Source organism: Mucilaginibacter sp. (assembly GCF_028288225.1).
Taxonomy (GTDB): domain Bacteria; phylum Bacteroidota; class Bacteroidia; order Sphingobacteriales; family Sphingobacteriaceae; genus Mucilaginibacter.
In genome coordinates, this window is record NZ_JAQBOC010000096.1 from 1 (window position 1) to 57671 (window position 57671).

Sequence of the window (57671 nt, forward strand, 5' to 3'; positions counted from 1 at the left end):
TTATACTGTTTGGCTAAGGTACGCAAGCTTACTCCACCTGCAAAGTATTCTTCAATTACCTGTTTCCTGATTTCTTCGTAGTTCATCTGACATTCCTTTCTGTCAACCCTAATCAGGACGAGACACGATGTGCACGCAGGAAACGCGCGGAACAAGTGGAACAAGCCGTTTTTAACCAAAAATTGATTTTTATAGGTAAAAGGGCCTGAAATACCCCTCCTCCGCGCCGGCTTGTGGACGCGTGGAACAAGTGGAACAGGTGGAACAAGCCATTTGGAACTAAAAAAGGTTGAGTTTTAATAATTAACCCGGCCTGGTGTTTACACTTTGGAACAGGATAATTTATTTTGAATGGGGGATATTGTAAACTATGTGGATGGATTATAGTCTACCATACCCTGCTTCAAATGAATATTGAGGAGTGCCCAAATAATGAATGCAAACATGTATTTTGTGAGGTAGAAAAATAAGCATGAAAGAGGGGGAACGTAAAATTATTGATGTTACTTGTGCCTTAATTGTTGATAATAAACGCCAGTTGTTAGCCACTCAAAGAAGTGCCATAATGAGTTTGCCATTAAAATGGGAACTGCCCGGCGGCAAAATTGAGTCCGACGAAACACCTGAACAATGTTTAATTCGAGAGATTAAAGAAGAACTCAATATTGAGATCGAAATAATTAAGAGTCTTACTCCCAATATTCATAATTACCATTTTATAACTATTAAGCTTATTCCTTTCATTTGTAAATGTGTCAATGGAGAAATCGAGTTAAAAGAACATGCCGATTTTAAGTGGCTAAATACAAATGAATTATTAGATTTGGATTGGGCCGATGCGGATATACCTATCCTTAATAATTACCTAAACTACCTAAATGCAATTTGAACTAGGAATTTACGAGCAACTGATAACAAAGCTAATTGCCAACCGGTTAAGTTTATTAAATGGAGATAACTTTTTTATTAAAAGCACTATACTTGATAAAGAAGAAGCTTCAAGATATCTAAGTTTATACTTAGCTGAGACAATTAAATTTGCTTTAAATGAGATTAAAGATGAAGATAAAACTCATCATCAAGTTGAACTTTCTAATAAACTCATTCAAGTTTTAATTGATGAACTACCCAAATTAGGCCTCTCAAATAATTTAATAGATAATGAGGGGAAAATATTAGAGGCTGTTTTTTCAAGACTTGACTCTCCTTATGCCGATTTTAGTGAAAGACTTAAACAAATAACGCCGTACACCCGCTTAAGTCAGAGTGAGCTTTTTACTGGTAGTAATTCGGGCATTACTTTAGAAAGCGAAATCAAAAAAGAGATTCTTTCATCAGATGAAATTTGTTGGCTTGTTTCTTTCATAAAGTTTTCTGGCATCAGGATATTTAAAGAAGAGTTAGAAGAGTTTACAAACAGCGGAAGAAAGTTAAAGATTATAACAACTACTTATATGGGAGCAACAGATGTTAAAGCTGTCGAATTCCTGTCTAGCTTAAAAAACACAGAAATAAAAGTTTCCTATAATTCTGAGCATGAAAGACTACATGCAAAGGCGTATTTATTTTTAAGAAAAACAGGATTCAACACAGGATATATCGGTTCTTCTAATATTTCGAGATCAGCGTTAACAAATGGGTTAGAATGGAATTTAAAAGTTACATCAAAGGAGATTAGCCATATAATAGATAAATTCAAGAAAACCTTTGATACTTATTGGGTAGATAAAGATTTTGAAGTTTATGTGCAAGGTTCAGATAAACAAAAGTTAAACCAGGCTTTAAAGCAACACTCAAGTTATAAAGAGGGGATTACTACTTTCTTCGATTTAAAGCCTTTTCCTTATCAAGAAGAGATATTAGAGAAACTAAAATCGGAAAGATTAATACATAATAGGTATAAAAATTTAATTGTTGCGGCTACAGGAACAGGAAAAACAGTAATATCTTCTTTTGACTATAAGTACTTTAAAGATAAACAACCGAGAGCAAGATTATTATTTGTAGCTCACCGCAAAGAAATATTAGAACAAGCCCAAACCACATTCAAACATGTTTTAAGGAACGCAAATTTTGGTGAGCTTTGGGTGGATGGAGAAGAACCCGATAATTATGAATATGTGTTTGCTTCAGTTCAAACTCTTATTAATCGAATAAGTCAATTAACTCTTTCTGAGGATTTTTTTGATTTTATAATTATTGACGAAGTCCATCATATTGCGGCGTCAAGCTACAGGCCTATTCTTGAAAAATTCAAACCAAAAATATTACTAGGATTAACAGCAACCCCCGAGCGAGGTGATGGGGAGGATATTTTAAAAGATTTTTGTGGAGTAATTGCTGCTGAAATTAGATTACCTGAAGCATTAAATCGAAAATTACTTTCCCCATTTCAATATTTTGCCATATCGGATAATGTTGATTTATCTAAATTATCATGGAAAAACGGAAAATATGAAATTAATGAACTAACAAAACTTTATACGGAAGATGATCGTCGTGTAGGTGACATTTTAAATAACTGTGAAAAGTATCTAACTGATGTAAATGATGTTACTGCTCTTTGCTTTTGTGTTAGTCAGGAACATGCTCGCTATATGGCCGAGAAGTTTACTATTGTCGGATTAAAAGCTGATTATTTAACTAGTAATAATACTGGCGATAGAACGCAGCTAAGGGAAAAACTGCAGAACAAGGAAATCAATTATTTATTTGTGAGGGATATTTTTAATGAAGGAGTGGACATTCCCGAAATTGATACCGTTCTTTTCCTTAGACCCACGGAAAGTTTAACAATATTCCTTCAGCAGCTTGGAAGGGGTTTACGACTTGCACCAAATAAGGATTGTTTAACTGTTTTGGATTTTGTGGGGAATGCCCGACCTGAATATGATTTTGAGCATAAGTTTAGAGCGTTGGTAGGAAAGACTCATACGTCTATCATAAAAGAAATTGAAGATGAGTTTCCTCATTTACCTTTAGGATGCTCCATCATATTAGAAAAGAAAGCGAAAGAAATCATTCTGAAAAATATTGCTGCTGCAATAGGTTTCAATAGAAGGCAACTGATCATAAAAATTCAAAATTTTAAACACCAATCAACGGCCTCGCTTACGCTAAAAAACTTCATCGAATTTCAGCACATCGAATTACAATTGATTTACAAAAAGGATAGTTGGAAAAGACTTTGTGTTGAGGCTGGAATAATTAAGGATTTTTTCGAACCCAATGCGGATGAAATAACGAAAGGCATTAAACGATTACTTCAATGTACTTCACTAAGTTATTTGAAATTTATAAAATATCTAATCAAAAATAAATTGAACGTTAATGTTCAAATGGAAAAAGAAAGGCTTATGCTTTTGATGTTTCATTATGATATTTGGCAAAAGGACGGATTGAAAGCTGGTTTTAAGTCTATTAAAGAAAGCATGTTGCAACTTGCCAAAAATCCGACAATGATTGATGAGCTTGATGAGGTAATAACATATTTGATCGACAAGATTGATTTTGTTGAAAAGGACATTCAATTAGATTATCCATTTCCTTTAAAAGTGCATAGTCGTTATAATCGAGATCAGATCTTAGTGGCATTGCGCCTTCACGAGTTTGAAAAATCATCATCAAATCGTGAAGGTGTTGCTTTAAATAAATATTTAAATACAGAAGCACTATTTGTAACGCTTAAGAAATCAGAAAAAGAATATTCTCCAACAACACTGTATGATGACTATGCTATTAATGAATACTTATTTCATTGGCAATCACAGAATGCAACTTCTCCAGAATCTCAAAAAGGATTATCGTATATAAATCATGCGGATTTAAATAAACGGATATTGTTATTTGTAAGAGAGCAGAATGACGATGAATTTGGATTCACAATGTCGTATGTGTTTTTAGGCGAAGCAAACTTCATTAATTCAAATGGGGCAAAACCGATGAACGTTGAATGGAAATTAAATGAACCAATGCCTGCATACATTTGGAAAGAAAGTGGGAAGCTTGCAATTGGTTAATATAAGTTCACTTATATCCGATTGACAAATTATTTTGATGTTTCTACCCTGGCTATATGCCAAACATCAAATTCAACTACCTCTATCGCGATAGCGCCAACTATAAAAAGTATGGTTCCGTAATATTTTCCAATCCCGATAATATCGAGTTGTCTGAAATAGAAGCACTCATTCGGTCTAAGTTAATTTGGGGTGAATGGTTTTATGCAGAAGAATGGGGATTACCAGAATTATTTTTGGACACATTTGATTATAGGGTTGATCCTACTTGGCATGAGTTTGAGCATATAGAACATACAAATGAAATAGCAAATCAATCCATTACGATTAATAAATACCAAATAATTCTTAAATTCCCCTTTTAATTTAACCCTTATCACCATGAGCGAAAACACTTCCAACACATCCGCCACCCATCCTGAAAACCAAGAATCAATTAGTCCATTCCGCATAAACAGTAAGCCGCCTGTAGGGTCTGCTATGCTTTATGCCGGCGGAGCCAATATGACAATGGCCTTAGACGCGCATGGCTGAATGGTGTGCGATGGCCGTACACTCCGGGTGGTAGACTATCCCGTATTGTTCGCGCTAATTGGATATAATTACGGGGGCAGCGATGCAAATTTTATGACCCCGTTGCTTCCTGGCCCTTAACATTATGGTCATATCCATATTTGTATGCCAATTTACGAAGACTTATGTCTGTCGACAAGTATTCTAATATTAACTGCTGTTTTACCGTTTCTATTTTTACGAGTGAAATCTCCCTTGTGTCAACCCTAATCAGTACGACACATCGCATGTAAAAGTGGAACGCTTTTTTGGATGGTCATTGGTCATTAGGTCATTTTGAAGGGAGAGCTGTCCCTACGGAAACTTATACAATATCCCTAAAGCCAGTCCTTCCGTCCCCTGCACCCGCGAGGAGGTATTTTTGTCGTAAAGGAAAGTGCCGTTAATGGTAAAGGCAATAAGGCGGTTCACTTTTGTGCTCAGCACGGCATCAATACGGTGGCTGGTGTAGGCCAGGGCCTGCTGGTAGGGTATAAACAGGGCATAGCGTACATTCACGTGCGTACTTTTTGAAAGGTCCTTATCAAGCGTTGCTACTGCCTGGAAAGCCAGCTCATTAAGTATGGTTTTACCAATGGGCACGCCGTAGTTGGTGGGCTGGTTGTGGTAAATGGTGGTATCTAAAACAAAGGTCTGGCGGGCGGTACCGGTACCCAGCCTCAGGTCGAAATACTTGGTGGGCTTGTACTCAAAACCCACCGACTCGGTTAAATATCCCGGCGACATCAGGTTCGAGATCAGCTGGGAAACATCATTGCCTACAGAATCTGTAGTATAATTATACCCCTTGTCAAACTGCGACTCGAACGTTAACGACCCGAAAAACGACCAGTGCTTTGAAATTTGCGAGGCTATTTTGTTATCAAAAAAGATACGGTCGTTAGTCTTGCGCGATCCCTGGCCTTTATTTTTCGAGATGCCGTAAAGCAGGCTCAGCTCGGAGGTAAAATCAAACGGCGATTTATTATATTCAACCTTATAATCAAAGTTGCTTCCCAGGGCAATGGCGCTGATCCCCCCCGCACTGTAGTTACTGCTAAATGCCGACTGGTTAAAATTAAGTCCGAACAATACAGCCTTATGCCAGTAGCTCACCTTATAATCAAGCATGGTAACCGGAATTTGTTCCTGGTGGATCTGCAGCTCTCTAAAACGGAATGGCAGCGGGTTTTTGCCCGGCTCAATGCGGTATTTATTAAGCTGGTTGGTGTCAACTTTTAACGAATCGGTTTGTTGTGCTTTGGCCGAAATGGCAATACCAAATAAAAACAAGAAAAACAGTGTGGTACCGGTTTTAAACATAGTAGCGCATTTTAGCGGTAAAGCGTAAAGTAAAAGGCATAATGCGCTTTCGTTTACAGGCTTTAACAGTTAAGTCGCAAATTTATTATAATATAGCAATAATGTTATAATGACAGGTGATAAAAAGTTTAGGAGTTCACCATCTAACTGCCAACTCAAAACTGCCAACTGAACAAGGGCGTTCCCGCTGATAGAAGCGGGCGGGCTTTACACTCATACTCCTGCAGGCCTTAGGCGCAATTTTGCAAACCAGTAACCCGCTGCAAAATCACTGCCCACTGCAAACTATTAACTGCAAACTAAAAAGGGCCGGTATCCGTTGCAATCCCTAACGCAAAATGGAGGATAAGGAAGTGATGTCGGGGTAAGTAAATACTGGGAAATCGCTTTTAAAAAATAGCAGTACCAATAATTGGTAGAAAACGACGATAACTAAACGTCTGATTTTATTAGCATGTTTCATATCCTCTCCCGCTGGCCTTCGACCTGCGCTATTATATGTCGCCCTTTCCTTAATGTTTTGGTTCTACTACAACGCTAAAGGCCTGAAAGGTCGTAATACATTAGCGCAGGTCGAAGGCCTGCGTAATAAATGGCGGTAGAAATTCTAAAAGCGATTTCCTTGTGAGTAAACACCGCCGCGCATTTGCGTTAATATCGCGCGCAAATTTACCCACCCGGTCGACGCTGCGCTGGACCGCCCTCCCTTCGCTGCGCGGAAGGAGGGCCGGGGAAGCCGACCAGCGCTGGTCGGGTAAGTAAACCCACCACCATTCCTTGCAAATTATCCCCTGGTTGCCATTATATTTGTAAAGCTTGTAATACACATGGAAAACACCCCCGCTCAAACTCACCGTAAGATCATCCATATTGATATGGACGCATTTTACGCATCTGTTGAGCAGCGCGACAACCCCGAATATCGTGGTAAGCCATTAGTTGTAGGCGGCCCGCCCGAAGGCAGGGGTGGTGTGGTAGCTACAGCCAGCTATGAGGCCCGCAAGTTTGGCATCCGCTCGGCCATGTCATCAAAGCAGGCATTGCAGCTTTGTCCGCATGCGTTGTTTGTTCGCCCCAGGTTTGCCGCCTATAAAGAAGTCTCGCAAAAGATCCGCGAGATCTTCGGTCGCTACACCGATTTGATCGAACCGCTTTCGCTGGATGAAGCTTACCTGGATGTAACCAGCGATAAGCTCAACATCGGCTCGGCCATTGAGATAGCGCAGCAAATAAAACAGGCTATAAAAAATGAGCTGCAGCTAACCGCATCTGCCGGGGTATCCATTAATAAATTTGTAGCCAAAATAGCATCCGATATCAATAAGCCCGATGGTTTGAAATTTATCGGACCGTCGGCTATCGAAAGCTTTATGGAAAAGCTGCCTGTCGAGAAGTTTTTTGGCGTGGGCAAGGTAACCGCACAAAAAATGAAGAACATGGGCCTGCACACCGGCGATGATCTTAAAAAGCTCACCGAGGCCGAGCTTACCAAACATTTTGGCAAGGTCGGCAGGTTTTATTTTAACATAGTGCGTGGAATTGACAACCGCGAGGTGCAGCCCCATCGTGAAACAAAATCATTAGCCGCCGAAGACACCTTTGCCTATGATCTTACCACCATCGAAGAAATGGAGGCCGAGCTTGATAAGATCGCTATCACCGTTTGCAATCGCCTGCAAAACTATCAGCTAAAGGGCCGCACCATCACCCTGAAAATAAAATACAGCGATTTTAAACAGATCACCCGCAATCAGTCATTCCCCGCTGGCTTAAATGATCTTGAAACCATCAGCATTACAGCAAAAAAGCTGCTTGCCGCAACAGAACCGGAAGATAAGCGGGTCAGGCTGCTGGGCATTTCCCTCTCAAATTTTGCAGAAATAACTATAAAACAAAAAGAAGAAAAATCAACAGACCAGCTCAGGCTGTTCCCTTTTTAGGTAAAGCCGGTTTCGCTGGTCTGCGTTCTTATAAAGCTATAATCCTCAATAAAACTTCGGCAGCGGATTCAGCTTTACATTTTGCCTTTGGTGCCAGTATGGATAAATAGGATCTACCTCACTTGCGGCATCCAGTTTTTTCACCTGGTCGGTGGTAAGGTTCCAGCCTATGGCATCAAGGTTTTGTTTTAGCTGCTCTTCGTTGCGGGCGCCAATAATAACGTTAGCTACGGTTGGCCTTTGCAGCACCCAGTTAAGTGCTACCTGTGCAACTGATTTATTGGTTTCTCCGGCCACCTCATCCAGCGCATCCACAATGGTAAACAAACGCTCATAATCAGTTGCCGGGCCATGACTGCCGCCTTGTTGCGTGCGGTTATCCTTCGGAATAGGCTCCCCTCTGCGGAACCTGCCGCCTAATTGCCCTGAGGCCAGCGGGCTCCAAACAATAGTACTAACGTTCTGATCGATCCCCGCAGGCATCAGTTCCCATTCAAACTCGCGGTTAAGTAACGAGTAATAAGCCTGGTGTGCTATATATTTTGCCCAGCCATAACGCTCAGATGCCGAAAGCGATTTCATTAATGCCCAGCCCGAAAAGTTTGAGCAGGCAATGTAACGCACCTTTCCGCTGCTGATCATGTCGTCCAATGCCCGCAGGGTTTCTTCAACCGGCGTATTGCCGTCAAAGCCATGCATGTGGTAAATATCAACATGGTCGGTATTTAAGCGACGAAGACTGTCTTCTAATGAATTAATTAAATGGATGCGTGATGACCCAAAATCATTTGGCCCGTCGCCCATAGTGAAGGTTGCTTTGGTTGAGATAAGCACCTGGTTGCGCAAACCTTCCAGTGCCTTGCCTAATATTTCTTCAGACAAACCGCGCGAGTATACATTTGCTGTATCAAAAAAGTTAACCCCGGCATCAAGGCACAAGTTAACCATACGTTTTGCTTCGTCAAGCTGGGTTTCGCCCCATGCTTTAAAAAATTCATTTCCGCCGCCAAAGGTAGCCGTCCCGAAACTCAATACGGGCACCTGCAATCCCGATGCTCCCAATTGTCTGTATTCCATAGTACGATGTGTTATTTGCTGTAAAAAATCAAAGGTAAAGGCAAGGAATTGAAAAGTATGTCAGGGAAGTTTCAAGAAAAGTCCGGAAGCCGGGAAAGACGGTGAAGTCCGCAGGTTGGGAAAGACGGTAAAGTCCGGAAGTAGCTGCATTTCAAAAATTAAGACTTATTACCGATAAATTATTATCCATGCCCAGCCTCTAAATTCAAAAAAAATCATCAACTCATCATCCAAAAAATCTGCACATTTGCATATCAGCAATTTGCACATCAACAAAAATGTCATTATCCGATTTTTTCACACCTATCGATCAAAAAAAAGTTGTCCCTGCAAAAGGGTATTATACCAGTCAGTTAGGCAGCAAGATCGAATATTTTGGCGTTGATTTTCCGTCATTTGGAGATAAAACAGACATAGCCATCATCGGCGTACAGGAAGACCGCAATGCCGTCAACAATTCCGGCTGTTCATTGGGCCCTGATTATGTGCGTGAGAAGCTATATCGCCTTAATGAAGGCAATTATAACACAAAGATCGTCGACTTAGGAAATATCCGCCAGGGTGCTACCATTACCGATACTTATATCGCCCTAAAAACAGTAGTGAGCGAACTGGTTAAAAAGGACATCATCCCCGTTATAATAGGCGGCGGCCAGGACCTTACCTATGCCCAATACCTGGCTTACGAGGACCTGGAGCAAAAGGTTGACCTGGTGATTGTAGATTCGCATTTTGATTTGGATGACGATAACATTACCACATCCGAAAGTATTGAAACCACATCAGAATCCTATCTCAATAAAATATTTTTACACGAGCCCAATTACCTGTTTAATTACAGTAACCTGGGCTATCAAACCTATTTTGCAAGTCAGGATAGTTTGAGGGTGATGGAAAAGCTTTATTTTGATGTGCACAGGCTTGGCGAACTAAGCGGCAATGTGGCCGTCGCCGAGCCCATTATCCGCAATGCCAGCATGATCAGCTTTGACATGAGTGCCATCCGGTCATCAGACGCCGCAGGAAATGCCAATGCAACACCTAATGGGTTTTACGGCGAAGAGGCCTGCCAGATAGCGCGTTATGCCGGTTTTAATGACAAGCTGAGCTCTATCGGCTTTTACGAGTTCAACCCTGCGTATGACAATAACGGGCAAACCGCAACCCTGCTTGCCCAAATGATCTGGTATTTTATGGATGGGTTTTATAACCGGAAACGTGATTTCCCGCTTAACCCGAAATCACAATATCTTATTTATAAAACCAGTTTAAAGCATGATGAGCATGAAGTGGTGTTTGTGAAAAGTAAAAAATCCGATCGCTGGTGGATGCAGGTGCCCTATCCTGCAGGCGGATCAAAGAACGAGCGCTTTCACCTGGTGCCCTGCCAATATGACGACTATAAGACCGCAGTATCCGGCGAAATGCCCGATCTTTGGTGGCGCACTTATCAAAAATTAAACTAAGCAGCATAATTCAAACCGTATTTTAACGTTAACACAGCTTACACGCTGACAAACAGATGAAGAAAATATTTCTTTTTATGATAACACTTTTGCCTTATATGGCAATGGCGCAAACACCGGAAACCTTTTTAATAAGAAGCAAGATTGGTAATTTGGGGGCACCGGCAAGGGCTTACCTTATATACAAGGCTGGTGCTAACCAGGTGATAGATTCTGCAATTATAACTGCGGGAAACTTCGATTTTAGCGGGCAGATCCTGAACCCCAGCAATGCTGTTTTGGTTATTGACCATAAAGGTGTAGGCTTTGAAAAGCTGGATAGTACCGCTGATGTTTTGAACTTTTATATCGATAAAGGCGAGTTTGCATTGAGCAGCCCTGATTCGGCCTCAAAAGCGAAGATAACCGGGTCGAAAATAAATGACGACGACAAAAACTTCAAAACACTATTAAACCCGGTAAAAGACAAGGCCCAAAAACTGGCTGCACAAAGAAACGCAGCTACAGGTGCTCAAAACACACCTGAATTTAGAAGCGCCATGCAGGAAAAGTATAAAGCTTTGCAGGCTGAACAAAAAACCATTATCAAAAAATTTATATTAGGAAACCCGGATAGTTATCTGAGCCTGATGGCCCTTTATTCAGTTGATGGCCCGTCGCCGGATCCGTTTGAGCTTGATACGCTTTTTAATTCACTATCGCCAGGTTTAAAAAACACCGAAACGGCCAAAATTTTTAAGAACTCGCTTGAAACCTTAAAGCATACTGCTCTGGGCACAATGGCGCCTGATTTCACACAAAATGATGTGAATGGTGTGCCGGTTAAGCTCTCTTCTTTCAGGGGTAAATATGTTTTAATTGATTTTTGGGCATCATGGTGCGGCCCATGCCGTGAGGAAAACCCAAATGTAGTGAAGGTTTATAATAAGTATAAGGAAAAAAACTTCACCATCATTGGCGTATCGCTTGACAAACAAAGTGGCCGGGCCGATTGGCTTGCCGCCATAAAAAATGATGGCTTGAACTGGACTCAGGTGTCTGACCTTAAATTCTGGAGCAACCAGGCTGCCGCTTTGTATTATGTATCATCAATTCCCGCAAACTTCCTGATTGACCCCAACGGAAAAATAATCGCAAAAAACCTGCGTGGCGACGATTTAGAAAATAAACTAAAAGAGGTGTTAGGGAAATAATATATCAATTCTACACGTCGCAGGGCAATACCCTGCACTGATGGGTGTCGCCCCTTCCTTTGGATTTTCCATTTTTCCTGACCCTGAAAGCGTCTAATATGACAGCGCAGGGAAACGCCCTGCGATATAATAATTTGCCACCCCATCAAATTCTGATTTTTTTGATGCCTATCCTATATCAATCACAAATAATATTTTTTAAGTTTACTGTTCAAATTAAAAAGTAACTGATGAAAAAGATTGTTTTAATAGCGCTGGCAAGTTTACCGGCACTTGCTTTTGCCCAAACAGGGAAATATACGGTGCAGGGCACTATAAGTGCTTTAAATGCTCCTGCCAAAATATACCTGCAATTTCGCCAGGCCGGCAAAACACTTACGGATTCAGTTACCCTAAAGGAAGGCAAGTTTCAATTTACCGGTAATGTAGGCACTACGCCTATAATGGCATACCTGGAACTTAACAAAAAAGGAACAGGCCCCGGTTATAAGGATTATAAAGGAATATACCTTGAAAAGGGAACCATTAATGTGAACAGTAAAGATACCCTGGCAAGTGCAACGGTTGATGGTACCAAAACAAACCGGGAAGATGCCAGCTACGCCCTTGCTCATAAACCGGTTGATGATGCGTATGCCGCGCTGGAGGCAAAGCGGAAAGCTGCTTCTGATGATGTAAAAAAATCAGATGCGTTTATTAAAGAAAACTCCAATGCCGAAAAAGCAATTGATGCTCAGGATGTCCAAATAAATAAAAAATTTATACAAGACAATCCGGACTCTTTTATCAGCCTTAATGCATTGGAAAGTTTTGCTTACGGTGCTGACTATGTTGATATCGCCCCTTTATTTAATGGCTTATCACCAGCTATAAAAGCATCAGAATCTGGAAAGCAATTTGCTGAACGGCTCCCTAAATTAAAAGCAGTTGCCCTTGGGGCAACTGCACCGGAGTTTGCCGAGGTAGATACGGCAGGCAAAATGGTTAGCCTTTCATCGTTTAGAGGCAAATATGTTTTAATTGATTTTTGGGCATCATGGTGCGGCCCCTGCCGCCAGGAGAACCCAAATGTGGTAAGAGCGTTCAATCACTATAAGGGTCAAAAATTCACCATCGTAGGGGTATCGTTAGACAGGCCCGGGGCAAAAGATAAATGGTTAAAAGCGATCCATAATGACGGCTTAGCCTGGACTCAGCTATCAGACCTGAAATTCTGGGACAGCAAAGCAGCCGGTTTATACGCTGTGCGAGGCATTCCTCAAAACTTTTTACTTGATCCTGATGGAAAGATCATCGGCAAAAACCTGAGAGGCGAAGATCTTGAAAATAAATTAGAAGAAATTTTCGGGAAGATATAATGTTAGTTGATTGAGTTAGATTAGGGTGATTAAGTTAAGTGGTTTTTGATCCGGTTATAACTTAATCAACCACTCTCTCAATCAACTTAATCAACTAACTTTTACAACAAATCAAATCCAATATCTTTCCTAAAATACATGCCATCATAATAAATGCGGCTTGCATCGGCAGTGGCTTGTTGCAGGGCATCAAATAAATTATCCTGTAATGATGTTATGGCCAAAACCCTGCCGCCTGATGTTTTAATGTTCTCGCCATCAAGATAGGTACCTGCATGAAATACCTGCGAATCGCGCACATTTTCAATGCCGGTTATGGTTTTATCCTTTAAATATTCGCCGGGATAACCGCCGGCAACCATAACAACTGTAGCGGCAACTTTGCCGGATATAATTAGTTCTTTTTCATCCAGGTTTCCTTCGGCAACACCCTGCAGCAGATCAACCAGGTCTGATTCTATGCGCATTATCACACTCTCGGTTTCCGGGTCGCCCATACGGCAATTGTATTCTATCATATACGGATCGCCGCCGCAATTCATCAGCCCAATAAAAATAAAGCCTTTATAAGGAATGCCCTCTTGCTTTAAGCCATTAATAGTTGGTATAATAATACGCTGTTCCACCTTCTGCAAAAATTCCTCACTTGCAAATGGAACCGGCGAAACAGAACCCATGCCGCCTGTATTTAAACCGGTATCGCCCTCGCCAATGCGCTTATAATCTTTTGCCGATGGTAAAATTTTGTAGTTATTGCCATCGCTAAGCACAAAAACTGACAGCTCAATGCCCTGCAAAAATTGTTCGACTACTACTTTCGAGCTGGCTTCGCCAAATTTAGCATCGGTTAGCATCTCTATTAATTCCTGCTGCGCCTCAACAACTGTAAGGCATATCAATACGCCTTTTCCGGCGGCAAGGCCGTCGGCCTTTAATACTATAGGTAAGCCTATGGTTGCCAGGTATTCAAAACCTTCCTGCATGGTATCACGGGTAAAGGTTTTGGATGCCGCTGCGGGGATATTATTACGCACCATAAACTGTTTTGAAAAATCCTTGCTTCCCTCAAGTTGCGCACCTTCGCGTTGCGGACCAATTACCGGGACATCCTTCAGCTGTTCATCCGCCAGGAAAAAATCGTGGATCCCTTTAACAAGCGGCTCTTCGGGACCAACCAAAACCAGGTCGACCTTGTTAATTAAAACAGCCTGTTTAATCCCTTCAAAGTCGTTTACTTTAACATTCAGGTTGGTGCCATACTGACCAGTACCGGCATTGCCGGGTGCTATGAAAAGCTGTCCGCATTTTGGGCTTTGAGATAATTTCCAGGCGAAGGCGCTTTCCCTTCCGCCCGAACCGAGGATCAGGATATTCATGAGGGCAAAGATAATCTTTTTAGAGATTAGAGGCCAGAGATCGGAGGTTAGTTATTTTTCTATCAATTGTTCTTTATAATTTCCAATAGCTATATTCGTGTTTCGAAGTTTAGCGATCACTGAAAAGTTTATCAAAGGATTATTAACCAATCTCTGATCTCTGGCCTCTAATCTCTATCTCCCATGTCACGCCGATTAGATAAATACGAAAAACTGCCGGTATATCAGAAGGCACAGGAATTATATGATCTTGCAGGGGTAATTGCCGATGCGCTGAAAGAGGACGATATGAAAGAACACCTGGCAGCCCAGATGTTTAGCAATGCTGCGCTGATACAGGCCAAAATAGCAGGTGCTGAAGGTGGCGGCTTATACACTTTACGAATGCAAAATGCTGTTTTAATAAAGCTGGCTACACAGGATATGTTTAATGCCATATCATTTGCATCAATGGTTGAAATTAATGAAGAGGATTATGTAGACCTGATGCGCGACAAAATTGAGGAGTTCAGGCTTATTTTTAATGAATGGGTAAGGGGCTTTGATAAAACTTATGACATTCCCGATAACTGGGCCATCCGCTTTGATACCAGCACACCCGAACAGGAAAAGCTGGAAGAGCTGATGTTTGATGAAGACCGCTTTTTTGATGACTTTGATGATGACGGGATTGATGAAGACGATGAGGGACCGGAGGAGAAGGAGTAGGCAGTTGTAAGTTGGCAGCAGGTAGTTTTCCTATAATTTAAGGGAGGTTTGCATTTCCTAACCATGAACGATGAACCATGAACTAAAACACAACAACACTCCCGCCATCATCTCCGTATAAAGAAAGTAGCTTCATTATAAGGCGTGGTATTTAAATAAAATTAAAAGATTATGGTTGCTGAGCCAGTACAAACTAAACCAAATTACAAGGGTATCAAATCAATCGACAAGCGGACGAACCTGTCGCATGAGGAATTTATAAACGAATATGTTAGTAAATCGCTCCCTGTAGTGCTTACCGATGCTGCAAAGAATTGGAAGGCAATGGGAAAGTTAACCCCTAAATTTTTTAAGAAAAACTATCCGCATATTACAAAAACCATTAATGGAATTACCTATAAAATGGACGATTTTATAGACCATATGTTAGTTTCAACAGCCGAAAACAAGGCGCCATATCCATATAATTTTGATGTTGAAAAAGTTTTTCCTGAATTGATGGCTGATTTTTTACCCGAAATAATTTATGGCACCCTTGACAGGATAAATCATCCCTTAATGCCGCGTAAATTGCTGAAGGGCACTACTGTTTACGAAATATTTTTAGGGGGTAACGGCTGTAGCTTTCCTTTTCTGCATTATGATGCATTATTTATGCATACGCAGATAACCCAGGTTTACGGCTCAAAAACATTTATCATGTACCCGCCTGATCAAACGCCGAACATGTACCCTTTTGAAGACAACCCTAAATTTTCGCAGGTGAATTTTCATGATCCTGATTATGAAAAGTTCCCGCTTTATAAAGAAGCACAATCAATAGAGATCACAATAGAAGAAGGTGAAACCATTTTGTTCCCGTCAGGTTGGTGGCATACTACCCGCATCACTGAGCCCTGTATTTCATTGGGCCGGGCACAGCTAAACTCCCACAACTGGGATAATTTTATAAACGACCGCTATATTAACTGGAAGAAAAAGATCTCATACGCTGCTGCGCCTGTTTTAGCTTACGGTAAAATAGTTGGCAGTATTATGAACGCGCAAGACCGCTGATCACGTCATAAAATATAGGGAATCCTTTAATCAAGCGGGTAATCATGGGTCAAAATCTCCATTAAAATAAAATTTCTTACTTTTGCGCCATGGAAATTCTACCCCATGATCTCCAAACATACCTTGATGAGCATTGCGAACCGGAGCCGGAAGCATTGCAGAACATCAACAGGGAAACTTACCTGAAGGTACTGCGGCCGCATATGTTATCGGGCCATTACCAGGGGCGGGTGCTTAGTTTTCTGAGCAAAATGATTCAGCCAAAACGCATCCTGGAGGTGGGCACTTTCACCGGTTATGCAACTATTTGCCTTGCCGAGGGATTAACGGAAGATGGCATTATCCACACCATTGAAGTGAACCGCGAGCTGGAGCCAATGCTGAACTCACACTTTAATTCAACAAATGTTGGCAAAAAAATAAAACTGCATTTTGGCGACGCTACGGCAATAATTCCTGATTTGGACGTTAATAATTGGGATTTGGTGTTTATTGACGCTGATAAAAAGAATAATTATACATATTTTCAACTTGTATTTGACAAGGTAAGAGCAGGAGGATTAATAATAATTGATAATGTTTTGTGGAAAGGAAAGGTGTATGGCGAAGAAAATGACGCCGACACAGAGATGATCCGCAAACTAAATGACCTGGTTTCCATAGACAGCCGTGTAGAGAAAATGATTCTGCCCGTGCGTGATGGATTACTGATCATCAGAAAAAAGTAAATTATGAAGAAACTCGTACTGGTTACAATTTTGCTGGCCTCAACCCTTTTGGCTTCAGCACAAAAAAACACCGCAAGATCATATATTGAACAATTTAAGGACGATGCAATAAAAATAATGCATCAAACAGGTGTGCCGGCAAGTATAGTATTAGGTGTTGCTATGCACGAGTCAGGTTGTGGAAACAGCACGCTGGCGCAGAACCTAAATAACCAATTTGGTGTAAAGGGTGGCGGCGGCGCAGTTTTTTACAAGCATAATAAAAAGGTAAGATCAAAATATAAACGCTATCAGTCGGTATATGATTCTTTCCAGGATTTTGCCCGCATTATGACCGAGCGTAGCGAATTTAGCGGCCTTGCCGATAAGTTTACCCATTTTGATTATACCGGATGGGCACATGGCATCCAAAAACATGGCTATGCCAGCAGTCATAAATGGTCGGCACAGGTATTGGGCTTAATTAAAAAGTACCAGCTTTACAACTTTGATGAGAACCCGGCAGAGCAGCAAAGCACTGCTAATCAGGATCAAATAGCACAAAATAATTAAAAAAGTAGCTAAATCTCACCCAATTACGAAACTTCCGGGGCGAAACCTGCGTTATAGGTCATAATACTGGCAAAGAGCTCTTTGACCGGGGGATATTGATTTATATTGATATGAGGAAATTCGTATACTTATTTGTGGGGATGATTTTTGTTACCGGATGCTCGGCCCGCAAAGGATCCGTTTCAAACAGGCTGGCGCACAAAAACAACAAGAGCGTTCAAAAATCCAATAGTGCAGGCATCGCTGATTATACACCCATTACTTCTTTACAATATATTGACCGGTATAAGGCCATAGCCATACAAGAAATGAATTTGTACGGCATCCCCGCAAGCATAACCCTTGCACAAGGCCTTTTTGAATCCGGCAGCGGCAATGGCGAGCTGGCCCGGGTAGCCAATAATCACTTTGGCATAAAAACCAGTCCTTCGTGGCAGGGAAAGGTTTATTACAAGGATGATGACAACGTAAACGATAGCTTCAGGGTATATGATAAGGCTGAAGACTCATTCAGGGATCACTCCGTATTTTTGCAAAAGAAGAATTATACCCATTTGTTTGAGCTGGACAAAAACGATTACCAGGGCTGGGCTTACGGACTAAAAAAGGCCGGATATGCTACTAATCCAAAGTACCCGCAGCTGCTGATAGGCATCATTCAAAAATACAATCTTAACCAGTATGACAGCCCGGAAGTTGAGGTCGCTAAAATAAAAAGGGTTGACCGCGTATTTACGCAAATTGACAAAAAAGAAGATAAGGCCGCAAAGGACTCTATACCAAGCCTGCCTATTGATAAAACATACACCATAAAACCCGGCGATACACTATATAATATATCCAAACGTTTTGGAATAACTGTTGACAGCCTGAAGGCGCTAAACAAGATTGGCGATAATAATGTCAAAATTGGCCAAAAAATTGTAGTGACCCATTAATGTTGTTAATTTTTGTTAAAGTATGCTTATGATTAAGCGAAAGCCGTAGTTTAGTGTTGCAATGAAATGGGGTTTGGTGTTATGTTTTTTGTTTTTAACGGTTAAGTGTTTTTCGCAGGATAAAACAGTTGCGGGTATTGTGTTTGATAAAGAAAGCAAAGACCGTGTAGCAACAGTAAATATCCGCAATATTACCACGGGTGCTTATGCATACGACAATTTAAAAGGCGAATTCAAGATAGCGGCCCAGCCCGGCGATCAGCTTGTTTTTTCGAAGCTGGAATACCACTCCGATACCGTCAAAATTCAGAGCAATGCTCCTCTTGCTATTTATATGGAGCGCCTTGCTATCCAGCTAAGCGAAGTTACGGTTCATGATACGGTGCTTAGTCCGCTTATGCGTTTACACGCCACCCAGCAGGAATTTAATAAGGCATATGGCTCATTGGCCTATAGCGATTTTTTAACCACCCCGTCGAGCGGCGGGGCTGGCTTAAGTATTGATGCCCTGTGGAATGCTTTTAGCAGGGAGGGTCGCAATGCCGAAAAGCTAAGAAACACCATAGAGCATGATTACGAACAAAACAGCATCGATTTTCGCTTTAACCGCACCTATGTGGGTCTTATTACCGGCTTAAAAGATGAAAAGCTTACCGCATTTATGTTCAGGTATCGCCCGGGCTATTATACCACAAAAACCGCAAGCGAGTATGAGTTTGTGGCAATGATAAGGGCCAATCTCCGCCGTTATCTGCGTAACCAACGCTCCTATACATTACCGGCATTGGTAACACCGCCGGTAGTAAATTAAAAGCTTCTAAACCCCCACTTTATTGGGGCTACACGAGGACTGTTTGAGATGGAGGGCAGCATCTGCGATGCAAAAATGCGGGCGTGTTGTGTTTCTACAAAGGGGTTGACCCGATGGGTCATTGAACTGGGTTGTTACAAAATAAGTAGCCGGTACCCCCCAATACTAAAACTGCTGCAAATAACTGATCTTAGCAATAATATGGTCCTCCGTTTGCGGCTGTACTGTAAAGTTATTGGCTACGCCAGCCACGCCCCGGTTATATATCAAATAAACATATGATAAAGGCAGGAACTCCCACGAGAGCCTGATGTTATAATTATCCTCTTTATTCAGAGAATTTTTTTGGTAGATGCCTGTTAGTTGCACACGCGGGTTAAGCGCAAAGCGGCCCTGTAAAATATACAGGTTAACCGATTCTGTTGTTTTTTGCTCACCCACACCTTCAAAATGATTGCGGTTAAATTCGCCGGTTATAGAAATGTTGGGGATAGGCGCAAACTGCAGCTTCCAGTCGCCCGAGCTGATGCGGCCATTAAAATAGGTGCCGGTTTTATAGTCCATCACCAGGTTTAAAATCTTTGACGGGTCGGTGCTCAGGTACACTTCATGCATCAGGTAATTATAATCGCCGGGGGCTATGCTGATATTCAGCGGTTGAAAAACATCCGTTAAATGCTGGCGGATAGGCGTTACACTGTATCCAAAAAACGCACCGCTTTGAAAATTTAGCCAGATGGGCCATACCGGGAGATCCATCTCGGCAAATTTACCGGTTGATGCCGTATAATAAAGCTCAGGCAGAAAACCCGGCTCAAACGCACGCAGGATGCTTTTAAACGGCAGCAGGTTCCCGCGGTAATAATAGTTCATGCCGGGAGTTGTGCCGATAATATCCTTACGGGATACAAAGCCCAGCTGCGGGTCAAAATCTTTGGTGATGACAGATTCCGTCCACCAGATCTTATAATGATTTGATGACCTAATAAATTGCATAACGCCGCCAAAACCCTTTTTACCGGTATTGGTAGTAACAGATTGTGTAAGGATAGCATTAAGCGAGTTTGATGCGCCCAGCCGGAAAAAACCGTCCACCGTAGTTTCAACGTTGGAGCCGCCGGGCTGGTTTTTAACGCTCACCAGCGCACCGATCCGGTTCTGACTGCCAAGATTTTCAGAAACGCGTCCCACAAAAAAGTTGGTGCCGGGCAAGTCATTGTCACTGCCCTGCCGCATAACAATAGCGCCATAATTAAGGTTTGATGACCGGTACACAAAGCGCCCGCCACCCACTATGGGGATAGGATTGCCATTATCATCCAACCCAATATTACGACTAAAGAATGGCTGGTACCGCATGGTGCCACCCGAGCCATCCGTTGCCTGGTTTACACCAAACCCAAACAGGGAAGCATTTTCCAGGAAGAACTGCCGCTTTTCAGGAAAGAAAACCGAAAATCGCGTAATGTTATTTACCTGCAGGTCGGCATCAGCCTGGGCAAAATCGGTATGGGCGGTAAGGTCAAGAATGGAGTTGGGGTTAATGGCCCATTTCAGGTCGCCGCCGACTTTAAAATGGGTGCTTTGCGCCTTTACTGCAGGCCCGAAATTGCTGTAATGATCATATGATGTTAAAACATAAGGTTGCAACCGGATATTTGTAGTGGGCGGGGGCGGCTGTAAATTGGTAAGCTCACCGGCATAATCCATGTGTGTGGCACTAAACACCCGCGGGAATGGTGAAAAAGCGCTGATCTCGTTAGTGAGCCTGCGGTTACGATAAATGTTGAACCCCCAGCTTTGCAGCGTGTCTGTTTTTTTAGGATAACGCAGCGTTTTCCAGGGGATGGCAATCTCCGCCACCCAGCCCGAATCCGTACGCGAGGTGCGTACCTCCCAAAGGCCGTCCCAATCTATATCATAATACAAGTCGTCAAAAGCCAGCAGGTCGCGCTGCACACCATAGGCATTGGTAGCAAAAGCCATGGCATTCCTTTTATCATTAAAAGCATCAAACGAGAGGCTCACCAAATCATGCTTGGTAAAGTCAAAATCACGGATAAAATCCGTAGCCCGGATAGCCTTTTTACCAAGCGGATCCTTAGAGATGATGCCGAAGTATAAATATTTTTGATTGTACAGCACCTTCACCTGTGTTTCGTAAGAAGGCGCTTTTCCCTGGTAAGGCTCAATTTGAATAAATTGCGGCGAAAGCTGTGCCAGGTTCCATTCCTGCTCATTGAGCAGGCCGTCGATATTTAAGGTGGTTAAAATTTTAGTAGCCTTTAGCTTCCTGCGTACTGAATCAGGTTTAAAAAAATCAGCATCCTGCGCAAAAGCACATACGGAGGGTATAAAAAACAAGACAAACAATAACTTTTTAATCATGGTTTAATTGGCAAGGCAGGGGCAAATAAAAGTATAAAAAAATCAGGTATTTGCAATGATGTTGAGCTGATAGTGGGTGAATTTATGGTAGCCGATAGATAAAGCTCCATTTTCTTAGCTTACATCAGTTGGCTAAAGCCAATGACTGAAACAAATAGCGTGAAAAATTCAATGTGAAACTGTCTCAAAGTAAAATCATAAGGAACTCAACCAAATTAAGTTTTGGACAATAAAAAACTCCGTGTTATTCTGCGGCCTCTTTGCAGACTTTGCGGTTAAAATAAATCGCAGAAACGGAGATTTATTGGATACTATAGCTACAAAACAAAAATATCGAATGATGAAGGTCTTTTTTTCTTCATCATTCGATATTGGGGTGTTCGATATTCGATATTGATTTTTCTATCAGTTCCGTGCTGGCTGTGGTTTTGGCAGCTCTTTGCGCGGGATCATTTCATCGCGTTGCGATGTATTGTAAACAAATGATGCTACAATGGTTGCAGCCTGTTTCAAATCATCTTCGCTCAGCTTGTCATAGGTATCCTGGTTGCTGTGGTGTGTGCGTGAACCATAGTCAAGCGCATCCTGGATAAACTGGAAGCCAGGGATGCCAACAGCATCAAACGATACGTGATCGGTGCTGCCGGTGTTGCTGATGGTAATAGTAGTAGCGCCAAGGTCTTTGAAAGGCTCCAGCCATGCTTTAAATATCGGGCCGGCAAGTGAGTCGCCCTGTAAATAAATGCCGCGTAATTTACCGCTGCCATTATCAAGGTTATAATAAGCAGAAACTTTTGATTGCTCCGGCTTTAATTCCATTGTTTTTGGATCGCCAAAGTGATTAACAACATAACCGCGCGAGCCAAATAAGCCCTGCTCTTCTGAGCTCCAAAGTGCTATGCGGATGGTGCGGCGCGGCTGAAAATTAACCGCTTTTAAAATGCGCATTACTTCAAGCATTACAGCACTTCCTGCTGCATTATCTGTAGCGCCGGTAGCTCCGTGCCATGAATCAAGGTGACCGCCAACCATCACAATTTGTTCTTTCAACTTTTTATCAGTACCGGGGATCTCGCCTACTACATCATAACCCTGCAGATCATCAGTAAAAAATTGCGTTTTAATATCGGCCTCAACACTTACTTTAATACCGCCTTTTACCAGGCGCAAAATGCGTTGAAAATCCTCACCGCTGGTTTCCAGCTCAGGCGATACGGCTTTTGCAGTATCGGCATATGATGCGCCGTTTGTTGTAAATACGGTGCCATCGCTGCCCCGCGCCTGGGTTAATACCAGGCCAACACTTTCGCCCTGTAAAAAGGTATTGATTACGGTACGCAAAGCACGCGCTTTTTGCATTGCCGCAAACTGTGGTGAGTTAGGGCCTCCGCGGCGCTGGCCACCGGCTGCCTGCGGTTTTGCTTTCGCCATTTCATCAAGTTGTTCATCAGTATAACGAACGCCATCAGCTTTAAAGGTTCTTTCAATACCAGGTTTGGTATCAAATATTACAATTTTACCTTTTAGGGTACCTTTGTATTTGTCAAGGTCAGTAACGGTATCGGCTTTTACCAAAACCACATCCCCTTTTATTGCACCATTCGTGCCGGGTGTCCATGCTTTAGGAATAGCTATAAGGGCGTGGTAGTAAGGCACGGTCATGGCTACATAGTTTTTCTGAACTTCCCAGCCTTTGCCAAATTTACCCCATGCTTCACGCTTTGCATTTGCCATGCCCCATGTTTTCAGCTCGTTTACGGCCCAGTCCTGCGCACGTTTTAAACCCGGCGAACCAGATAAACGCGGACCGGAAGCATCAGTTAAATGAAAAGCAATATCCATTACTTTTGAATGGTTAAGGCCTTCTTCGCGGATCTTTTGAACCATCGCCGGGTCTGGTGTGTCCTGGGCAAATGCGGAGCCCGTGGTTGCTGCCAATAGCAGGCAGGAGTAAAGTAATTTTATTTTCATACGATCAGTTTTTAACTATTAAAGATTACAGGTTATACTTTAACCATTAATAGCTCAGTTAATAATGTTGTCAGTTCAAAACAAACTTATTTATTAAAAACTGTAAAACTTAAAATGCGCTTTAACAAAGTTGTTACAAGTGATAATTAATTTGAAGTATATTTGAATAATGAGTGCCATTAAGAATGACTGGTCTGCTTTTAACGCCAAGGCGGCGGTTGAAGCCGAAAAAACTCAGCCTGGCTATTATAAGACATTAGCTTGGCAGGAAAGGATGATTATTGCCAATTATCTGAACAGCATTAAGTACGACTATCCGGAAAATGACCCGCCCAGGATGGATAAGACTTATTTTAAAGCCAGAAGTATGGCTGAAATCAATAAGGAAACGGACGGGGAAACAGAATTATAAATACCATAGCAATGTTAAAATCAGCCGTACCTATTTTAGCCTCACTTGATGAAGAAGAAACAAAAACGTTTTACACTGAAAAGTTGGGTTTTACCTTTCATTCCAGCTGGGAGGGCTATCTTATTTTAGGCCGTGATGAAATAAACGTGCATTTGTGGCCATGCAGCGACCCCGAAATTGCTAAAAACACCGGTTGCTACATTAATGTAAACGAGGTTGATAAATTATATGCCGAATTTGAACCCCTGGGAGTTGTTCATCCCAACGGAAAATTGCAGGAAATGCCCTGGGGAATGAAACAGTTCAGCATTTTAGATAACAATGGCAATATTCTCCATTTTGGCGAAGATATAGCGGACGCAGAGTAAGAAGCAAGAGGCAAGGTCAGGAGCCAGGAAAACTCTAAAACTTACGAAGTTTAACTCGTTTTGTTGGTTTTTCAATGGCCTCGTTGAGGGCTGCGCCGTTTGAAAACTTCGGAAGTTTATCTACAGGTTCTTTCCTGATTCTGTCTCCTTAATTAACGGGGAAGAGAACATAAATAACGTTTTTTAATTCCATTGCCTATAACTAATTTGCAATCATTATGACTTTTCATTCTATCAGGACTACTTATAGTGGCTATGACCCCGCCTTCCCAAGCAAGATGAAACGCCCCAATCAAAAAGATCTGAATTTGATAATAGATAGATATGATTGTAAATTTCCTCCTTCTTTTATTCAATTTCAGCTTGAAGAATGTCAATCAACCCCGATGGGTGATTATGCATTCGATGGTTTTGGATGGGCTAATTCCACATTAGATCCTTATATGAACCTGCAAGAGATAGTAAAAGGGTTCAGAGAGCTAAATTATCCTAAATGGTTAACGCCATTTAAAACTGATAACGGCGATTATTGGTGCTTTGACAATCGATCCACAATAAATAATGAATTTCCCGTAGTTATATTCGATCATAATTCAAATAACATTGAAAAAGAGTCAATTTATAATTGGGAAAATTTTCTAGATTGGTTAGCAGGTTCATTCAAAGATGAATAAGAAATTAATATTTCTTATTCATCTTTGAAAATGCCAGTTATCGGGCATATTTCTCTTCTATATATAACCGAAATGAGCTAATGCAGTAAAATGTCTAATTAATCAATAATTTATAGCCGCGCCCATGCACATTAATGATCTCTACCGACGGATCGTCTTTCAGGTACTTTCTTATCTTGCTTAAAAAAACATCCATACTGCGGCCATTAAAGTAATTGTCATCATGCCAGATGTTCAGCAATGCTTCTTCGCGGGTAAGCACTTCATTTTTACGAATGCAAAGCAGGCGCAGGAGCTCGGCCTCTTTAGTTGACAGCTTTTGCTGGGCATCGCCAATTGTTATTATCTGCGAGGTATAATCAAAAGTATAGCGGCCCAGCTTAAAGGTGGTTTGCTTTTCTTCTTCGTGCTTTTCAGAGTTGCTGGTTCGTTTAAGCAGTGCGTTTATGCGGAGTAATAATTCTTCGATACGGAAAGGTTTGGTAATGTAATCATCACCGCCTAAGTTAAATGCCTGGGTTTTATCCTCGATCATGCCCTTTGCCGTTGCAAAAATTATAGGCACATGAGCATTGATCTTCCTGATGTCCTTACCCAGGGTAAAGCCATCCTTTTTGGGCATCATCACATCCAGTATCAGCAGGTCGAAAGTGTGTTTGGTAAATGTCCGCAAACCTTCCTCCCCGTCTTTACACAAAACAACATCAAACTTCCCCTTCAGCTGCAGGTAATCCTGTAACAGTAAGCCTAAATTCGGATCGTCCTCAACTAATAGTATTTTTTTCATGATGTTTTTGTAGTCCGGAATTCGGAAAAGCCCGAATTCCGAAGCATAATATTTTAAGGTTATCAGTAGTATACTTTATTTGAGCGTTTATCTTTTTCAAACTCCGGGATTAAGACTTTAACTTCGCTCTTCACGATTCATTTTTAATTCCGAAATCGAAATTCCGACTTCCGAAATTCTTCCCCCTTACGCTACCTGGAATTTCAATTCAAACTCCGATCCTTTTTCCTTTTCAGATTTTACGCTTATAATGCCGTTAAGCCGTTTTACAACGGTGTTTACATAGCTTAAGCCAAGGCCAAAGCCTTTAACATCGTGCAGGTTTCCGGTTGGGATGCGATAAAATTGTTCAAATATTTTTGTTTGCTGATCGCGGCTCATGCCCACGCCTTTATCGGCCACCTTAATAACCACCTGCCCGTTTTTGTTAAGGGTGCTGATAGTTATATCCGGATTATCAGTACTGTATTTAATGGCATTATCAATCAGGTTATAGATCACGTTTGAAAAATGGAGCTCATCGGCGCTGATGATCGCATTTTCGGCATCAAGCTGTAAGGCAATAACCGCGCTGGTTTTCTGAAGCTTAAGCTCCATACTGTCAACCACAACGGCAATCATTTCATTAACATCAAGCGGCTTTTTTTCCAGCTTAAAATCGTTCTTCTCAATGCGGGCAATATTCAGCACCCTCTCAATATGGCTGCCTAAACGTTCGTTCTCTTCATAAATAATATTAGCGAGGCGGGCAACGCGGCTCCTGTCCTGCGCAATTTCATTGTCTTTTAAAGCCTCGCTGGCGATCATTATGGTTGAAACCGGGGTTTTAAACTCATGTGTCATGTTATTAATGAAATCAGTTTTCATTTCTGACACTTTCTTTTGTTTAAGGATAGAGAATATGGTGTAACCGAAACACACTATCAGCACCAGCAATAATCCACCGGTGGTAGCCATTGAGGCTGTCATCTTGTTTAGCAGCAGGATATTTCTTTGCGGAAATGCAAGCTTGATAATGCCCGGATCGTTGATCACATCCTTACTGAATATTGGGGTTTGATAAATGTTTATATCCGTAAACGTTGGTTTAACGCCGGATACATCATTTGCTTTTGAAAACAGGAGGGAGTCTTTATTGGCTAAAGTAACCTCATAGCTAAAAGGTAAGTTAATGCCTTTATTACGCAGCTCAAACCTTAACAGGGTATCAATCCAGTAAGGATCGAGGCGCAGTTTTAAAGGCTCGCCGTATTTTCCGTATTCTTCTGCCAGGTTAGCAATCACAGTTGATTTACCATTGCTTTGGGGTGTATTTTGCAAAGAATCATTCTCTAACAACTTCCTTACTTCGTTCAGCTGTCTTTCCTTAAATTTTCTATCCTGTACACGTGCCCACTCGGCATTAATGTGCGGTACTGAAATTACCTGCTTCCCAAATTGAGGGTCGCTGTATATATAGCGTACGGTATCGTATTTATGCAATTTTCGCTTTTCTGAAACAGATGCCGGCGGAACCTTTACCAGCTCGGGGGTTATCCGCTGGTGGGTAATTCCAAGCTCATCCGTATATTCTTCAAAGCGAAACTGGAGATCAAATTTGCCACCCTGGGTAAGCCTGGTAAATTCATCGTCTATTTTTTTATTCAGGATAAGCCGGCGCAGGCTATCGCGTAAAATGGCCAGTTTTTTTTGACGATAGGTAAGCTTCTTTCTTGAAAGGGTTTTTGTTAAATTATTATTAATGCTGCCGTTATCATCAATGGTCTTTGTTTTCCACGCCGAAAGTGCCTTAGCGCGAAGCTTGGTTTTTGCATTCAAAAAGTTTAATGCATCGTGCCGGGTAACCTTTGCTACCACATTGTTGAGGGCCTCGTTAACCGAGCGGTCAAAAAGCTCAGATTGCAATTGATAGGATTGCCTTAAAAAGTATAATTGCATAGTTATTACGCCTAAAAGCGCAAAACTCATCAACCCGATAATAAGTGCAATACTTCTTTTTTTCATCGCAAAAACAAAAATATTTTAAATAAGCCTATAAATTTTGCTTTTAACAAAATTTAACAATTAATAACCTGCATTTAACACCTTGAAATATAGTTGTTTGTTTAAATTTGACATGCAATTAAACCTAACTACTGTAACTTTGACGTGAGCTGGCAATAATTAAAAGCTCATTAAAGTTAATTAACTTAAAACAAACATACCCCATCATGAAAAAGCTTTTAGTAAAACCCGGCTTCGAATTTATTTTTTCTTTTAGTTTGGTTATGATACTTGGTCTGCCGCCGGTATTGCTTGCGCAAATTAAAACGCAAAAAGATATGGAGATCAGGATAGAAAATGGCGATACTACCATAAACGGTAAAAACATAAAAGAACTTTCGGCAGCCGACAGGCAGGATGCGCTAACAGACATTAACAATTTGCCCAAAGCTCCATTTAAAGAATTCAAACAAAATAGTAATGATCATCGTGTTTTTACTTTTAAACGAAGAGATACCCTTGGCGGCGATGAGTTGAAGCCCGGCAAGATGAGGAAAATGAACCGGGAAATGGCGTTCAATTATCGCATGAATGATGAAGGGTCCGATCGGATGGAAATAAGAGAGAGAAGATTTGAGCGGCCAATGGGTAGGTTCGACAGGAAGAACAGCCAGAACTTTGAGTATGTAAATACGAATAATGACGGCGTTAGCACCCACGTTAGCTTCCGCGTATCAGAAGCCTCAGATGATGATTTGAAAAGGATGCCCTATGTGGAAGGTCCAAAATTTGAAATTAAAGACCTTAACCTGGTGCCGCAATTTTCGAGCGGTAAAATTTTACTGATGTTTAACCTGCTTTCAAAGGCCCCCGCCGAAGTTAAGCTGAGCGACAGCGAAGGAAAAACGCTTTGGAGCGAAAAAACCATAAACGGCAACTTTAATAAAAGCTTTGCTTTGGGCCTGAATGGTGTTTATTACCTGCAAATAAAACAAGGTAAAAATATTGCTGTGAAAAGGATAATGAAAGAGGAATAAGGGAAAAAGTTGGCAGTAGGCAGTTTTCAGTGGGCAGTTACCTGTTGGATAATGTAGTTGCCGACAGAAACTCTATTTATAAAAAAGCCATTTCAATTGCGGAATGGCTTTTTTGCAACCCCGGCGTTTCCATAGCGTCAATCATGCAAATTTGATTAGTGGACGCTTTTCTATGTAAATTGTCAATTGAGTCTATGTATATAGTAAGTTTACCTTATGTAAATTGTAAGTTTGTTTGTAGATTTATTATACTATTAAAACCGGTCTCAGCACATCAAAAACAGTGTAGGTTAGTATTATAGTGTTCTGCAAAGCCAACATTCTCCACATACAAAAAGCCCGGCATAACCAGGCTTTTTGTATAAATAACTATCAACTGCCTCCCGGCAACTGCAACCTTTCTTAGAAAGGCAAATCGTCTTCATCAGGCGTTGAGCTGATATCAGCTGGCGGCGCATATTCTGGTGTTGAAGCGCTGCCCGCACCTGCCAATACATTTATTTTCCAAAGCTGCATGGAGTTGAAATAGCTTTTTTTACCTGTTTTATCTGTCCACGGACGGCCTTTTAAATTGAAGAAAACTTCAACATCATCACCAACCTTTGTATTATCCAATAAATTGCAGCGGTCCTGTATCGCTTCGAATTTTAAATATTCAGGATATTGCGGATTCTCGATATATTCAAGTATCAATTCTCTTTTTTTAAGTGAGTCAGTAACCTGTACCGTTGGGCTCACTTCATGTACCTTACCCTTAATTTCCATAGTTTCAAAATTAAAAATGTAAAGTTAATAGATAAGAAATAAAATCGGGCGTATTTAATTCATAAATTCGCACAATATCATGCAAGTTTTCCACACTGAAAATAAAATTATCATAACCTGCAATAAAAGGCTGTCGGCTTACCTGCAGCAGGAGGTTGAAGACCTGGGTTTTAAGCCTGTCCGCGTTTTTCAAACCGGCATTGAACTTTGGGGTACAGTTACCGACTGTATAACGTTAAATTTAAATTTACGCTGCGCCAGCCAGGTGCTGTATTTAATTAAAAGCTTTAATGCCGATGACCCCAAACAGCTTTATGATGAGCTGGTTGAGATAGAATGGGAAAAGCTTATTGATTTTAGCGGCTACTTCTCGGTAACATCAAATGTAAATAACGAGCATATACTAACCCCGCTTTTTGCCAATGTGAAGGTTAAGGATGCCATTGCCGACAGGATAAAATCTGTTAAAGGATTAAGGCCAAACTCGGGCGCCGAATCAAATAAAACGGTGGTGCACCTGTACTGGCAGGATAATGAGGCCGATATATTTTTAGATACATCGGGCGAAACGCTGGCCAAACACAGCTATCGTAAAATTCCGGGCAAGGCGCCAATGCTCGAAGCTTTAGCAACATCAACCATTATGGCCACCCATTGGGACAGGAAGAGCACCTTCATAAACCCCATGTGCGGATCGGGCACACTGGCTATTGAAGCGGCCCTGCTGGCTACTGATAAATGCCCTGGCCTGTTCAGGATGAATTATGGCTTTATGCACATAATGGGCTATGACGAAACCGTGTTTTTTACCGAGCGCAGAAAGCTGAAGGATAAAGCAAAAAAGGATACAGGCTTTAAAATTATCGCCACAGATATATCAGAAGATGCGGTTGACATTGCACAAAAAAACGCAAAAACAGCCGGCGTAGAACATTTAATTGATTTTAGTGTTTGTGATTTTGCAGACACGCCAATACCGGAAGAGCCGGGCGTTATAATGTTTAATCCGGAATATGGCGAGCGCCTTGGCGTGCACACCAAACTGGAGGCAACATATAAGCGCATGGGCGATTTTATGAAGAAAGATTGTTTGGGTTATCGAGGTTATGTTTTTACCGGCAACCCGGATCTTGCAAAGGTGATTGGCCTGCGTGCATCCCGCAAAATTGAGTTTTACAATGGTAAGCTGGATTGCCGCTTACTGGAGTATGAGCTTTATTCAGGCACCAAAAGGGAACCCAGGGAAGTGTAATTTAAATATCGAATACTGAATGTTGAAATATCGAATAATGAAGTTTCAACGTTCATTACTATTTACAGATGAAAAAGATCACATTATCAATAATAGCATTATTAATATCTGTTGGTTGTTTTGCGCAGGAGGGGCTTGCCTTTCCGTTCCAGGGGGGCAAAGACGCAATGACCCGGTTTTTTAAGGATAGTTTGGTTGTTTCGCAGGATATAATTCAGAAAAAAACTGCAGGCATGGTTATGTTTAAATTTACTGCCGACGAAAAAGGCAATATAAAAAAGACGATCATCTATTATGCCGATGATGCCATTTTAGCGGTCCCGGTAATTGAGGCTATCAAAAAATCGAACCATAAATGGATCATACCCAACCATGAAAAAGTTCATGATTATATAGTCCCGTTCTATATCCGTTATAATTTGCCCGAAGACCCGGATGCCGGTCTGCAAAAGGCTGCTTATGATAATTATCGCAATAAGAAGCCTATTCTTCCAAACAACCAGATCCCGCTGGATATGGCTACCCTGCTGCCGGCCATCACCATAAGCTATGACGTTGCACCATAAACAGGTTTGAATTTGCCAAATATCGCCCGGGGTGCTTGTCTGCTGTTTTCTTCGTGACAGAACTAAAATGGGAATCCTTTATTTTAATAATATTAAGGCTGTATCAAAAGGCTTAACAAGTTTAAATTTCTATCTTTTGATGCTGATAGGGTATTTCCACTTTTCTAAATCCTTTATCCAGTATTTTTTTCCTGAAATGCTGCTGTACCTCATATTCGCCGTGCACCAGGAAAACTTCTTTTACTTTTTCCGGATCCTGGCAACTGATGAAATGCAGCAGGTCTTCATAATCCCCATGTGCGCTCATTGATTTTATGGATTGCACTTCGGCCTTTACATCATACTTATCGCCAAAAATAAACACCTCGCGGTCGCCGCGTAAAAGATGCCCGCCCAATGAGCTGGGTTCGCTATAGCCTACCATCAAAATGGTGCATTTTGGGTTGCCGATATTATTTTTTATATGATGTTTCACCCTCCCCGCTTCGGCCATGCCCGATGAAGAAATAATTACAGATGGCGTGGGGTTATCATTTAATGCTTTTGATTCTTCGGTTGATTGTATAAAAGTTAATCCCTTAAAACCAAATGGGTTTGGGTCAACCTTTAAAACATCGGTAACTTCTTTATTGTACACTTCCGGGTGGTTCATCAATACATGGGTAGCTTTTTCAGAGAGCGGGCTATCAACGTAATAATGCAGATCGGGCAATATACCTTTTAGTTCAAGGGCATTTAATGCATATAATACTTCCTGCGTACGGCCAACGCTAAAAGCAGGGATTATCAGTTTGCCTTTCTTTATTTCGCAGGTATGTTTAATAATTTCCAACAAAGCATCCTGGATGGCGCCAACATCCTTATGCAAGGAATCACCATAGGTTGATTCCAATATTATATAATCTGCCTGTGGAAAAGGCTGCGGGCTTTTCAACAGCATATCACCGTAACGGCCCACATCGCCGCTAAAAGTTATGTGTGTATATTTTCCATCTTCCAAGGCTGATAAATTTATGGCCGCGCTGCCAATCAAATGCCCGGCATCAGTAAATTTTAGTTTAACCACGGGGGTAATTTCATATTCCTCGTTATAGTCAACAATTTTAAATAGCCGTAACGATTCCATGGCCTGTTCCTCGGTGTATAGCGGTTCAAGCAGCGGTTGCCCATTCCTCTTTCTGTGCTTATTGCTATACTCGATATCCTGTTCCTGTATTTTTGCCGAATCCATTAAAAGGATCTTTGCAAGGTCCATTGTTGGCGCGGTGCAAAATATTTGCCCGTTAAACCCTTCGGCCACAAAGCGCGGAATTAAGCCACAATGATCAATATGCGCATGCGATAATACCAGGTAATCAACCTTTTTAGGGTTAAAGCCAAAATGCTCATTTAATTCTTCTGTATGTTCTCCCATTCCCTGGAACATGCCGCAGTCGAGCAAAATGGAAGTTCCGTCATTTAACCTTATTAAATGTTTACTGCCGGTTACGTTACGGGTGGCGCCGTGAAAAGTTATATTCATTTATATATTAATGTATGTTTAGGTATAACCGGAAATAAAAAGTAAAATAAATTTGAATAACTAATATTTTAGTTATAATTTTAACTATCATTTAAATTATGAAGGTAATAATATTAACGGCATTATTGTTTTAAGTATACCTGTAAATGCCTGGTGGCGTGCTGCTACATTTAGCCACATTGCTAAAATAATTTAACTGTTGATGCATTGAATACGCAATATTTGAACGCTATTGACGCTGAATAATAGAGGCGTATTTAAAGTGTGAAACCAGACCGGATTCAGATGGAAACCGGGATGAACGTTGCTGACTAAATTTGTTAACCTCCTAAACCAATTTGTAAATAATTATAAATTAAAAGTAATTGCTGATACAAAGTTTGCCCAATACGGGCCGGCTATTTACCAGGACTAAACACCAAGTGTATGGAAATTAAAGAATTAACACGTGCCGAAGAGCAAATTATGCAGGTACTGTGGCAGTTGCAAAAGGGATTTGTAAAAGAGGTAATAGATGTGCTTCCTGAACCTAAACCGGCTTATAATACGGTATCAACCATTATAAGGATCCTGGAGGCCAAGGGCTTTGTGGGGCACACGGCATTTGGTAAAAGCCACGAATATTACCCGGTAATAAGCAAAGAACAGTATCAAAACTTTGCTACTGATAAGTTAATGAACGGATATTTTGATAATTCGGTAAAACGCATGTTTTCATACTTTGTGAAAAAAGAAAAGATAGACTTGAAAGAGGCCGATGAGATAATGAAACTGATTGAAAAACTTAAAGAAAAATAATTATGACCGGGTGGCATTATTTATTGCTGGTAAATATTTACCTGCTGTTATTTTATGGGTTTTATGTTTTGCTGTTACGCAAAGAAACCTTTTTTCAGCTTAACAGGGTTTACCTGGTGGCAGCATCATTGCTATCATTTTTTATCCCGATGATCCAATCGAACTGGGTGCAAAATTTATTTATCACTAAAGAGGTACAGCTAACAATATACAGCAGTCCTTTAGTCGTTTATCAGTTCCAGCCTATCCGGCATACACAGGTAACCATCGGGCAACTTTTAGTAGTTATCTATTTAGCGGGAATGCTGTTTTTAGTTGCGCGATTTATTTGGCAGATGGTCGTTTTGAATAAAATAATAAATCAGCCCGATTCAACTATAGCCTATTCATTCTTCAAAAAAATAAAGCTTGCGCCACACCAGGCGGATAACCACATAATATCGGCGCATGAGCATGTGCATGCAAATCAATGGCACTCTGCCGATGTTTTGCTTATTGAAGCAGTAATGATCATCAACTGGTTTAACCCGGTGGTTTACCTTTATCGCTTTGCCATAAAACACATACATGAATACATTGCGGACAGGCAGGCGCTAAAGTCAGGTACTAATAAAAGCGATTATGCTTTATTGTTGTTAAGCCAAACCTTTAATGCTCCTGTGCATCAGCTGGTAAATCCGTTTTATAACCACAGCCTGCTAAAACAACGGATTATGATGTTGCAAAAAAACAAATCAAACCGCATTGCGCTTGTCAAATATGGACTTTCGGCGCCCTTGTTTATTTTGATGCTGGTACTTTCATCAGCAACCATCAGCAATAGTAAAACGGTTAACCTTGTTAATAAAAAAGCCGAGCAGGTTTTTTTAACCCCCGCCTCGGTTATTCAGCCGGATATTATAATGGATAGCACCACAATGGTACATGATACAGTTATCGAAGAAGGAAAAAAGGAGGCAGAAGCCCTAAGAGCTGAGGCACTGGCAATAACAACGGATACTGTGCCTGCAAAATCAAGCCCCGTATTCACCTCGGTTGAGCAAGTGCCACAATTTCCGGGAGGGATGGAAGCCTTTAGCAATTACCTTGGAAAAACCATAAAATACCCTGCAGCCTCACGCGAAAAGAGCATCCAGGGAAAAGTGATCATTAGTTTTATAGTGGAGCAGGACGGGGCGTTATCTGATGCTCACGTAACCCGCGGTATTGCTGACGACTTAAATAAGGAAGCGTTACGTGCGATAAAAGCTTCTCCCAAATGGGAACCCGGGATCCAAAATGGAAAAACTGTAAGAGTGGCATATTCTGTACCCATTTCATTTGCTCTATCTGGATCAACACCCGCCGGCCCCGTTGGTGATAAAACAAGTAAGCCAAACGATGATAAAAGTTCGCAAAAGGTGTCGCTTGCAACAATCAACTCAATTGTCTCCAAATCTGATACCGATAAAAATAAAAAGGCTTCTGAATTTAATATCAATTCCATTTCCGGAAAGCCTCTATGCATGCTTGATGGCAAAGAAGTGGATAATTTAACTACTATAAACCCCAATGAGATAGAGAGCATTTCTGTACTTAAAGACGCCACCGCTACCGCCATTTATGGGGTTAAGGGAGAGCACGGCGTAATAGTAATTACTACAAAAAAAGATTTTAAAAAATTAAAGCTATCCCCGGTAAAAGAGCCTGAAACAAAACAGTGATAAGGTCATATACCAATTCCAATCACGATTGCTAGCGTAAAAGATCTGGTCACCATTTTTTATTTATATAGATAAATATTTACATTTATATAATATATAAAAATCCTGTCACAATGAATTGGAAACTCATTTTTCAATTATCAATTTTTGGATTGATAATGGCTTTTGGTACCGTATCCCTTATCCCTCAAAATGTTGAACCTGCATTTTGGCTGGTTATATTTATTTTTTGTGCATGGGTTATTGCTAAGGCATGCACTAGCAAATACTTTTTACATGGGTTTTTTACGGGACTGGTAAATTGTTTTTGGATCACAGCCGTTCATGTAGCTTTTTTTCAAAGATATATTGCCGGTCATAAACAAATGGACAGTATGATCACAGATATGCCTGCATCATTTTCAACCCATCCGCGTGTGGCTATGGCCATTGCAGGCTTGGGCTTTGGCATACTATCTGCCATTATATTGGGACTGTTTTCATTAGTAGCCTCAAAAATTGCTCAAAAAAAATAACCTTTTCAAGGATAGTGTAAAAAAATGCGTCATACCCCAATAATTATAAAGAAAGAGGTTTTAGATAAACTCAAAATTTATACCTTTGGGCGCAAATACCCGGGTTGGGGGTATTTTAAATAAAATAATTAAAAAGTAGTAAATTAATTAAAATATGAAGCCCTTTATTTCAACAGCAGTATACGGAGTTTTAAATTATCTGGTAGCCCTTACACTTATTGCTTCCCCATGGCTCTTCGGGTTTGTTAATGTTTCGAGTGCCGCATTATTTTTACCGATGTACGTTGGATGGCTTCAATTAATAATGGCTATATTTACTAACAACGAAACCGGTTTTATCAAGCAGTTCCCTTTAACCATTCATCATGTGCTTGATGTATTAATGGGCTTTTTAATATTGGTATCGCCATGGTTATATACTTTTGCAGCAAAAGTATTTTGGCCGCAATTAATATTGGGCGGTCTTTTATTCTGCATGGGCCTGTTTACAAAAAAATCGCCTTTTACTACAAGTAACCCCCACAATCATTCAGCAGGTTTTTTAACCTCTGCTGATACTGATTCAAACTAGTGTTAAGTCAGCAGTCTTAAGTCGCAAGTCTTAAGTCACATTTTGCCTTTTTCTGACTTAGAACTAAAGACTTTTGACTCAGGACTAAATGTCAATTTATAGGTGACACAACGCTAATACAAAAAGCTTTTAAGCCACAATATTAAATGGCGTATAAACATCAATTTATACGCCATTGTTTTTATAAATAATCGGCCAGGGATTTCTTTAATATTTCTATCAGCTCTGTATCCCCGTAAGGGTAAAGATCTTCAATATCAAGCACCACCAGTTGCTTTCCGGCAACAATGTGGCGCTGTTTAAGCCGGTCCTTATGTTTGCGTTCCATTACAAATATTATATCGGCCCAGTCAATTAGTTTCTGATTTACTTTTATTCGCGCCTTGTCGCTTGTTCCGGCAGAGCGGGCATTATGAATGTTATGATTTTTAAACAGCATTTCGGCGGTAGGACTGCGCCATTGATTTTTACTGCAGATGAAAAGAAGATTAGGCAAAATGAACCCGGTTTTTATAAATTTCTACTTGCTATTTCCCCTGCTCTTGATTCCGACACTTAACTTCCGGATCTTTTTTAATTATCCATTCCCTTTTCGGGAACCCAAACCTGGCTCTTTATCAGCCATTTATCGTTTATCTGTCGTAATACAAAGCTAAAGGCGCCCCTGGCCGAAAAATGTGCGCGGCCGGGTAAATCTCCGGTGTAATTTACTGGCACAACAACATAAACATTATCGGCATTTTGCTGGTAAACTTTTACAGGTTCAATTGTACCTTTAAATTTGGTGATGTGAAAGTCTTTTACCGCCTTTTCAACAGCATTTATCCATTGAATTCCAGCGGTTGGCCCATTCCACGAGTATGGAGGCTCGTCATCGGCAACTACAGCATTTGGCGTGTATAAATTGGCCACGGCTTGTACGTTAAAATCATTGGCAGCATAAATAGCTATCCTCACAATTTCCATCACATCGGCATTGGGTATGGTATCAGCTACTATTACAGCTCGCCTGACAGTATTAAGGCGGTATGGCTTTTTAGCGTATGTAAACCTGCTTAATGCAAATATGCTAAAGAGAGAAAGAAGCAGAATTTTTTTAACCATATGTTTTATTGATAGCGCTCCGCTTTTCTGATCTTTGTTAAAGAACAGCAGAATGTTAATACCTTGTTATAAAAAAATGTTTTAGATCCGGTATTTATTTCCCGAATATAAAAAAAGGATTTGATGTCTAAAAACATAAACGCTATCAAGCGTAAGATACAATATTAAAGAAAATAAAAATTACTTATCAATGGCAGATTTGTGCGAGGTTTATAACTTTGCACTATGGAAACCATCACCTGGCATGATTTTGAAAAAGTAGAGCTGCATGCCGGGACAATTTTAGAAGTGGCTGATTTTCCTGGAGCCCGCAAGCCGGCCTATAAAATTAAAGCAGACTTTGGCCCTTTCGGCATAAAATGGTCGAGCGCGCAGATCACCAAACACTACACAAAAGAACAGTTGCCGGGCCGGCAAATTCTGGGAGTTATAAATTTCCCCAAAAAACAAATCGCGAACTTTATGTCGGAGTTTTTGGTTACCGGCTTTGCCGATGAAAACGGTGATATTGTTTTAGCGGCAGTTGAAAAGACCGTGCCAAACGGCAGTAAACTAGTATAATGAGGTATATTAATTTTGGTGATGAGCCAACCATATCGCCCGATGATTTTTTTATGAACGAGGCACTAAAGGAGGCCAAAGCAGCACTTGCCGCTGATGAGATCCCTATTGGTGCCATAGTGGTTTGGAACGGGCGCATTATAGGCCGCGGGCATAACCTTACCGAGCGGTTAAGTGACGTATCGGCCCACGCCGAAATGCAGGCGCTGACCGCAGCCGCCAACTCAATGGGCGGTAAATATTTAAAAGATTGCACATTGTACGTAACCATGGAACCTTGCGTTATGTGCGCAGGCGCATGTTACTGGTTTCAGCTTAGCCGCATTGTTTTTGGCGCTTATGATGCTAAACTGGGCTTTGGCCGCTTAAATCAAAAAATAACACACCCTAAAACGCTGATAACGGGCGGCATCCGCGAAAACGAATGTGCAGCATTGGTGAAGGATTTTTTTAAGACGAAGAGGGGGAAGGTTTAGTCCATAGTCGATGGTCCATAGACTATGGTGATTGGACGGCGGTTTTATTCATTACTTTACTGCTATGGACTATAAAGAAACAAATGACATTTATAAGAACAAAAATCACATTCAACGCTTTATATTTGTTTGGTACTATCATTAAACTTTAAACTAATCATTATGGCTTTTACACTACCGGCGTTACCTTACGCTACCGATGCCCTTGAACCGCACATTGATAAACTAACTATGGAAATTCACCATGGCAAGCATCACCAGGCTTATGTTACAAACTTAAACAAAGCACTGGAGGGGAAACCTGAAGCTGACGGCAATATTGATGATATCATTAAAAATATTTCGAAATTTGCCCCGGCAGTACGCAATAATGGCGGCGGCCACTATAACCACAGCTTATTCTGGACGTTGCTTTCGCCAAGCGGCGGCGGCGAGCCAACGGGTGCTTTGGCGACTGCAATTAACAGCACTTTCGGTTCATTTGCTGATTTTAAAACAAAAGTACAGGAAGCTGGTGCAACCCGTTTCGGCTCGGGCTGGGCATGGCTTATTGTTACGGCTGATAAAAAGCTAGCGATAACATCAACGCCAAACCAGGATAACCCTTTAATGGATATTGCCGAAGTAAAAGGCACGCCTGTTTTAGGTATTGATGTTTGGGAGCATGCTTATTACCTGAAATATCAAAACCGCCGCCCCGATTACTTAGCGGCTATCTGGAATGTGATCAACTGGAACCACGTTGCCGAGTTGTACGCAAAAGCAGTATAATCCCCCTAACCCCCTAAAGGGGGAACTTGAATAATATTGCGGCAGTTTCTTTTAGATGCTGCCGCTTTTTTTTACACTTGTCATTGCGATCCGCTGGCTAGCGGAGGGCAATCGCAAACTTTACAGAGCAGATAGAACGGAGTAGAACGAAAAAGCGGAAGTGCGTTATTCGCGATTGCCACGCTGCGCTCGCAATGACATAAGTTAGTAAATTACTATGAAAGCAATAGTCCTCGAAGCGGCAGATAAACCGCTTATATTTAAAGAAGTTGATAAGCCAGCTCTTGCTCCCGGCGAGGTGCTCGTAAAAATAAAAGCCGCAGCATTAAATCGCCGCGACTACTGGATAACCGTTGGCAAATATGCCGGCATTAAATATCCTATAATCCCCGGTTCTGATGGCGCAGGCATAGTTGCAGAAGTGGGCAGCGAGAGCGATAAACATTTGATCGGTAAGGAAGTAATTATCAATCCAGGCTATGGCTGGGGAGATGATCAAAACTTTCAATCAGACGATTTTAAGATTTTAGGCCTGCCTGCCGATGGCACTTTTGCCGAATATGTTAAGGTACAGGCGCAGCATTTGCATGCCAAACCAGCGCATTTAAGCTGGGAGCAGGCCGCCGCAGTTCCGCTGGCGGGCTTAACAGTTTACAGGGCATTGTTTACAAAGGGCAGAGCCAAAAAAGGCGATAAAGTATTAATAACGGGCGTGGGCGGTGGCACCGGGGCCTTTGCATTGCAGTTTGCCCTTGCCGCGGGTTGCCAGGTATTTGTAACATCAAGCTCGGGCGAAAAAATTGATCGCGCCAAACAACTCGGCGCATCGGCTGGGGTAAATTACAAAGCACAGGATTGGGCTGAACAGCTGCATCATCTTGCGGGCGGCTTTGATATAATTATAGACAGCGCACTGGGCGATGGCTTTGCCAAACTGCCCGATCTTTGCAATCCTGGCGGGCGCATTGTGATTTTTGGCGGCACAGCCGGCAACATCCCGCCGTTAAATGGCCGCAAGATCTTTTGGCGGCAGCTTCAGATAATAGGCACCATGATGGGCAGTCCGCAAGATTTTAAAGCTATGGTTGATTTTTTAAATGAACATCTGTTAGTGCCTGTTGTTGATGATGTATATTCATTAGCTAATGCCGCAGAAGCAATAAGCAAAATGGAAAGCTCATCGCAGTTTGGTAAAATTGTTTTAAAGGCTTAACCCATATGCTTCAGTTAAAAGTCGAAGCCATAAAGTGGGAGCTGCCGGATACGGCTACTTTCTTTTTGAAAGAGATCTCCGGCAAAAGGATCAGCTATAAAGCCGGACAGTTTATTACGCTGGTATTTACCCATCATGATGAAGAGATCAGGCGGTCATACTCCTTAAGCTCATCGCCTGATGAGGGACTGCTTTCTATTACTGTAAAGCGGATAGCCAATGGCGAGATCTCCCGTTTTATGCTCACCAAAGTAAAACCGGGCGATATTTTAAATGCTGTTGAGCCAGCCGGCAGGTTTATCATAACCCATTTTGAAGACGAAAAGGATATTTTGCTGTTTGGAGCAGGCAGCGGGATTGTTCCCATATTTTCGCAGTTAAAATATGTATTGGGCCGCAAGGGTAATAGCAGACTGATACTTATTTATAGCAACCTGAACGAGCGTTCAATTTTATTTAAGGATGAGTTGAATGCGTTAGCACAAAAGCATCCCGGCAGGTTTAAGATCATCCATCAATTAAGCAGTGAAGCCAACAGGCTAAACAACCTGGTGGTTGAAAGATTAGTACGTAACGAAGTAAAGTATGACCTGGCCAAAGCTGAAATTTATACCTGCGGCCCATTTACCTATATGCGCATGATAAGGCTTACCCTGCTTTACATGAGGCTTGAGCCAGGTCAGATCCGTAAGGAAAATTTTGTACTCGAAACCATCCCGGTAACAGCAACTGAAAAAAGCTATCCTCCCCGTAACATCCGCATTCACTTTAAAAATGAAATGCACGACCTTGTGGTCGGCGAAAATCAATCCATTTTACAAGCCGCCTTGCAAAATAACGTCCAGCTGCCCTACAGCTGCCGCGTCGGCGACTGCTCAACATGCGCAGCCATGTGCAAAAGCGGAAAGATAGAGATGGTAAAAAATGATGTATTAACAGATGCTGATCTTGCCGCAGGTTGGGTTCTTACCTGTACGGGGCATGCTTTGACGGACGATGTGGTGATTGAGTATTGATTAGGGTAATGCCAATAATCATATTAGAATCTATTAAATATCCCTTTCCCACTCGTTTCTGCTTTGGGTTAAAGAATCCTGAAAATTATTATACTCTTCGTCAGAAAGATTAAGCGAACCAGCAAATCTTGCAGACAATTTTTCCTTTGGCGCTGTGCTTTTTTTAAGCACTTTAACAATATGCAAGGCTTCAAGATCTTCTATGAGCTTGTAGGCTTTAGCGTTATTAATCTGAAGCAAAATAGTTTCCATCTTTACCAAATTAGCTTGATATAACAAATATACGAAACTTATTCAACCTTATTAATAGCCTGCAAGGTTTCGTTACCGCTTCATCAAGGTCAATAGCGTTGCGATGATGGCTTCTGTTCAAAACGCCAAAACCACTCCCCCAACTATCCTATGCCCATTCCTCACCACCCCGTTCAACTGTGTTTTATCAACCTGGCCTGATGAAAGGTAAAGCAGATCAGTACCATTACCGGTTTCCCGGTTGTAATATCCATATCCAAAGCTTAAACCAATATTGGCAGTGATGTTGTAAACTAACGTCGCCCCGGCATTTATGCCATAGCCCTTTGCCGCGTGGCTATAGCTTACCGGGTGCTGAAACTCATTGATCAAATTCCAGTTGCCTTGTGCGCTGTAGGTTACCTGGTTATAGGTAACATCAGCAGCCAGTTTTAATGCATGCCAGATTTTTATGGATGAAGTTACCTTTATAAATGGGCCCTTCCAGCGGGTATCGTAGCTGCTGTTCAAAGCGGGGAACTGCCCGGTAAGGTCTACAATATAAAGAGATTGTGTGCTGGCGCCATAGCCAATATAAGGGATGAGGCTAAACAGGCTGTTATTAAAAATAACATAGCCCGCCCCGGCATCCCATGCAGACGTCGATCCTTTATTATCACTAAAACTTTGCTGGTAGGTGGGTTGTGTCCGGTTATCGCCGGCATAATCCATATCGCTCACATTGCCCGACTTTACATTAACCCGGTTATACTCTGCTAAAAGCGAGAACCTGCGCCAGAAATTCCATTGCATAGCTGCCGAATAATTGTTGCCGCTAACCTTGGTCCACTTAAGTTCCGAAAACACATTCGGGCTCTGCCCGTTAATATTCCCGGCAATATCCCAATGAAAATCTTCCTGCTGATGCCCTGTTGACAAGGATAGCTGCAGTTTTTTTTCAAGATGCTGCCCATACACAGTATGAATACTACACAGGATAATAAAAACACCGAAATAAAATTTTATGAGCCTTTTCAATTATAAAATTGTTTTGATATGGAAGGAAAGCTATTAATCCGCTTTGTATACCCGCACATAATCTACATACATTTTTGCAGGCATCTTGCTGTCATCAACCGTTTGTCCGGGGAAATCACCGGCGACTGCCAGGTTTAAAAGAATAAAAAAAGGCAAATGAAAAGCACCTGTATTATTAATATTTGCAGCAATGTTGCCGGTTACAAACAGCTTATCATCAACATACCACCTTATCTCGTTATCATCCCACTCAACAGCATACACATGGTAATCTGCAGGGGTTAATATGGTAGTTTGCTCGCCGTATTGAACATGCCCGCCGCCGCCATTCCAGTGCATGGTGCCATAAAAAGTATTATTGTCATTAACATGTTCCATTATATCAATCTCCCCGCAATTGGGCCAGTTAACCGTACCGATGTTTGAACCCAGCATCCAAAAGGCCGGCCATAAGCCTGCACCAAGCGGTAGCTTTATCTTTGCCTCAATGCGCCCGTATTGAGCCGAGATCTTATTAAGGGTATTCATCCTTGCGGAAGTATAGGGAAAGCCGCCAACGGTTTCTTTTTTTGCAGTAATAACCAGGTTGCCATCTTCAATGGCTGCATTTGCTGCCTGGTAGTATTCTTTTTCGTTGTTTACACCCAGGCTGCCGGTTTCCATGTTCCAGCTTGCCGGGTCAATAGTGGTTCCGCTAAACTCGTCAGCCCATACCAGGCTATACGTTACCGGGGTTACGGGCTTTACATCAGGTGGTACAACAGTGATCTTATTGGTTTGTGTCGTATCCTTTTTGCATGATAAAGCAAACATTACAAGCATTAGCATCATGCCAGCGCTTGTAATGTTATGAATAGATCTTTTGCTCATAGGTAGTATAATGGTTCACTAAGATAGGAAAAGATTAGAGTCAGAAGGATAAGAGTAAGGAAGAAATCAAGAATCAAGAGGGTAAGAGTCAAGAGTAAGGAAAAAAACGAAGACCTATACCTGCCCCCCTGTCTTGATTCCTGACTCTTGACCTCTTGCTTCTTTCTCTGCCCCTGTCTTGATTCCTGACTCTTGATTTCTTGCTTCTTTCTTATTGGTTCACTTTAAATGCTTCCCAGCCCGAAGCTGTAGCGCGCGTACAGGTCATCGGTTGTGTGCCATTCTCTGATGAAACAAACTTGCCGTTGCTGCCCTGCAGGGTTATGGTTCCATCGGCATTAGTGCCCCAGGTAAATGTTTCCCAGGCGCCAAAGCTGGCGCGGTTACAGGTAATAGCCTGTGTACCGTTTTCGCTTGATACATATTTACCCATGCTTTTCAGCGCTACTTTACCACCGCCTGCGTCAACCACTAAAAATTGCTCCCATGCGCTTGCGGTTGGGCGGTTACAGTTCATAGCCTGTGTGCCATTTTCGCCGCTCACATATTGGTTGTTAAATCCTTTTAAGGTAATGGTTTGCCCAATTGGGGGGGCACTGGTAGTAGATGCTTTGTAAACACGCACATAATCAACTAACATGCTGGCAGGCAGGGCTCCTGTATTAATTGTTTGCCCGGGCAGATCACCGCCTACAGCCAGGTTAAGTATAATGTAAAATGGCAGTTGGAATGCGCCGGTATTGTTAATATTACCTGCTATGTTGCCGGTTACGTATAAGGTATTGTCAACATACCATCTTATACTGCTATTGTCCCACTCAACAGCGTAAACATGATAATCAGTAGCCGTTGCTGAAGTGCTGCTGCCGTATTGAACATGGCCGCTGCCGCCATTCCAGTGCATGGTGCCTAATATGGTGTTATTGGTATTTACCTGTTCCATAATATCAATTTCGCCGCAGCTGGGCCATCCAACCGTGCCTATATTGTTGCCCAGCATCCAAAACGCGGGCCAGCTTCCCTGGAAAGCAGGCAGCTTGATCCGCGCCTCAATCCTTCCATAGGTTACCGAGAACTTGCCCGAGCTATTAAGCTTGGCTGAAGTAAAAGGCTGCCCGCCAACACTCTGATTTTTAGCAGTGATCACCAGGTTGCCGCCTGTTACGGTAGCGTTTGCCGATTGGTAATATTCCTTTTCGTTGTTAACGTTAGGGTTACCATTGTCAAGGTTCCACTTGGACCCGTCAACGCCTGTTCCGTTAAACTCATCCGACCATAACAGCTGCCAGGTAACGGCCCGGGCTTCGGTAGTTTTTGAAACATCCGTGGGTTGCGTTTTTGATTGATTGTTGCTATCCTTTTTACAGGAAACGATCATGCTTACCAGCGCCAGTACCATGCCGGTGCGGGTTAAAAAAGTTAAAATTGTTTTTTTCATAATGAATTGGTTTAGTATAATTTGAAGAATTAAGATTCAAGAATCAGGAAGTCAGGAGGAAGAGAGCCAAGAGATCAAGAATCAAGAGCCAGGAAAAGACGTATACCTTTTTCTCTTGATTCCTGACTCTTGCTTCTTTCTTCTTTCTTACTGGTTTACTTTAAATGATTCCCATCCCGAAGCAGTGGTTCGGGTACAGGTCATGGCCTGTGTGCCGTTCTCGCTCGAAATAAAATCATTGTTGCTACCCTTTAGGGTAATGGTACCGTCGGCATTTACGCCCCAGGTAAATGTTTCCCAGCCGCCAACGCTTGCCCGGTTACAGGTAATAGCCATGGTGCCGTTTTCGCTGGACACATATTTACCCATGCTTTGCAAAGCAATTTTGCCAGCGCCTGCATCAACAACTAAAAACTGTTCCCATGTGCCGGCCGTGGCGCGGGTACAAGTCATAGCCATGGTGCCGTTTTCGCCGCTTACATATAAATTGTTGAACCCTTTTAATGTAATAGTTTGGCCAATAGGCGCGCCGCCGGTACCGCTTGATTGTGTGCCGGCCCATTTAAAGGTAGCAACAGCGCCCGCAGCCAAAGTATAAGTAAATGATTCGGCTCCCCATTTTACTTTGAACGATGCGCTTGATGTACCGCTGTTTAAGGCAACCAATACCTTTGTGCCATCCGAATTTTTAAAGGCAACGTTCTGGATACTGCCTGCAATATTCGATGAGATCCGCACTGCACCCGGCCTTACAAATTTTGAGGCATGACCAACAATATAATAGCCGACATTGCGGGTTATTGAGGTGCCACTAACGGTTATACCACCTAAGCAGGTGCTGCAGCCCCCGGCAGTATGCGGATTATAATTAGGATCGGCAGCCAGGTTCCATTCAAGTACATTGCGGCTCCAGTTGCGGGTAGCGCCAATGATCAGGTTATTAACATGCCATGAAAGATCGCCGCCAAAATTGCTTGGTGCGCCTACCCATTGCTCCGTGAAATATACATTTTTGTTTGGATAGGCATTATGCACATCTGTTAATGAACTTATAGTGCCGGCATACAAATGGAAGGCTGAACCATCAACATATGGGTTTGCTCCGGCATCGGCCAATACGGTTTCAGGGTAATCTATCCGGTCGGTATTGTGGTCGTAAGCAATTATCTTAGTCGCAAAACCTGCCCCACGGATCTGCGGACCAAGGTTGTTTTTAATAAAGTTAGCTTCCTCATTTGGCTGCATAACCATACTTGGATTATTGTAAGGGTTAAGTGGCTCGTTTTGAGGGGTAATGGCATCAATAGTGATTCCCTGTGCCTGCATTGCCTGCAGGTATTTAACAAAATACCGGGCGTAGGCATCGTAATAGGTTGTATTTAAGCTGCCGCCTGTATAGCCATTGTTGCCGGTTGTGTTAATTTTCATCCAGGTGGGGGCGGTCCACGGCGTGGCAATAATTTTTATAGAAGGGTTTATGGCGATGATCTTTTTCAGGATGGGAATCATATCCAAATTCTCCTGGCTGATGCTGAAACTGTTCATATTAACATCGCCGGCAACCTGGTCGTAAGTAAAATCGCTGGAGCTTAGGTCGGAAGCCCCAATACTGATGCGTAAATAGCTGATTCCTATCTGACCGCTGCCGGTGCCAAACAGTTCGCCAAGTACGCTGGCCTGGTTACCGCCGAGGCCATTAAGCAGGCCTGCGCTTCCGCCGGTTAAAGTAAAACCAAAGCCGTCAATACCCTGGTAGGTTGTGTTTTCATCAACGGTAACTGTTGTTGGATTTGTACCGGCATCAGCGGCAAAGTTAATGCTGGCCTGCTGGGCTAACAGCTTTGATTGATCAGAAGTGGTCATCCAAACACTTACGGTTTCGTTAGCAGCCCGTGCAACTGTGCCGTTTGTGGTGCCGGCCATGTCGGGTGCCGTTTTTGAAAGATCTTTTTTGCACGAATAAAACAGCAATGCCGTCAGCATGATTAATGCCGCAGGTAACTTTAAATAGTAACTTGTTTTCATAAAAATTGGTTATAGTTAATTGATTGGTTTAAAAACATGCAAAAAATATAACCAACAAAACTATCACCGCATTGAAAATGAGCCGCAGTAATTAACCTGTGCTTAAAAAAATAGCCAGCAAGTTAGCCAAAGGCTAAACGGCATTTTAATTATTTTTGGCACACACCGGAAGAAGTATAGTTTATATTGGTATCACAAATCTATGTTAATTAATATTTAATTTCCAAATATATTTTAACATAAATAACTGATTAATAGACAGTTGTAAATTAACCAATACGCTTTAAACACAAAGTGTATTTTGTACAAAAAGGGCTTTGGAACACAACAGGGCAGGTTTTTATATTTTGGAGTGATAACGGTGATACGCTTGCCTCACAGTTAAGTTTAGAGGAAGTCGGGAAAGTCCGGAAGTCAGTAAAGTCCGAAAGATGCTGCAAGTTTCTCATGGCAAATTTTTTCTTTCGGTCTTTATTGACTTTCCCGACTTTCGGACTCCTACGAACGCACCAACAGCTTTGACCTTTCCAGCTCTTTTAACTGCTGTTCTAATTCTTCGCGTTTTTGCTGGTGATGTGGGTCATAGGCAAGGTTGGTCATTTCATCCGGATCATCAATAAGATTATAAAGCTCATATTGGTTTGCATATGCCCCCATAGCATCGAAATAATAACTGTACTTCCATTCAGCCGTTCTGACGGTGCGTACGCGGTTAGCAGCATTTACCATTGATGGCTTGTTATTAAGGCCGGCTTTTGTATCGTCAAATGCAAACAGGATGCTATCCTGAACTGACGTGCCATCTTTTACAATAGGTAACAAGCTTACACCACGCAGCCCGGAAGGGACTTTCCTTACATTCGCAATTTCGGCAATGGTTGGCAATACATCTACAAGCGTAGCCAGGTGCATAGAGTTTTGGGGCCTTTGTTCGTCTTTAAACAATATGGGGTTTGAGATTACCATGGGAATGCGGATAGTCTCCTCATAAGCGTTAAACATTTTTTGACGCAATCCGCCATGCGTAAGCCCCATCTCACCGTGATCTGACGTCTGGATCACAATAGCGGTATCTGCAAGCCGCTTTCCATCATGGCCGGGCTTGTATAGCTCATTTGTAAAGTAGCTGATCTCCGTATCGATCTTTGAGAGCAGGTATCCATAAAAATTAAGGTAATTAAGCTGGTCCTTTTCATCTTTTAAATTGCCCAGTCCCGCCTTTTGTACCTGCAGCACGTCAAACTGCGCCACCGGCTTTTTATTTTTCAGCAAATCTTCATCGATGCTTGATGGAAGGCCTATTTGCCGCCCCGCCCAATTTTTTTCATCGTAACCATAGCTACCGGCAGTTTTCGGATAAGCCAGCAGGTCGTGCGGGTTTACCAGCGACAAGATGATGCAATAGGGCGTCATATCGTTATTCGCCCGCCTGGCTTTTACCGTTTGCAGGTAGTCTATTGCTTCTTTTACGTAACGGGCATCATGGTTGGCATAACCTCCGCCAAAGTTCAGCGGGTTCGTATCCTCGCCGGAATCGGGCGGAGCCCAGCCCATAGCGCCATACAGGGCCACATCCGCTGCTACGAGTGAGGCATAGGTTGTTACGCCTTTGCTTAAATGCCATTTACCACGGTATTGCACATCGTAGCCCTCGCCCTGCAGCATGTTCATAATGTTGGGCATGGTATTAATCAGCTCACCCTCCGCCGGCGAATAATTGCCTGAAGAAGTAAGCGTTTGCGTAACGCCATGTTGCGCCGGGTAAGTGCCGGTAAGTAGTGTTGCCCTGCTGGGCGAACACATACAGGTGTTACAAAAAGCCCTGTCGAAACTAAAGCCGTTTTTTTTCAGAAAAGTAAGATTTGGAAGGTTTTCTTCTTCCCATCCCGGTGGAAAATGTTGTGTGGCGCGTTGCTGGTCGGTAATTATGATAATAATATCAGGGTGTGTACCAACCTTTTCAAGATTTTGTTTAAAGCTCATATGTTGTGAATAAGGTTACAGGTTATTAACCAAAACTAACAAAAATATAATGAGAAAACAAGGCAGGAATTGCATTTTACTCTGATCCCCCTCCTCTTTTTCTCCCTAATTTCTGGTCTCTAACCTCTAATCACTATTCAACCACCAACTTACTCCAACCCTTATCCCCGGCATTTTTTATCTCTTTCTTTTTACTTTCCATCACTTTTTTTATGCGTGAGCTGTAGGCCCAGCAGGTGCTTTGGCGGATCGACAGGATCTCGGACAGTTTATGCGATGAGATCTTCCCCTTGGTTGAATACATTAAAAAGATCATGTAAAAAGCTTTGTTTATGGGGATGCGCGTATTTTGCAATATGGTATAGGCAATAACCGATTCTTCATACCCGCATTTGGAGCACCTGCGGCTGTAGGGTAAATGCCCGTGCCCGTAATGGATATTGCTGCATTTACGGCAGCTGTATCCCTTTTCCCATTTCAGGTCTGAAAGGAATTTGAAACAGGTTTCCCTATCCGGATAGATCTTGCTGAACTCTTCAAAATCAACCTCGGTTGACATCACCCTGTTATGGCTGATCTTTTCAATATCCTGGTGCAAAATGGTGTTATCCTGCTCCAGCAGCACATTCATTCTTGAAATTTCTTCCGACTGCTGCGTTAGCAATTCATTAACGGACGTTAGCTCTTCGTTCTGCTGCTCTATTAACGCCGATTTTTCAACAAGCTCTTTAGTACGCTCCTGTACCTGTGTCTCTAAGTTTTTATTTAGCGCGTCCTTTAACTCTTCATTTAATTTCAGCTGCCTTATAATATGCAGCTGCGCCAGCCCTTCCTGTTTTTTTAGCAGCCGCACTTTATCGCCTATGGCAAATGAAATAAATACCATTTCCATAATAAAACAAAAGCTTAAGCTGTAGTAATTGGCCGCGGTAACGGGCAGCCACCATAAATTTAAAGCTATTAATGCCTTTACAACAAAACCGCTTAGCAAAAACAAATAACCGATAACAAAAAAGCGGGCGGCCCTGTATCCCTTTATTAAAACGTAACAGCCTGAAAAAAAAGCCAGCGACAAAGGCACTATCTCAATTATTTTATAGCTGAACCAGTTTTGATTAACGGTTAAACAAAGCACAAAAAACAACGACCGTAAACCTATAACCCACCATACTAATTTGTTTAAGCGCGGGGCATTAACTTTTAAATTTAACAGGCTTTGAGCAAACAGCACTGAAAATATACTGGCCGAAAACAAGGCTATCCCATACGCATTATGGTTCCACATAGGCGAACCGGGCCATATATACTGGTAGGCAATCCCATCGGCACACATTTCATAAAGGCCTATGCTAAGATTGTAAGCAATGTAATACAGGTATTGCCTTTGCCGCATGGCGATGAACATCATGAGATTGTACAAGCCAAATACCAATATCATCCCATAAAAGATCCCAAAGAAAAAGTACTCTTCAAGCGCGTAGCTTATAAACCAGTTTACAGATCGCAGTACGATAATAACATTTACCGGCTGATGCGATTTTATGCGGATATAATACACGTACCTGCCGGTTAGGCTGTTATTAAGATTTAAACTGAAGTTTTTGTGCTGGTAAAGCCGGGCCGAAAATGGCCGGCTGCTGCCAAGTAAAGTGGGGGCATAATTATTATTTTTATCGGGCGAGTAAACCGTAATGCTGTCAATTGTTTGGTCAAAAAATTCAAGGATCCAGTTGTTACGGGATTTTGGGTTGTGATTTATTTTAACCCGGTACCAATACGCTGTGCCTGGATCGGCGGTTATTGGGGTGGCCTGTTTGTTAACCTTAAATTTACCGGCAAAAACATCACTCTTTATTTGAGCTATGGTAAGCCTGCCGGGTATATCTTCAAAATAATCAATTTCATTGAACCTGAAAATTTGCTGTTTTAATTTATCGCGGATGTTAACGGCAACCTGTGCTTTAGCCGCAATTACAGCAAAGAGCAGCAACAAAACGGCAGATATAAAAAATTTCGGTAAAAATTTATTCATGCGCACAAGTAGATAATAATGCCTAAAGGTTTTTATAAGCTTTACGTATTATTTGACAAAAGGTTTATACCGGATTGGTTCCGGGTAAGCAATGATAGTATATTTCTTTTCTTAATCCTATTAAGGGTGAATTTTACAATTAATTATAGGGAGAGAGCCAAAAGCTGAAAGCGAAAAGACCAAAGCTTAATTACTTTCTGCTTCAGCTTTTTGCTTTCAGCCTTCTGCTTTTCGCTTTCTGCTTTCAGCTTTTACCTTCCTCCCTCAAGGCACCTTAAACCCCAACGCCTCTATATATCCTTTATTTGGCTTGCAATTTTCAAACTTGCTGTTATTTAAAAATGCATATAATGCCTTTATTAGTTGATCGCGGTCTTCGGGTGCGGCCTTGCGGATCTCTTCAAAAGTTGACCGGGGTTTTTCGGTATACTCAATTACTTTATCATACCCGGCTGGCATATCAAAGGTGATAATACCAGCGGTATTGTCAAGCTTTTTGTAGGGCCAGTAATGCCAGCCTATGTTGTTTTTTTCGAGCAGGTCTTTAAATGTTTTTACCCATTCATCTTTATTTTCACCGGTTTCGCCGCAATAGATAGGCACATTATATTTATCCCTGAAATCAACATAATCCTGGATAACTTTTTGCGTTGGCTCTGTCCAGTATTTATGAAACTGGTAAACCAGCTTTGAGTCAAACGGCTTACCGAATACTTTAAAATTACTGTCCCATTGTGCTCCTCCTAAAAACAAAATATGGTTCTTGTCAACCATCCGGATAGATTTAGTGATCTCTTTATACAGCGGTTCCAGGTATTGATTAAACTCTTCGGCCTTAAAATAAGTGGCAATAGGTTCGTTCAGCAGGTCATACCCCATTACGGTTGTTTCATTTGCATAATGCGCAGCAATCCGGTGCCAAACATTTATAGTTAACTGCTGACTGGCCTTGCTCTTAAATAAAAACGGATATCCGTAGCCATCATCAATATTATCGCCTGTTTGTCCGCCTGGTGCGGCGTGCATATCTAAAATAACAAATAAACCTTCTTTTTTGCACCAGCCTATCACCCTGTCGAGCAATTCAAAGCCCCGGTTTGGATTATTTTGGCCCATATAGCTTTCGGCAGTAAAAAGGCGGTAATTAAACGGGATCCGGATAGAGTTCATCCCCGATGCTTTTAAAAAGTGAATATCGGCAGCGGTGATGTAGGTGTCCTGGTATTTCTGCCAGAAGGCTTTTACATCTTCAGGACCCAATATTTCCGCCAGCGCCTCATTGATCAGTTTTGGCGAGCTAATGTTTTTAAATTTAAACATGTAACCCTCGGGCACCAGCCAGTTGCCAAGGTTTGTCCCCCGCATTAAAAAAGGTTTATTATTTATGCCGACGACCTCTTTTCCTTTAACGGTGATGAATTTGCGGGTTTGCGCTTTAAGGCCAACGGGGATAATAAGTATTAAAAGCAATGCAATTAAAACTGTTCTTTTCATAATAATGGATATGATTTAAATAAACTGATTATTACCACACATAAGTTGAGGCTGCGCCGCCCGGTAATGTACTGGTAACTATTTTTTGGTTAAAAGATATATTGAAGGTTAAATTATTGCTTGTTGTGTTTTGTACGATCAGCACCTTTGATCCATCCGTATTTTTAAAGGCAACGTTTGGTAATGTCGTCAAATTAGACGATGCTATCCTTACTGCACCCGGCCGCACAAATTTTGAAGCATGGGCAATAATGTAATAAGAAACATTGCGCGATATGCTTGATCCGCTGATGGTTATTGCCCCCTGGCAGGTGGAGCAACCGCCATTGGTGTGCGGCCCGTATGATGCATCGGTGGCCATATTCCATTCAAGTACGTTCCTGCTCCAGTTCCTGGTGGCGCCAATAATCAGATTGGTAACATGCCAGGAGAGATCGCCCGCGAAGGCGCCCGTTGAGGGTGTATATTGCTCAGTAAAATAAATGTTTTTACCGGGATATGCCGTATGCACAGTGGTAAGCCCATTGATATTGCCGGCATACAAATGGAAGGCCGAGCCATCAACATAAGCGCTGGCTGCAGCATCAGCAAGTACGGCTAAAGGATAGTCGGTACGGTCGGTGTTATGATCATACACAATTATTTTAGTAGCCAAGCTGGCGGCTTTAAACTGCGGACCCAGGTTGTTTTTTATAAAATTGGCCTCCTCATTTGCCTGCATCACCATTGCCGGGTTGTTGTTTGGGTTTAATGGCTCGTTTTGAGGGGTAACAGCATCAATAGTGATCCCTTCGGCCTTCATTGCCTGGATGTATTTAACAAAGTATTTGGCGTAGGCATCATAATAAGCAGGGTTGAGGCTGCCGCCTGTAAATCCGTTGTTTCCGATGGTGTTTATCTTCATCCATACCGGGGCCGTCCACGGACAAGCCAGGATCCTAATAGCCGGATTTAAAGCCAGGATACTTTTTAAAACCGGAATAAGGTCTGTTTTTTCTTTGTCGATGTTGAATTGGCTGAGGCTCTCATCCGTCCCGGTAACCAGGTCATCATAAGTAAAGTCAGTGGCGCTCATATCCGAGGCCCCAATCGAGATGCGGAGGTAGCTGATGCCAATATGAGCGCTATCTGTTAAAAATAATTCCTTTAATAAGGCACTCTTTTTATCCGGCGGCAAGCTGTTTATTACACTTGCGCTGCCGCCCGTTAAGCAATAACCAAAGCCATCAATAGTTTGGTAGGTTGTTACAGTATCAACATTTATGCTTGTGTTTGAATTGGTAGCGGCGCTAAAATTTAACGCGATGTTTTGCTTAGCTAACAATGCAGATTGATCAGCCTTTGTTAGCCACATGGCCACATCCGTTTTTACAATTACCGGTGGTGTTACCGGCGTTACCGGATCAGACTGTGGCAGCGGATTAGCAGCTTTTTTACTGCAGTCGAAAACAGCAAAAAAAGCGACCGCTGCAAGCAAAACAAAAGCAAATTGACGAATGTTTTTTTTCATGGAATAAAGGCAGATGCCTGTTGTTATAATGGTTAATATGTTAAATAAGCGGCTAAACTTCAGGTAAATTTTAGTTTTTTAATAGCCGGATAATGCTAATATAGTGTTATTAACCATTATCAATTACATACATTTGACTAAGATTTTTTTCTTTAAAACTTGTCGATATTTTTGATACGCTTTAATAACAACGTATATTAACGCTGTATTAGCTGTTTTGATAAAAAAGTAAATACAAGGCAAACAATTTAATACCAATATGATGAAACGGATAAAAATTTTATTAGCGGCATGCCTGTTTCTAACATCGCCTGCATTTGCACAAAATATAAAAGTGGCGGTATCAGCAAACCTGCAGGCGGTTATAAAAGTATTGCAAAGCGATTTTAAAAATAAGACAGGTATAATGATTGAGCCAATAGTAGGCTCATCGGGCAATCTTACCAATCAGGTGAAAAATGGTGCGCCTTACGATGTGTTTTTATCTGCCGATATGACCTTCCCCGGGCTGCTTTTTAAAGAAGGGTTCAGCACCAAAGAACCAGTGGTATATGCACAGGGGAGCTTAATTATCTGCAGTAACCAAAATGTAGGCTTTGAGAACTGGGAACGGTTGCTGTTGACAGAAAGAGTAAAAAAAATAGCAATTGCCAATCCGGCAATTGCGCCTTATGGCAAAGCCGCCGAAGAGGTGTTGAAGCATAAAGGAATTTTGGACAATATCAGATCAAAAATTGTTCATGGCGAAAGCATTTCGCAGATAAATACCTACATCACTACAGGGGTGGTTGAAGTTGGTTTTACAACACAGGCGCTGGTTGTGGACCCTGCAAATAAAATCCCCCTGTACTGGAAAATTATCGACCCAAAACAATATTCGCCAATTGAACAGGGAATGATGATATTAAAACACGGGGCCGCCAACCCCGCTGCCGGGAAGTTTTACCAATACATTTTAAGCCCGGAAGCTAAAGCTATTTTTGAGAAGTATGGGTACAAAGTGCAATAGTGAAAAAGCATGGGGCCGTGCGATTCCCCTCTTGAGAGGGGTGCAGGGGTGTGTTCTTCCATTGGTTACCCAATTCCCAGTCCTGTGGCGGGCTGCGGGGATACAGTCAGCGGGATTCCGCATAGCAATGAGTTTTAAACCCATCGCTATGCGGCCAGAAATAAAAAATTATTGGTTTGTCCTATTTTCTTTGCTTTTGACAATTACCTCGTGTGCTGATAATAATGAACAGGAAATCCGCCGCAAACTTAAGAGCAAAAGCTTAGATGATGTTTTTGAGGGAACGTATAGCGCCGGAATGTCAGGAAATAAAAAGTACGTTCCACTGCTTTTAAATGCTGCAGCAAACCCATCTGCTAGTTCCTCATTACATTTTAAAGGGTTTACTTTATATACAGAAAAAATGTATGCATTAGAGCGGATCCTGCATGTTAAGCCCCCACATTCATGCAATGGGGTTTTAAGAATGCCTGATTCTGTAAACATAAAATTTTTCCAAAGGGTGTGGGATGTCGAAAAATCATATTGATACTAATAGAATTTAAATGGATCTAACCCCCATATATCTCACGCTAAAATTAGCAGGCATAACAACACTGCTGCTGTTGATTATCGGCTTGCCTGTTGCGTGGTGGCTTTCCAGGGGCCGATCATTTTTTAAGATAGCGCTGGAAGCTATTATTACCATGCCGCTGGTTTTGCCGCCATCAGTGCTGGGATTTTATTTGCTGCTGGCATTTAGTCCGCAGCATGGTATAGGCAAATGGCTGCAGCATACTTTTGATGTGCAGTTTGTGTTTTCATTTAAAGGACTGGTGCTGGCATCTGTTATTTACAGCATGCCTTTTATGATAGGGCCCATAAAATCTGCTTTGCAGCAATTACCTGTTTCCTTATCGCAAGCATCATATTCATTGGGTAAAAGCAGGTGGCAAACATTTATAAATGTGCTTTTGCCAAATATAAAGCCATCGTTATTAACAGCTATTGTGCTGACTTTTGCCCATACCCTTGGCGAGTTTGGGGTAGTATTAATGATAGGCGGCAATATCCCCGGCGTTACCCGTGTAGCTTCCATAGCAGTATATGATGCTGTTGAGCAGATGGATTACCATGCCGCCAATGTATATTCACTCATCCTGTTTGCTATTACATTTGTTTTGGTGATAGCCGTGTTCATCTTCAATAAATACCAGTTAAAAAGCCCTTTGGAATGATCAGCATTGAGATAGAGAAAAAGCTAAAGGCTTATAAAGGGCAGCAGATATTGCGGCTAAAAGAGCAATTTCCTGCGGGCAGTATTACTAAAATTTATGGTCCGTCAGGTGCCGGTAAAACAACTTTTTTAAAAACCATAGCCGGGTTTACTGAACCCGAAAAAGGAAAAATTAAAGTTGATGGTACAACCTGGCTGGATACCGAACTAAAAATAAACCTGTCGCCGCAAAAACGGATGGCGGGATTTGTTTTCCAGGATTATGCATTGTTCCCCAACATGACCGTTTTACAGCACCTGGAATATGCAACAGCTGACAGCGCGTGGATAACCCGCTTATTAGTCATTGGTAAATTGGAGCCATTTGCTACCCACAAACCCGAATACCTTTCGGGCGGACAACAACAGCGCCTGGCGATTTTAAGAGCATTAGCTGTTAAGCCGCAATTATTATTAATGGATGAACCTTTTTCAGCCTTAGACCCCGAAAATAAATCGGCTTTAATTGCTGAGCTGAAAGTGGTTTTTGAGAAATTACATACAACTGTATTAATTGTAACCCACAACCCGCAGGAGCTTGATGGGTTGACGGGTAGGGAACTGAGGATACAATAATTAAATATTAAAAAAGAAGGGGGAAAGCCCCCCTCCAATCAAAAAACTTACATTTTGCCTGAAGTATCTTTCTTCATTTTATCCATCTTTTTGTCCGCTTTCATTTTGCCTTTCGACATTTTGTCCATCTTTTTCTTCTCCATTTTATCCATCTTCATCTTGTCGCTTTTCATTTTGTCCATTTTGCCGGTATCGGCAAGAGCAACGGTGGTTGAAGATAAATGAGTTACTGGTTTAGCCTGGATGGTTAATGATAAACAGGCTACAATGGCAGTTGCAAAAACCGCTCCCGAAATAATTGATTTCATACGTTGTAATTTTTTAGTTTTTATTGTTATTTACCCCTTAGTCGGGCATAAGCAATTAACCTTACAAAGTATTTTTAGAAGAACACCAATGGCACGAATTAATTCGAATTTCACGAATTGGAAAAGCGACTAATTGCATGAAAAAGACAAGAATTGAATCGAAAGTAATTCGCACTAATTCGATCCCATTCGTGAAATTCGTGTCAACTTAGTTTTTGTTCAGCTCCTCTTCAATCCTTACCTGCAACTCTTTCTTAAATTTTTCATCAAGCTTTCTGTCTGCCTGCATGGAACTGCGAAAAAGTTGCTGTACCATTTCATTAATAATCCGGCTTTGTTTTTTGTAGATGCG

Annotated in this window: 56 protein-coding genes (1 of these 56 running past the window's edge); 34 read left to right on the plus strand and 22 right to left on the minus strand. The window is 41.8% G+C overall.

Going from position 1 to position 57671, the window contains the following annotated elements; genetic code table 11:
* Positions 1-472 precede the first annotated feature (472 nt).
* The 5 genes from JWQ54_RS28770 to JWQ54_RS29285 are packed head-to-tail and all read left to right on the plus strand — an operon-like array spanning position 473 to position 4673.
* Positions 473-889: a (deoxy)nucleoside triphosphate pyrophosphohydrolase gene (locus tag JWQ54_RS28770; protein WP_299591521.1), complete on the plus strand. Its 417-nt coding sequence runs from the start codon at positions 473-475 to the stop codon at positions 887-889.
* Positions 879-4019: a DEAD/DEAH box helicase gene (locus JWQ54_RS28775; protein ID WP_299591523.1), complete on the plus strand. Its 3141-nt coding sequence runs from the start codon at positions 879-881 to the stop codon at positions 4017-4019. Before JWQ54_RS28770 ends, JWQ54_RS28775 begins: the two co-directional genes overlap by 11 nt.
* A gap of 56 nt (positions 4020-4075) precedes the next feature.
* Positions 4076-4384, plus strand: a complete 309-nt coding sequence (locus JWQ54_RS28780) for a hypothetical protein (RefSeq protein ID WP_299591525.1) — start codon at positions 4076-4078, stop codon at positions 4382-4384.
* A 16-nt stretch (positions 4385-4400) separates the two neighbouring features.
* Entirely contained in the window at positions 4401-4553 is a 153-nt protein-coding gene (locus tag JWQ54_RS28785) for a hypothetical protein (protein WP_299591527.1), read from the plus strand.
* Positions 4554-4673, plus strand: coding sequence for a phage tail protein (locus JWQ54_RS29285; RefSeq protein WP_367187153.1), 120 nt, complete (start codon positions 4554-4556; stop codon positions 4671-4673).
* Between the two features lie 213 nt (positions 4674-4886).
* Here the strand turns inward: JWQ54_RS29285 and JWQ54_RS28790 are convergent, their stop codons facing one another.
* Positions 4887-5894: a DUF3078 domain-containing protein gene (locus tag JWQ54_RS28790; protein ID WP_299591529.1), complete on the minus strand. Its 1008-nt coding sequence runs from the start codon at positions 5892-5894 to the stop codon at positions 4887-4889.
* Positions 5895-6721: 827 nt separating this feature from the next.
* Here JWQ54_RS28790 and dinB point away from each other — a divergent pair.
* Entirely contained in the window at positions 6722-7834 is a 1113-nt protein-coding gene (gene dinB, locus JWQ54_RS28795) for a DNA polymerase IV (protein ID WP_299591532.1), read from the plus strand.
* A gap of 45 nt (positions 7835-7879) precedes the next feature.
* Here the strand turns inward: dinB and JWQ54_RS28800 are convergent, their stop codons facing one another.
* Positions 7880-8911 carry an aldo/keto reductase gene (locus JWQ54_RS28800; RefSeq protein ID WP_299591534.1) on the minus strand — a complete coding sequence of 344 codons (1032 nt, stop codon included), beginning with the start codon at positions 8909-8911 and terminating at the stop codon, positions 7880-7882.
* Positions 8912-9189: 278 nt separating this feature from the next.
* On the opposite strand from JWQ54_RS28800, the gene JWQ54_RS28805 reads away from it, so the two are divergent.
* The 3 genes from JWQ54_RS28805 to JWQ54_RS28815 all read left to right on the plus strand — a co-directional run bounded on the left by JWQ54_RS28805 (position 9190) and on the right by JWQ54_RS28815 (position 12928).
* Positions 9190-10377 carry a formimidoylglutamase gene (locus tag JWQ54_RS28805; protein WP_299591536.1) on the plus strand — a complete coding sequence of 396 codons (1188 nt, stop codon included), beginning with the start codon at positions 9190-9192 and terminating at the stop codon, positions 10375-10377.
* A 56-nt stretch (positions 10378-10433) separates the two neighbouring features.
* Positions 10434-11570: a TlpA disulfide reductase family protein gene (locus JWQ54_RS28810; protein ID WP_299591538.1), complete on the plus strand. Its 1137-nt coding sequence runs from the start codon at positions 10434-10436 to the stop codon at positions 11568-11570.
* Positions 11571-11800: 230 nt separating this feature from the next.
* Complete coding sequence (locus tag JWQ54_RS28815) at positions 11801-12928, plus strand: TlpA disulfide reductase family protein (protein WP_299591540.1); 1128 nt, start codon at positions 11801-11803, stop codon at positions 12926-12928.
* Positions 12929-13029: 101 nt separating this feature from the next.
* Here the strand turns inward: JWQ54_RS28815 and purD are convergent, their stop codons facing one another.
* Entirely contained in the window at positions 13030-14304 is a 1275-nt protein-coding gene (gene purD / locus JWQ54_RS28820) for a phosphoribosylamine--glycine ligase (protein WP_299591542.1), read from the minus strand.
* A 183-nt stretch (positions 14305-14487) separates the two neighbouring features.
* Here purD and JWQ54_RS28825 point away from each other — a divergent pair, with 183 nt between their 5' ends.
* The 6 genes from JWQ54_RS28825 (at position 14488) to JWQ54_RS28850 (ending at position 19097) form a co-directional block, all read left to right on the plus strand.
* Positions 14488-15012 carry a hypothetical protein gene (locus JWQ54_RS28825; protein ID WP_299591544.1) on the plus strand — a complete coding sequence of 175 codons (525 nt, stop codon included), beginning with the start codon at positions 14488-14490 and terminating at the stop codon, positions 15010-15012.
* Positions 15013-15183: 171 nt separating this feature from the next.
* The gene (locus tag JWQ54_RS28830) at positions 15184-16068 is read left to right on the plus strand and encodes a cupin-like domain-containing protein (protein WP_299591546.1); all 885 of its coding nucleotides are present in this window, start codon (positions 15184-15186) and stop codon (positions 16066-16068) included.
* Between the two features lie 89 nt (positions 16069-16157).
* Positions 16158-16796, plus strand: coding sequence for an O-methyltransferase (locus JWQ54_RS28835; RefSeq protein ID WP_299591548.1), 639 nt, complete (start codon positions 16158-16160; stop codon positions 16794-16796).
* A gap of 3 nt (positions 16797-16799) precedes the next feature.
* Positions 16800-17348: a glucosaminidase domain-containing protein gene (locus JWQ54_RS28840; protein ID WP_299591550.1), complete on the plus strand. Its 549-nt coding sequence runs from the start codon at positions 16800-16802 to the stop codon at positions 17346-17348.
* 110 nt (positions 17349-17458) lie between these two features.
* A complete protein-coding gene (locus JWQ54_RS28845; protein ID WP_299591552.1) occupies positions 17459-18286 on the plus strand; it encodes a glucosaminidase domain-containing protein in 828 nt (275 codons plus the stop codon).
* Between the two features lie 61 nt (positions 18287-18347).
* Positions 18348-19097 carry a carboxypeptidase-like regulatory domain-containing protein gene (locus JWQ54_RS28850; protein ID WP_299591554.1) on the plus strand — a complete coding sequence of 250 codons (750 nt, stop codon included), beginning with the start codon at positions 18348-18350 and terminating at the stop codon, positions 19095-19097.
* A gap of 165 nt (positions 19098-19262) precedes the next feature.
* On the opposite strand, the gene JWQ54_RS28855 is transcribed toward JWQ54_RS28850, so the two are convergent.
* Both JWQ54_RS28855 and JWQ54_RS28860 read right to left on the minus strand, forming a co-directional pair.
* Positions 19263-21485: a DUF5916 domain-containing protein gene (locus JWQ54_RS28855; protein WP_299591556.1), complete on the minus strand. Its 2223-nt coding sequence runs from the start codon at positions 21483-21485 to the stop codon at positions 19263-19265.
* Positions 21486-21890: 405 nt separating this feature from the next.
* Positions 21891-23456 (minus strand): M20/M25/M40 family metallo-hydrolase, encoded by a 1566-nt coding sequence (locus JWQ54_RS28860; protein ID WP_299591558.1) that lies wholly within the window; start codon positions 23454-23456, stop codon positions 21891-21893.
* A 169-nt stretch (positions 23457-23625) separates the two neighbouring features.
* Here JWQ54_RS28860 and JWQ54_RS28865 point away from each other — a divergent pair, with 169 nt between their 5' ends.
* The 3 genes from JWQ54_RS28865 to JWQ54_RS28875 all read left to right on the plus strand — a co-directional run bounded on the left by JWQ54_RS28865 (position 23626) and on the right by JWQ54_RS28875 (position 24910).
* On the plus strand, positions 23626-23868 hold the full coding sequence (locus JWQ54_RS28865) for a hypothetical protein (protein ID WP_299591560.1): 243 nt from the start codon (positions 23626-23628) through the stop codon (positions 23866-23868).
* An 11-nt stretch (positions 23869-23879) separates the two neighbouring features.
* Positions 23880-24236 carry a VOC family protein gene (locus JWQ54_RS28870; protein ID WP_299591562.1) on the plus strand — a complete coding sequence of 119 codons (357 nt, stop codon included), beginning with the start codon at positions 23880-23882 and terminating at the stop codon, positions 24234-24236.
* 218 nt (positions 24237-24454) lie between these two features.
* Positions 24455-24910 carry an SMI1/KNR4 family protein gene (locus JWQ54_RS28875; RefSeq protein ID WP_299591564.1) on the plus strand — a complete coding sequence of 152 codons (456 nt, stop codon included), beginning with the start codon at positions 24455-24457 and terminating at the stop codon, positions 24908-24910.
* Between the two features lie 94 nt (positions 24911-25004).
* Here the strand turns inward: JWQ54_RS28875 and JWQ54_RS28880 are convergent, their stop codons facing one another.
* Together JWQ54_RS28880 and JWQ54_RS28885 are read right to left on the minus strand one after the other, a co-directional pair.
* Positions 25005-25697: a response regulator transcription factor gene (locus JWQ54_RS28880; RefSeq protein ID WP_299591566.1), complete on the minus strand. Its 693-nt coding sequence runs from the start codon at positions 25695-25697 to the stop codon at positions 25005-25007.
* A gap of 186 nt (positions 25698-25883) precedes the next feature.
* Positions 25884-27701, minus strand: a complete 1818-nt coding sequence (locus JWQ54_RS28885; protein ID WP_299591568.1) for a sensor histidine kinase KdpD — start codon at positions 27699-27701, stop codon at positions 25884-25886.
* A 206-nt stretch (positions 27702-27907) separates the two neighbouring features.
* Here JWQ54_RS28885 and JWQ54_RS28890 point away from each other — a divergent pair, with 206 nt between their 5' ends.
* Complete coding sequence (locus JWQ54_RS28890) at positions 27908-28717, plus strand: T9SS type A sorting domain-containing protein (protein ID WP_299591570.1); 810 nt, start codon at positions 27908-27910, stop codon at positions 28715-28717.
* Positions 28718-29119: 402 nt separating this feature from the next.
* Here the strand turns inward: JWQ54_RS28890 and JWQ54_RS28895 are convergent, their stop codons facing one another.
* Complete coding sequence (locus JWQ54_RS28895; RefSeq protein ID WP_299591572.1) at positions 29120-29482, minus strand: DUF3127 domain-containing protein; 363 nt, start codon at positions 29480-29482, stop codon at positions 29120-29122.
* Between the two features lie 79 nt (positions 29483-29561).
* Between JWQ54_RS28895 and JWQ54_RS28900 the strand changes: the two genes are divergently transcribed.
* Both JWQ54_RS28900 and JWQ54_RS28905 read left to right on the plus strand, forming a co-directional pair.
* Positions 29562-30734 carry a class I SAM-dependent RNA methyltransferase gene (locus JWQ54_RS28900; RefSeq protein ID WP_299591574.1) on the plus strand — a complete coding sequence of 391 codons (1173 nt, stop codon included), beginning with the start codon at positions 29562-29564 and terminating at the stop codon, positions 30732-30734.
* Between the two features lie 68 nt (positions 30735-30802).
* Entirely contained in the window at positions 30803-31300 is a 498-nt protein-coding gene (locus JWQ54_RS28905) for a hypothetical protein (protein WP_299591576.1), read from the plus strand.
* A gap of 121 nt (positions 31301-31421) precedes the next feature.
* Here JWQ54_RS28905 and JWQ54_RS28910 read toward each other — a convergent pair whose 3' ends face one another.
* Entirely contained in the window at positions 31422-32822 is a 1401-nt protein-coding gene (locus tag JWQ54_RS28910) for an MBL fold metallo-hydrolase (protein ID WP_299591578.1), read from the minus strand.
* A gap of 426 nt (positions 32823-33248) precedes the next feature.
* Here JWQ54_RS28910 and JWQ54_RS28915 point away from each other — a divergent pair, with 426 nt between their 5' ends.
* From JWQ54_RS28915 to JWQ54_RS28930, 4 genes are all read left to right on the plus strand, one after another.
* Complete coding sequence (locus JWQ54_RS28915; protein ID WP_299591580.1) at positions 33249-33620, plus strand: BlaI/MecI/CopY family transcriptional regulator; 372 nt, start codon at positions 33249-33251, stop codon at positions 33618-33620.
* 2 nt (positions 33621-33622) lie between these two features.
* Entirely contained in the window at positions 33623-35323 is a 1701-nt protein-coding gene (locus JWQ54_RS28920) for a TonB family protein (protein WP_299591582.1), read from the plus strand.
* A gap of 113 nt (positions 35324-35436) precedes the next feature.
* Positions 35437-35838 carry a hypothetical protein gene (locus tag JWQ54_RS28925; protein WP_299591584.1) on the plus strand — a complete coding sequence of 134 codons (402 nt, stop codon included), beginning with the start codon at positions 35437-35439 and terminating at the stop codon, positions 35836-35838.
* A 154-nt stretch (positions 35839-35992) separates the two neighbouring features.
* Positions 35993-36409: a hypothetical protein gene (locus tag JWQ54_RS28930; RefSeq protein WP_299591586.1), complete on the plus strand. Its 417-nt coding sequence runs from the start codon at positions 35993-35995 to the stop codon at positions 36407-36409.
* A 181-nt stretch (positions 36410-36590) separates the two neighbouring features.
* Here JWQ54_RS28930 and JWQ54_RS28935 read toward each other — a convergent pair whose 3' ends face one another.
* Together JWQ54_RS28935 and JWQ54_RS28940 are read right to left on the minus strand one after the other, a co-directional pair.
* On the minus strand, positions 36591-36905 hold the full coding sequence (locus JWQ54_RS28935; protein ID WP_299591588.1) for a protein tyrosine phosphatase: 315 nt from the start codon (positions 36903-36905) through the stop codon (positions 36591-36593).
* Between the two features lie 77 nt (positions 36906-36982).
* Positions 36983-37513, minus strand: coding sequence for a DUF4440 domain-containing protein (locus tag JWQ54_RS28940; protein WP_299591590.1), 531 nt, complete (start codon positions 37511-37513; stop codon positions 36983-36985).
* Between the two features lie 225 nt (positions 37514-37738).
* Between JWQ54_RS28940 and JWQ54_RS28945 the strand changes: the two genes are divergently transcribed.
* The 5 genes from JWQ54_RS28945 (at position 37739) to JWQ54_RS28965 (ending at position 41550) form a co-directional block, all read left to right on the plus strand.
* The gene (locus JWQ54_RS28945) at positions 37739-38074 is read left to right on the plus strand and encodes a tRNA-binding protein (protein ID WP_299591592.1); all 336 of its coding nucleotides are present in this window, start codon (positions 37739-37741) and stop codon (positions 38072-38074) included.
* Positions 38074-38550, plus strand: coding sequence for a nucleoside deaminase (locus JWQ54_RS28950; protein ID WP_299591594.1), 477 nt, complete (start codon positions 38074-38076; stop codon positions 38548-38550). The genes JWQ54_RS28945 and JWQ54_RS28950 overlap by 1 nt, the downstream gene beginning before the upstream one ends.
* Before the next feature lie 162 nt (positions 38551-38712).
* Positions 38713-39321, plus strand: a complete 609-nt coding sequence (locus JWQ54_RS28955; RefSeq protein WP_299591595.1) for a superoxide dismutase — start codon at positions 38713-38715, stop codon at positions 39319-39321.
* Positions 39322-39538: 217 nt separating this feature from the next.
* A complete protein-coding gene (locus tag JWQ54_RS28960; protein WP_299591597.1) occupies positions 39539-40534 on the plus strand; it encodes a zinc-binding dehydrogenase in 996 nt (331 codons plus the stop codon).
* Between the two features lie 5 nt (positions 40535-40539).
* Entirely contained in the window at positions 40540-41550 is a 1011-nt protein-coding gene (locus JWQ54_RS28965; protein ID WP_299591599.1) for a ferredoxin--NADP reductase, read from the plus strand.
* A gap of 33 nt (positions 41551-41583) precedes the next feature.
* Here JWQ54_RS28965 and JWQ54_RS28970 read toward each other — a convergent pair whose 3' ends face one another.
* The 9 genes from JWQ54_RS28970 to JWQ54_RS29010 all read right to left on the minus strand — a co-directional run bounded on the left by JWQ54_RS28970 (position 41584) and on the right by JWQ54_RS29010 (position 54171).
* The gene (locus JWQ54_RS28970; RefSeq protein ID WP_299591602.1) at positions 41584-41802 is read right to left on the minus strand and encodes a hypothetical protein; all 219 of its coding nucleotides are present in this window, start codon (positions 41800-41802) and stop codon (positions 41584-41586) included.
* Positions 41803-41919: 117 nt separating this feature from the next.
* The gene (locus tag JWQ54_RS28975; RefSeq protein WP_299591605.1) at positions 41920-42819 is read right to left on the minus strand and encodes a hypothetical protein; all 900 of its coding nucleotides are present in this window, start codon (positions 42817-42819) and stop codon (positions 41920-41922) included.
* A 33-nt stretch (positions 42820-42852) separates the two neighbouring features.
* Entirely contained in the window at positions 42853-43689 is an 837-nt protein-coding gene (locus JWQ54_RS28980) for a glycoside hydrolase family 16 protein (RefSeq protein ID WP_299591608.1), read from the minus strand.
* Between the two features lie 211 nt (positions 43690-43900).
* Complete coding sequence (locus JWQ54_RS28985; RefSeq protein WP_299591611.1) at positions 43901-45127, minus strand: family 16 glycosylhydrolase; 1227 nt, start codon at positions 45125-45127, stop codon at positions 43901-43903.
* 147 nt (positions 45128-45274) lie between these two features.
* A complete protein-coding gene (locus JWQ54_RS28990; RefSeq protein WP_299591614.1) occupies positions 45275-47152 on the minus strand; it encodes a glycoside hydrolase family 30 beta sandwich domain-containing protein in 1878 nt (625 codons plus the stop codon).
* A 498-nt stretch (positions 47153-47650) separates the two neighbouring features.
* Entirely contained in the window at positions 47651-49135 is a 1485-nt protein-coding gene (locus JWQ54_RS28995) for a sulfatase-like hydrolase/transferase (RefSeq protein ID WP_299591617.1), read from the minus strand.
* A gap of 133 nt (positions 49136-49268) precedes the next feature.
* A complete protein-coding gene (locus JWQ54_RS29000; protein WP_299591620.1) occupies positions 49269-51167 on the minus strand; it encodes a 7TM diverse intracellular signaling domain-containing protein in 1899 nt (632 codons plus the stop codon).
* Between the two features lie 264 nt (positions 51168-51431).
* Positions 51432-52661, minus strand: coding sequence for a cellulase family glycosylhydrolase (locus JWQ54_RS29005; protein ID WP_299591623.1), 1230 nt, complete (start codon positions 52659-52661; stop codon positions 51432-51434).
* Between the two features lie 31 nt (positions 52662-52692).
* Positions 52693-54171 carry a glycoside hydrolase family 30 beta sandwich domain-containing protein gene (locus JWQ54_RS29010; protein ID WP_299591626.1) on the minus strand — a complete coding sequence of 493 codons (1479 nt, stop codon included), beginning with the start codon at positions 54169-54171 and terminating at the stop codon, positions 52693-52695.
* A gap of 259 nt (positions 54172-54430) precedes the next feature.
* Between JWQ54_RS29010 and modA the strand changes: the two genes are divergently transcribed.
* Genes modA through JWQ54_RS29030 form a run of 4 tightly spaced genes read left to right on the plus strand, consistent with a single transcriptional unit; the run spans position 54431 to position 57011 of the window.
* The gene (gene modA / locus JWQ54_RS29015) at positions 54431-55180 is read left to right on the plus strand and encodes a molybdate ABC transporter substrate-binding protein (protein ID WP_299591629.1); all 750 of its coding nucleotides are present in this window, start codon (positions 54431-54433) and stop codon (positions 55178-55180) included.
* The gene (locus JWQ54_RS29020) at positions 55161-55709 is read left to right on the plus strand and encodes a hypothetical protein (protein ID WP_299591632.1); all 549 of its coding nucleotides are present in this window, start codon (positions 55161-55163) and stop codon (positions 55707-55709) included. The genes modA and JWQ54_RS29020 overlap by 20 nt, the downstream gene beginning before the upstream one ends.
* Before the next feature lie 16 nt (positions 55710-55725).
* Positions 55726-56397, plus strand: coding sequence for a molybdate ABC transporter permease subunit (gene modB / locus JWQ54_RS29025; protein ID WP_299591635.1), 672 nt, complete (start codon positions 55726-55728; stop codon positions 56395-56397).
* Positions 56394-57011 (plus strand): ATP-binding cassette domain-containing protein, encoded by a 618-nt coding sequence (locus tag JWQ54_RS29030; protein ID WP_299591638.1) that lies wholly within the window; start codon positions 56394-56396, stop codon positions 57009-57011. The genes modB and JWQ54_RS29030 overlap by 4 nt, the downstream gene beginning before the upstream one ends.
* Positions 57012-57058: 47 nt before the next feature.
* Here JWQ54_RS29030 and JWQ54_RS29035 read toward each other — a convergent pair whose 3' ends face one another.
* The gene (locus JWQ54_RS29035; protein WP_299591642.1) at positions 57059-57319 is read right to left on the minus strand and encodes a hypothetical protein; all 261 of its coding nucleotides are present in this window, start codon (positions 57317-57319) and stop codon (positions 57059-57061) included.
* 208 nt (positions 57320-57527) lie between these two features.
* Positions 57528-57671, minus strand: the 3' portion of a protein-coding gene (locus JWQ54_RS29040; RefSeq protein ID WP_299591645.1) for a hypothetical protein. Its footprint extends 132 nt past the window's final position; the window shows 144 of its 276 coding nt (coding positions 133-276); its start codon lies beyond the right edge, outside the window — the gene reads right to left on this strand; the stop codon is at positions 57528-57530.

Bases quoted from the DNA above. Each gene is read 5' to 3' on its own strand.
- JWQ54_RS28815 (WP_299591540.1), top strand. From the start codon at position 11,801: ATGAAAAAGATTGTTTTAATAGCGCTGGCAAGTTTACCGGCACTTGCT.
- JWQ54_RS28845 (WP_299591552.1), top strand. From the start codon at position 17,459: ATGAGGAAATTCGTATACTTATTTGTGGGGATGATTTTTGTTACCGGA.
- JWQ54_RS29010 (WP_299591626.1), bottom strand. From the start codon at position 54,171: ATGAAAAAAAACATTCGTCAATTTGCTTTTGTTTTGCTTGCAGCGGTC.
- JWQ54_RS28895 (WP_299591572.1), bottom strand. From the start codon at position 29,482: ATGGAAATTAAGGGTAAGGTACATGAAGTGAGCCCAACGGTACAGGTT.
- JWQ54_RS28980 (WP_299591608.1), bottom strand. From the start codon at position 43,689: ATGAGCAAAAGATCTATTCATAACATTACAAGCGCTGGCATGATGCTA.
- JWQ54_RS29000 (WP_299591620.1), bottom strand. From the start codon at position 51,167: ATGAATAAATTTTTACCGAAATTTTTTATATCTGCCGTTTTGTTGCTG.
- JWQ54_RS28965 (WP_299591599.1), top strand. From the start codon at position 40,540: ATGCTTCAGTTAAAAGTCGAAGCCATAAAGTGGGAGCTGCCGGATACG.
- JWQ54_RS29030 (WP_299591638.1), top strand. From the start codon at position 56,394: ATGATCAGCATTGAGATAGAGAAAAAGCTAAAGGCTTATAAAGGGCAG.
- JWQ54_RS28860 (WP_299591558.1), bottom strand. From the start codon at position 23,456: ATGAAAATAAAATTACTTTACTCCTGCCTGCTATTGGCAGCAACCACG.
- JWQ54_RS28950 (WP_299591594.1), top strand. From the start codon at position 38,074: ATGAGGTATATTAATTTTGGTGATGAGCCAACCATATCGCCCGATGAT.
- JWQ54_RS29005 (WP_299591623.1), bottom strand. From the start codon at position 52,661: ATGAAAAGAACAGTTTTAATTGCATTGCTTTTAATACTTATTATCCCC.
- JWQ54_RS28905 (WP_299591576.1), top strand. From the start codon at position 30,803: ATGAAAAAGATCACATTATCAATAATAGCATTATTAATATCTGTTGGT.
- JWQ54_RS28850 (WP_299591554.1), top strand. From the start codon at position 18,348: ATGAAATGGGGTTTGGTGTTATGTTTTTTGTTTTTAACGGTTAAGTGT.
- JWQ54_RS28840 (WP_299591550.1), top strand. From the start codon at position 16,800: ATGAAGAAACTCGTACTGGTTACAATTTTGCTGGCCTCAACCCTTTTG.
- JWQ54_RS28985 (WP_299591611.1), bottom strand. From the start codon at position 45,127: ATGAAAAAAACAATTTTAACTTTTTTAACCCGCACCGGCATGGTACTG.
- modB (WP_299591635.1), top strand. From the start codon at position 55,726: ATGGATCTAACCCCCATATATCTCACGCTAAAATTAGCAGGCATAACA.
- JWQ54_RS28945 (WP_299591592.1), top strand. From the start codon at position 37,739: ATGGAAACCATCACCTGGCATGATTTTGAAAAAGTAGAGCTGCATGCC.
- JWQ54_RS28810 (WP_299591538.1), top strand. From the start codon at position 10,434: ATGAAGAAAATATTTCTTTTTATGATAACACTTTTGCCTTATATGGCA.
- JWQ54_RS28900 (WP_299591574.1), top strand. From the start codon at position 29,562: ATGCAAGTTTTCCACACTGAAAATAAAATTATCATAACCTGCAATAAA.
- JWQ54_RS28915 (WP_299591580.1), top strand. From the start codon at position 33,249: ATGGAAATTAAAGAATTAACACGTGCCGAAGAGCAAATTATGCAGGTA.
- JWQ54_RS28960 (WP_299591597.1), top strand. From the start codon at position 39,539: ATGAAAGCAATAGTCCTCGAAGCGGCAGATAAACCGCTTATATTTAAA.
- JWQ54_RS28970 (WP_299591602.1), bottom strand. From the start codon at position 41,802: ATGGAAACTATTTTGCTTCAGATTAATAACGCTAAAGCCTACAAGCTC.
- JWQ54_RS28865 (WP_299591560.1), top strand. From the start codon at position 23,626: ATGAGTGCCATTAAGAATGACTGGTCTGCTTTTAACGCCAAGGCGGCG.
- JWQ54_RS28925 (WP_299591584.1), top strand. From the start codon at position 35,437: ATGAATTGGAAACTCATTTTTCAATTATCAATTTTTGGATTGATAATG.
- JWQ54_RS28885 (WP_299591568.1), bottom strand. From the start codon at position 27,701: ATGAAAAAAAGAAGTATTGCACTTATTATCGGGTTGATGAGTTTTGCG.
- JWQ54_RS28835 (WP_299591548.1), top strand. From the start codon at position 16,158: ATGGAAATTCTACCCCATGATCTCCAAACATACCTTGATGAGCATTGC.
- purD (WP_299591542.1), bottom strand. From the start codon at position 14,304: ATGAATATCCTGATCCTCGGTTCGGGCGGAAGGGAAAGCGCCTTCGCC.
- JWQ54_RS28825 (WP_299591544.1), top strand. From the start codon at position 14,488: ATGTCACGCCGATTAGATAAATACGAAAAACTGCCGGTATATCAGAAG.
- JWQ54_RS28770 (WP_299591521.1), top strand. From the start codon at position 473: ATGAAAGAGGGGGAACGTAAAATTATTGATGTTACTTGTGCCTTAATT.
- JWQ54_RS28910 (WP_299591578.1), bottom strand. From the start codon at position 32,822: ATGAATATAACTTTTCACGGCGCCACCCGTAACGTAACCGGCAGTAAA.
- modA (WP_299591629.1), top strand. From the start codon at position 54,431: ATGATGAAACGGATAAAAATTTTATTAGCGGCATGCCTGTTTCTAACA.
- JWQ54_RS28955 (WP_299591595.1), top strand. From the start codon at position 38,713: ATGGCTTTTACACTACCGGCGTTACCTTACGCTACCGATGCCCTTGAA.
- JWQ54_RS28870 (WP_299591562.1), top strand. From the start codon at position 23,880: ATGTTAAAATCAGCCGTACCTATTTTAGCCTCACTTGATGAAGAAGAA.
- JWQ54_RS28875 (WP_299591564.1), top strand. From the start codon at position 24,455: ATGACTTTTCATTCTATCAGGACTACTTATAGTGGCTATGACCCCGCC.
- JWQ54_RS28775 (WP_299591523.1), top strand. From the start codon at position 879: ATGCAATTTGAACTAGGAATTTACGAGCAACTGATAACAAAGCTAATT.
- JWQ54_RS28995 (WP_299591617.1), bottom strand. From the start codon at position 49,135: ATGAGCTTTAAACAAAATCTTGAAAAGGTTGGTACACACCCTGATATT.
- JWQ54_RS28805 (WP_299591536.1), top strand. From the start codon at position 9,190: ATGTCATTATCCGATTTTTTCACACCTATCGATCAAAAAAAAGTTGTC.
- JWQ54_RS28880 (WP_299591566.1), bottom strand. From the start codon at position 25,697: ATGAAAAAAATACTATTAGTTGAGGACGATCCGAATTTAGGCTTACTG.
- JWQ54_RS29285 (WP_367187153.1), top strand. From the start codon at position 4,554: ATGGTGTGCGATGGCCGTACACTCCGGGTGGTAGACTATCCCGTATTG.
- JWQ54_RS28940 (WP_299591590.1), bottom strand. From the start codon at position 37,513: ATGGTTAAAAAAATTCTGCTTCTTTCTCTCTTTAGCATATTTGCATTA.
- JWQ54_RS28920 (WP_299591582.1), top strand. From the start codon at position 33,623: ATGACCGGGTGGCATTATTTATTGCTGGTAAATATTTACCTGCTGTTA.
- JWQ54_RS28785 (WP_299591527.1), top strand. From the start codon at position 4,401: ATGAGCGAAAACACTTCCAACACATCCGCCACCCATCCTGAAAACCAA.
- dinB (WP_299591532.1), top strand. From the start codon at position 6,722: ATGGAAAACACCCCCGCTCAAACTCACCGTAAGATCATCCATATTGAT.
- JWQ54_RS28800 (WP_299591534.1), bottom strand. From the start codon at position 8,911: ATGGAATACAGACAATTGGGAGCATCGGGATTGCAGGTGCCCGTATTG.
- JWQ54_RS28780 (WP_299591525.1), top strand. From the start codon at position 4,076: ATGCCAAACATCAAATTCAACTACCTCTATCGCGATAGCGCCAACTAT.
- JWQ54_RS28830 (WP_299591546.1), top strand. From the start codon at position 15,184: ATGGTTGCTGAGCCAGTACAAACTAAACCAAATTACAAGGGTATCAAA.
- JWQ54_RS28855 (WP_299591556.1), bottom strand. From the start codon at position 21,485: ATGATTAAAAAGTTATTGTTTGTCTTGTTTTTTATACCCTCCGTATGT.
- JWQ54_RS28990 (WP_299591614.1), bottom strand. From the start codon at position 47,152: ATGAAAACAAGTTACTATTTAAAGTTACCTGCGGCATTAATCATGCTG.
- JWQ54_RS28930 (WP_299591586.1), top strand. From the start codon at position 35,993: ATGAAGCCCTTTATTTCAACAGCAGTATACGGAGTTTTAAATTATCTG.
- JWQ54_RS28890 (WP_299591570.1), top strand. From the start codon at position 27,908: ATGAAAAAGCTTTTAGTAAAACCCGGCTTCGAATTTATTTTTTCTTTT.
- JWQ54_RS29020 (WP_299591632.1), top strand. From the start codon at position 55,161: ATGGGTACAAAGTGCAATAGTGAAAAAGCATGGGGCCGTGCGATTCCC.
- JWQ54_RS29035 (WP_299591642.1), bottom strand. From the start codon at position 57,319: ATGAAATCAATTATTTCGGGAGCGGTTTTTGCAACTGCCATTGTAGCC.
- JWQ54_RS28790 (WP_299591529.1), bottom strand. From the start codon at position 5,894: ATGTTTAAAACCGGTACCACACTGTTTTTCTTGTTTTTATTTGGTATT.